Origin of the sequence: Bacillus cereus group sp. MYBK5-2 (assembly GCF_051915685.1) — a bacterium.
Taxonomy (GTDB): Bacteria; Bacillota; Bacilli; order Bacillales; family Bacillaceae_G; genus Bacillus_A; species Bacillus_A cereus.
Window position 1 is genome coordinate 1 of record NZ_JBQAFE010000017.1, and the last position, 48,383, is coordinate 48,383.

Genomic DNA, 48,383 nt, shown 5'->3' on the forward strand with positions numbered 1-48,383 from the left:
GAACACGGAAGTTAAGCTCTCTAGCGCCGATGGTAGTTGGGACCTTGTCCCTGTGAGAGTAGGACGTCGCCAAGCAACTAAAAACACAAGTCATTTGACTTGTGTTTTTTTGTATTGTTAAAAAGAATGGGAAAGAAGTAATGGAAATACAAACACGTTGCCCAAGAGTTAATCATATTATATAAAAGATGGGTGTATATTTTTCTGTAAATTGTTAAGGATTAGAAGTATAAAATAGGTTCACTTAAATAGGGAGGGAAGATTATGAAATTACAAAGTGAAGTTTGTATTGTTTGTGAGACAAAAAGAAAAGCAGGTATATATGTTTATAATAATTTAATATGCCATGAATGTGAAAAGGATATGGTGAATACAGAGACAGATGATCCGAAATATATATATTATTTAAAGCAGCTTCGAAAATTAGAAGTATCATATTTTTAAATAGGCATATGCCTATTATTTTTTTTGTTCTGTATAATAGATAGAGAATGAATAATAAGGAAGAGATGTAGATGAATCAAAATCGTATGCCTTTATATGAGGCGTTAATAGAGTTTAAAGAAAGAGGGCCGTTATCCTTTCATGTTCCTGGTCATAAGAATGGTTTAAACTTCCCTCAGGAGGCAATAAGAGAGTTTAAAGGTATTCTATCTATTGATGTAACTGAATTAGCAGGACTAGATGATTTGCATAGTCCGTTTGAATGTATAGATGAGGCACAACAATTATTGGCTGAAGTTTATAATACAAAGAGAAGTTATTTTTTAATTAATGGTTCAACAGTCGGGAACTTAGCAATGATTTTGTCTTGTTGCGGGGAACATGATATTGTTCTTGTACAAAGAAATTGTCATAAATCAATTATTAATGGTTTAAAACTTGCAGGAGCAAATCCCATTTTTTTAGATCCATGGATTGATGAAGCTTATAACGTACCAGTGGGAGTTCGTAATGAAATTATTAAGAACGCAATTGGAAAGTATCCAAATGCAAAAGCACTTATTTTAACGCATCCTAATTATTATGGTATGGGGATGGATTTAGAGGCAAGCATCGCTTTTGCACATGCACATAAAATCCCTGTTTTGGTAGATGAGGCACATGGGGCACATCTATGTTTGGGAGAACCATTCCCGAAGTCAGCATTAACATATGGTGCAGATATTGTAGTTCATTCTGCACATAAAACATTACCCGCAATGACAATGGGTTCCTATTTACATATAAATAGTCATTTAGTAGACGAAGATAAGGTTACTACTTATTTAAGTATGCTACAATCTAGTAGTCCATCGTATCCAATTATGGCTTCCTTGGATATAGCACGCTTTACAATGGCGCGTATAAAAGAAGAAGGTCACAGTGAAATTGTTGAGTTTTTACGAAGATTTAAGGAACAATTACGTTCTATTCCCCAAATCGCCATTTTAGAATATCCGTTGCAAGATGAGTTAAAGGTCACCGTACAAACTCGTTGTCAGTTATCAGGGTACGAATTACAGTCTGTATTTGAAAAGGTCGGTATATATACAGAGATGGCTGATCCGTACAATGTCCTATTTATTTTACCGTTACAAGTAAATGAGGGATATATGAAGGTTATAGAGATGATCCGAGTAGCATTGCAACATTATGAGGTGAAAGACAAGAGGGAATCTATTCGTTATACTTATAATGGTGAATTCTCTCTTTTACCGTATACGTATAAACAACTAGACGGATATGAAACAAAGATAGTATCTATAGAAGATGCTGTTGGAATGATAGCGGCGGAAATGGTGATTCCGTATCCACCTGGAATTCCATTAATTATGTATGGAGAGAGAATTACTTCAGAGCATAAAGAGCAAATTATGTATTTAGAAAGAGCAGGAGCTCGTTTTCAAGGTAATACGAAATATATGAAAGTGTATGATATAGAAAGTAGGTTTTAGGATGAAGGGATTATTTGTAACAATTGAGGGCCCAGAAGGTTCAGGTAAAACAACGTTAATTAAAAGCTTATTGCCATATTTTGAACAAAAAGCACAAAAGGTAATGGCGACAAGGGAACCAGGCGGTATTGCAATTTCTGAGGACATTAGGACGATTTTACATAAACAAGAATATACGATGATGGAAGCACGTACAGAAGCGCTTCTTTATGCTGCTGCGCGTAGACAACATTTAGTAGAAAAAGTTATGCCAGCACTTAATGAGAACTACCTCGTGTTATGTGATCGTTTTATAGATAGCTCTTTAGCATACCAAGGCTATGCAAGAGGATTGGGTATGGATAAGGTATTTGAAATAAATCGTTTCGCAACAGAGGACTGTATGCCTAGTTTAACAATTTATCTAGACATTGAGCCTGAGGTTGGTTTGGCTCGGATTGAAAAAGATGCAGGACGTGAAGTAAATCGACTAGATATGGAAGATATCTCTTTCCATAAACGTGTGCGCGAAGGGTATTTACAAGTTGTAGAACGTTTCTCGGATCGTATTGTATTGGTAAATGCTGATCAACCGATGGAAAAACTTATAGAAGAAGTTGTTCAGATTATAGAAGATAAATTGTTATAATAGAAGGAAAGAATGAAATAAGTGAGGTATGCATTATGACGAAGACGTGGGAGCAGCTTTCTGCTATACAACCCATCGGTGTAAAAATGTTGATGAATAGCATTGCAAAAGAGCGTATATCCCACGCTTACTTGTTAGAGGGAGGGAAAGGGACAGGAAAGTTTGCGACAGCAATTCAAATGGCAAAGAGTTTCCTCTGTTCTGAGCGGAATGGAGTAGAGCCCTGCCATGTATGTACAAACTGTAAGCGAATTGATTCAGGTAACCACCCTAACTTACATATTGTAAAACCAGACGGATTATCTATTAAGAAGCAGCAAATTCATGATTTACAAGAAGAGTTTTCCAAAACAGGATTAGAGGCAAATAAAAAAATATATATTATTGAGCACGCAGATCGTATGACAGCAAATGCGGCAAATACACTTTTGAAATTTTTAGAAGAACCAAGTAGTGATACAACTGCTATTTTACTTACTGAACAAAGTCATCAAATTTTAAATACGATTTTATCTCGCTGCCAAGTTGTTACGTTTAGACCGTTACCTACGGAATCTTTAATTAGAAGATTACAGGATGAAGGGATTACAGCATCTTTATCGACACTTGCTGCTCAACTTACAAATAGTTTTGATGAAGCTTTAGCTTTATGTAGTGATGAATGGTTTGCACAAGCACGAGCTTTAGTGATAAAATTATGTGAAGCGCTCGAAAAAGATAAAACCTCTATTTTTTTTGTACAAGAAAAATGGGGAAAACACTTTGGAGAGAAAGAACAATTACAGCAAGGTTTAGATATGTTACTCCTTATTTATAAGGATTTATTATATGTTCAACTTGGAGAAGAAGATCGTCTTGTTTTTCATGAGCAGAAAGAGATGTTTGAATCGTTTTCCTATGCTCAGAAGCGCATTGTATCAGCTCTCTTTAATATATTAGAGGCAAAAAATAGAATCAACGCTAATGTAAATGCGCAGCTTGTGTTCGAACAGTTAGTGTTGCGGTTGCAGGAGGGATGACCGTTTTGTATGATGTAGTAGGTGTTCGCTTTAAGAAGGCCGGAAAGGTATATTACTTTGATCCAAACCAGTTCGATATCTCTGAAAATGAGTTTGTCATTGTAGAAACGGTAAGAGGTATTGAATACGGAAAAGTAGTTATTACCAAAAAACAAGTTGATGAAAACGACGTTGTATTACCGCTAAAAAAGGTTATTCGTATTGCAAATGAAAATGATCGTACCATTGTTGAAGAGAACAAACATGCTGCCAAAGAAGCATATCAAGTCTGTCAACAAAAGGTAGTAGAGCATAATCTTGATATGAAACTTGTAGATGTAGAGTATACATTCGATCGTAATAAGATTATTTTCTATTTTACTGCGGATGGTCGGATCGATTTCCGCGAACTAGTGAAGGACTTAGCCGCAATTTTTAGAACAAGAATTGAACTAAGACAAATTGGTGTTCGTGATGAAGCGAAGATGCTAGGTGGTATTGGTCCATGTGGTCGTATGCTTTGTTGTTCTACTTTTTTAGGGGATTTTGAACCTGTATCCATTAAAATGGCAAAGGATCAAAATTTATCATTAAATCCTGCAAAAATCTCTGGTTTATGTGGTCGCTTAATGTGTTGCTTAAAATATGAGAATGATGAATATGAGGCAGCAAAGGAACAACTTCCTGATTTAGATCAACGTATACAAACCCCGCATGGTACTGGCCGTGTTATCGGATTAAATATTTTAGAAAGATTAATTCAAGTGGAACTAGTAGACAAGGAACGGATAGTAGAATATACGTTAGATGAGTTAGTGAATAAAGGGGTCGTTTCGAGTCAAACCACAGATTAATGAGGTGGGTGCTTGTGGAGAAAAAAGATATTTTTGAATCGGTTTCTAGTATGGAAGAGCAAATTGGACATTTATATAAACAGTTGGGAGAGTTAAAACAGCATCTTGCAGAGTTGTTGGAAGAAAACCAGCATATAAAAATGGAAAATAACAATTTGCGACACCGTTTTGAAGAAGTGCAGAATAAAGAAAAACAAAAAACTCAAAAACGTAAAGAAGTGAAGCCGAAAACAGATATTGGTGAAGGCTATGACAATTTAGCGAGACTATATCAAGAAGGTTTTCATATTTGCAATCTACATTATGGAAGTGTACGTAAAGAGGGAGATTGTTTGTTCTGTCTTTCATTCTTAAATAAAAAGTGAAATTACCTTTCCAATTATAATTGGAAAGGTAATTTTTTATACATGAAATAGGGTAGGTTAAGGGTAAGAAAAGGAGCAGTATATGAATTTATATGAAGATGAACGTTTAGATTACTTATTAGCACAAGACATGAAGATTATACAAAGCCCATCAGTATTTAATTTTTCTTTAGATGCCGTTTTACTTGCAGATTTTGCATGGGTACCAATTCAAAAGGGGAATTTACTTGATTTGTGTACAGGTAACGCGGTTGTTCCCCTTCTATTAAGTACAAGAACAAAAGGAAATATTACTGGTGTGGAAATTCAAGAACGCTTATATGATATGGGAGTAAGAAGTGTTCAATACAATGGGTTGGAAGAAAGAATTCACCTCATACATGGAGATTTGAAAGATATGCCAGAGAAACTTGGGCGTCATCAATATGATGTTGTTACATGTAATCCACCATATTTTCAAACACCTCAAACTTCAGAGAAAAATATGAATGAACATTTAGCGATAGCTCGTCATGAAATTATGTGTACATTAGAAGATGTTGTATCTGCAAGTAGTCAGTTAGTAAAACAAGGTGGGAAAGTAGCGTTTGTACATCGTCCAGGGCGATTACTAGACATTGTCACATTAATGCGTAAATATAAAATTGAACCAAAGCGTGTGCAATTTGTTTATCCTAAGGTTGGAAAAGAAGCAAATACATTGTTAATTGAAGGAATTAAGGATGGAAATGCAGATTTGAAAATTTTACCGCCTCTCGTTGTATATGAGAACAATAACGAATATACAAAGGAGCTACGTTCAATTTTATATGGAGAAGAATAAGCACTTTTTTTATGTGGTAGAGTGCTCTGATGGAAGTTATTATGCTGGATATACAAACCATATAGAAAAGAGAATTCAGACTCATAATAGCGGCAAAGGGGCTAAGTATACACGCGTCAGGCTTCCTGTCGTTTTAAAATATGTAGAGACCCACGATGATAAGCGTACAGCTATGCAAGCGGAGTATTACTTTAAGCAATTAACGAGAAAACAAAAAGAGGCATATATGCAAAAAGGAGAACGCTATGTGGCAACAAAAAAGCTTTCAACAAAATGAAAAGGGAGTTTTATATTTAGTACCAACTCCTATTGGAAATCTAGAAGATATGACATTTCGTGCAATCCGAATTTTAAAAGAAGTTGATTTAATTGCTGCTGAAGATACGAGACAAACGAAAAAACTTTGTAATTATTTTGAAATTGAAACACCTGTCACGAGTTATCATGAGCACAATAAAGAAGTAAGTGGGAAGAAACTATTAGAGAAATTAGAGGATGGAAAGAATGTAGCACTTGTTAGTGACGCTGGTATGCCGTGTATTTCTGATCCAGGTTACGATATTGTCGTTGAGGCAGTAGCTGAGCAATATCATGTAATTCCGCTTCCTGGAGCAAATGCAGCCCTTACAGCATTAATTGCATCCGGTCTTGAAACAAAGCAGTTTTATTTCTATGGTTTCTTGCAGAGAAACAAAAAGGAACGGAAGATGGAGTTAGAAAAGCTTCGTTATGTACAAACTACAATGATGTTTTATGAAGCACCTCATCGTTTAGATGATACTTTAATTTCGATGCAGGAAGTGTTGGGAAATAGAGAGATTGTATTATGTCGAGAGTTAACGAAAAAATTTGAGGAATTTATTCGAGGAACAATCGAAGAAGCAATTGAGTGGACGAAGCAAAATGAAGTACGTGGTGAGTTTTGTATTTTAGTAGCTGGTTCAACAGAAGAACCTGCTCCAGAAGAACAATGGTGGGAATCTCTTTCGGTATATGATCATATTGAATATTATATAAATGAAAAAAGTATGAATTCAAAAGAAGCGATTAAAACAGTCGCTAAAGATCGAGATTTGTCGAAAAGAGATGTATATCAAATCTATCATGTCGATAAAAAATAAGCTTCTCATAATTGAGAAGCTTATTTTGCTGTTTCGATATAATCTTGAAGTTCGTTTAAGATTTGCTCAGCGCCTTCTTTGCTTAAGATGATTTTACCTTCAGCTAAAGAAAGGTTACCGTCAGATACTTCACCAGTTACTTGGCAAGTCATGTTTGGTTTATATTTCTTTAAGATGATTTTTTCGTCATCAACATAGATTTCAAGAGCGTCCTTTTCTGCAATACCTAAAGTACGGCGTAATTCGATTGGAATTACTACACGACCTAATTCATCAACTTTACGAACAATACCAGTAGATTTCATAATTTTTTTCCTCCTAAATAAATAGTTTATAAGTTTCGAGTCTATTTTTAGATTCGTCATTTTTCGACAAAATACCCTATGGACATATGATACCAATCATTTACATTTCCGTCAATTCTTAAATTCTATATTTTTTAAAAAGATTTATAGATTTCTTATTTCTTATATATAATAGATTGAGAGGAAATTCCACAATTATTTACATTATTTTCTGAAAAAATAATAAATTTAAAGTAGATATTGTATATTTTTTTGAAATATGAGCAATAGATGATAAAGATATCGAGTATTAAGACCTAAATTGAAAATTAGGTTGGCGTAAAGAAGAAAAGTTAGATTTGGGCTGCTCGTAAAAGCCAAATTAACGTGGGCTAATAATTAGTGGGGAGGAACAAAAACCCTACTGATTAAAGTTTCACTTTATATATGAGTTTTTGATATACTGTTTATAAATACATATGAGGTTATTCGGGAGGTCCAAAACAATGACAGAGGAAAATAAGTCCTTTTATATTACTACCCCAATTTATTATCCAAGTGGAAAATTACACATTGGACATGCTTATACGACAGTAGCAGGAGATGCGATGGCACGATATAAGCGTATGCAAGGTTATAATGTGCATTATTTAACAGGAACTGATGAACATGGACAGAAGATCCAAAAGAAAGCAGAAGAGTTAAATATTACGCCACAGGCATATGTTGATAACATTGTTGCAGGAATTAAAGAGCTTTGGGAGAAGATGGATATTTCTTATGATGATTTTATTCGTACAACTGAAGATCGTCATAAAGATGTTGTCGAAAAAATCTTTAAACAATTAGTAGATCAAGGTGACATTTATCTTGATGAATATGAAGGTTGGTATTCTGTACAAGATGAGACGTTCTATACAGAGCATCAATTAGTAGATCCAATTATGGAAGGCGACAAAGTAGTTGGAGGAAAAAGCCCAGATAGTGGTCATGATGTAGAACTTGTTCGTGAAGAATCTTATTTCTTTAGAATGGGTAAATATGTCGACAGACTATTAAAGTTCTATGAAGATAATCCACATTTCATTCAGCCGGAGTCTCGTAAAAATGAAATGATTAATAATTTTATTAAACCAGGATTAGAAGATTTAGCAGTTTCTCGTACTTCATTTGACTGGGGAGTTCGTGTTCCTGGTAACCCAAAACACGTTATTTACGTATGGGTTGACGCATTATCTAACTATATTACGGCGTTAGGTTATGGAACAGCAAATGAAGAGAAATATAAAAAATTCTGGCCTGCAGATGTGCATTTAGTTGGGAAAGAAATTGTTCGTTTCCATACAATTTATTGGCCGATAATTTTAATGGCATTAGATTTACCTCTTCCGAAGAAAGTCTTTGCTCATGGCTGGATTTTAATGAAGGATGGAAAGATGAGTAAGTCAAAAGGAAACGTAGTAGATCCAGTTACATTAATCGATCGTTACGGATTAGATGCATTACGTTATTACTTACTTCGTGAAGTTCCATTTGGATCTGATGGCGTATTTACACCAGAAGGATTTGTGGAGCGTATTAATTTCGACTTAGCAAATGACTTAGGTAATTTATTAAATCGTACAGTAGCTATGATTGATAAGTACTTTAACGGAGAAATCCCTGCATTTAAAGCAAATGTGACGGAATTTGATGAAACGTTAGTAGCGTTTGCACAAGATACTTTGAAAAAAGTAGAAGAAGCAATGGAGAATATGGAGTTCTCTGTAGCGTTAGGATCTATTTGGCAACTAGTTAGTCGTACGAATAAATATATTGATGAAACACAACCATGGGTATTAGCAAAAGATGAGAATGATCGTGAAAAGTTAGCCTCTGTAATGGCTCATTTAGCAGAAGTACTTCGTCAAACAGGTATTATGCTTATGCCATTCTTAACAGTAGCACCAAGCAAGATGTTTGCTCAGCTTGGCCTTACTGATGAAGCTCATAAATCTTGGGAAAGTCTATCTACAATTGGCTGCATTCCAGCTGGAACAAAAGTAGAAAAAGGAAACCCAATTTTCCCTCGTTTAGAAATGGAAGTGGAAGTAGAGTACATTAAAGAACAAATGAAAAGCTCTGCTCCTAAAGTAGAAGAGAAAAAAGAAGAAGAACCGAAGGCAGAAGAAATTACAATTGATGATTTCTTTAAAGTAGAATTACGCGTAGCTGAAGTACTATCTGCTGAACCTGTGAAAAAAGCAGACAAGCTGTTAAAAATTCAACTAGACTTAGGTACAGAAAAGCGTCAAGTTGTTTCTGGAATTGCAAAATTCTATTCGCCGGAAGACTTAAAAGGTAAAAAGGTTATTTGTGTAACAAACTTAAAACCTGTAAAATTACGCGGTGAATTATCGCAAGGTATGATTTTAGCGGGTGAAGAGAATGGCGTATTGTCATTAGCATCAATTGACCAAAATCTACCAAATGGTACAAAAATCAAGTAATTAAGACAAGAAAAGAGATGTTTCACGTGTAACATGTGTGAAGCGTCTTTTTTCTTTTTACACTCTCTATTTTTGCATTAAGATTGTAGTATTGTTATCGTTAAGTTATTAAAGAACTTATTTTTGTAGAATAAACTGGATTTCAATATAAAAGGAGTTATGTATTATGTTGTTTGATACACATTCACATTTGAATGCAGAGCAATTTGAAGGAGATTTGCAAGAGGTTATTGCCCGAATGAAAGAAGCGGGAGTTACTTATACAGTTGTTGTTGGTTTTGATGAGGTAACGATAAAAAAGGCAATGGAATTAGCTGAAGCCTATGATTTTATTTACGCTGCGGTTGGGTGGCACCCAGTTGATGCAATCGACATGACAGAAGAACATTTAGCTTGGTTAGAAGAACTTGCTTCTCATCCTAAAGTCGTTGCACTTGGAGAAATGGGCTTAGATTATCACTGGGATAAGTCTCCAAAAGAAATACAGAAAGAAGTATTCCGTAAACAAATTGCATTAGCGAAAAAAGTAAAATTGCCGATTATTATACATAACCGCGATGCAACTCAAGATATTGTTGATATTCTAGAAGAAGAGAATGCAGCTGAAGTAGGAGGCATTATGCATTGCTTTAGCGGCAGCGTAGAGGTAGCAGAGCGATGTGTTGATATGAACTTTTTAATTTCGTTAGGTGGACCAGTTACATTTAAAAACGCTAAGAAGCCGAAAGAGGTTGCTACGGAGATTCCATTGGAGAAATTGTTAATAGAGACGGATTGTCCGTATTTAACACCGCATCCATTTCGAGGGAAACGAAATGAACCGAGTTATGTAAAACTCGTAGCAGAAGAAATTGCGAATTTAAAAGGAATTTCTTATGAGGAAGTAGCAGAAATGACAACTAAAAATGCAAAAGCTTTATTTGGTGTTGAATAAAAAAGAATGGGGAAACCTGTTCTTTTTTATTTTGAGAAAAACTAGTAGAAGTGATGAAGAAAATAAATGTGAATGATGAAGTGTTACAATAAGGACAGAGAACAAAGATTTTTCTATTCTATTTTTTAAAATATAAGAATGGGGAAAATAATAATGGAAAAGTCGTCATTTTTTTGTTTTACTAAGTAGAGACGAAATGAGTGTGGAGGCAAGCATGAAAATAAAAGAGATTATCGTTGTAGAAGGTAAAGATGATACAGTTGCGATTAAGCGTGCTGTTGATGCGGATACAATTGAAACGAACGGTTCAGCAATCGGTGATCATGTTATTGAGCAAGTTAAATTAGCGCAGCAAAAAAGGGGCGTTATTATTTTCACAGATCCGGATTATCCTGGAGAGCGTATTCGAAAAATTATTTCTGACAAGGTTCCTGGCTGTAAGCATGCCTTTTTACCGAAGGAAGAAGCGCTTGCTAAAAGGAAAAAGGGTGTTGGAATCGAACACGCTTCTAATGAGTCGATTCGCCGCGCTCTAGAGAATATACATGAAGAAATGGAAGCTTACACAAGTGAAATTAGTTGGAGTGATTTAGTCGATGCAGGCTTAGTGGGCGGAGAAATGGCAAAGAGCCGCAGAGAAAGAATGGGTAAGCTATTAAAGATTGGTTATACAAATGCAAAACAGTTACATAAACGATTACAGATGTTTCAAGTTTCAAAGGAATCATTTGCAGAAGCTTATAAGCAAGTAATACAGGAGGAAAAAAAATGAAGGATATCGCAACGCCAAATCGTACAAAAGACATTGTTGAAAAGTATGGATTTTCATTCAAAAAAAGTTTAGGACAAAACTTTTTAATTGATACAAATGTATTAAATCGTATTGTCGATCATGCAGAAATTGGTTCAGAAAGTGGTGCAATTGAAATTGGACCAGGTATTGGTGCATTAACAGAGCAATTAGCAAAGCGTGCTAAAAAAGTAGTGGCTTTTGAAATTGATCAAAGACTATTACCAATTTTAGATGAGACGTTAGCGCCATATGGTAACGTTACAGTTATTAATAAAGACGTACTAAAAGCAGATGTACATGAAGTATTTAATGAGCAATTTGAAGAAGGGCAAGATGTAATGGTAGTAGCTAACTTACCATACTATATTACAACGCCAATTTTATTTAAATTGCTTGAAGAAAAGTTACCAGTTCGTGGATTTGTTGTTATGATGCAAAAAGAAGTTGGAGATCGTTTAGCTGCTAAACCTGGAACGAAAGAGTATGGTTCTTTATCGATTGCCATTCAGTATTATACAGAGGTTGAAACAGTTATGACTGTACCGCGTACAGTGTTTGTACCACAGCCAAACGTTGATTCTGCAATTATCCGCCTTCTAAAGCGTCCTAAACCGGTTGTAGAGGTGACAGATGAAACGTTCTTCTTTGAAGTAGTACGAGCAAGTTTCGCACAGCGCCGTAAAACTTTAATGAATAATTTATCAAATAATTTAAATGGTTTCCCGAAAGATAAGGAGTTATTGGATCGAATTTTAACAGAAGTAGGAATTGATCCAAAGCGAAGAGGCGAAACGCTATCTATTGAAGAGTTTGCAACATTAAGTAATGCATTAGTTCTTCATAAATTATCATAAGAATATGAAAGGGACAGTTCAACTTGAACTGTCCCTTTTGTCACCTTTCTCTCTCTAAATTCATACTTTAAAAACAGGTAAGATGGCCTAATGAGTTTGGAGGTAGGAGAATGGTTTTACATGTTGGAGAATTAGTGGAACGATATTCTCATAAGAGGGATATTCTTTTTCGTATTATAGAAATAAAAGGTGAGATAGCTATATTGTTTGGAGAGGAAATTAGACTGGTGGCGGATGCGCCACTTGAAGATTTAATTAGTATAGATCAAAGAGAACATAAAAAAAGGGTGAAGCGTGAGAAAGAAACAATGGAGCGCACGTATCGTTTGTTTCAACAAGATTATGTACTGATGAAACAAAGGCATGAACATACTTCAACTGGTGGATACACAAGTGAGGTGAATTATTTTCAAATGCCGGGACGTGTATTGCATATAGATGGAGACCCTTTATATTTGCGCAAGTGCTTAGACTTATATAACAAAATTGGCGTTCCTGTTCAAGGTATTCATTGTAAAGAAACGGAGATGCATGAAAAAGTAGTAGACTTAATAGATCACTTTCGCCCAGACATTCTCGTTATTACAGGGCATGATGCATATACAAAATCAAAAGGAGTGAAGGGAGATTTAGCGGCATATAGGCATTCAAGGCATTTTGTACAGGCTGTTCGTGAAGTGCGAAAAAAATATCCATCACTGGATCAACTTGTTATTTTTGCTGGGGCATGTCAATCACATTTTGAGGCACTAATTCGTGCAGGGGCCAATTTCGCTAGTTCACCATCTAGAATTAATATTCATGCACTAGATCCTGTATATGTAGTTGGTAAAATTAGTTTTACTTCATTTATGGAGAGAGTCAATGTATGGGATGTCGTACGTAATACAATTACTGGTGAAAAGGGACTAGGTGGAATTGAAACGAGAGGGATTTTACGAACGGGATTACCTTTTCAACATTACGAAGAGTAAGCAGGATACATATGTATCTTGCTTTTTTGTATGGAAGGATTTAAATGAATTTGGATAAAAAGAGGTAAGAACGTACAGACTACGTAATGATACTTTTACAATATAGTATTTCTTCTATCTATTCAAACGCAGGATGATATTAGCTGTGAATCGCGGTTAATAATTAGGATAGATATATCGTGCTTTAAGTGTTCAATCTAAATTACAGCGAGGTGTAGCGAAGTATATGTCAAAACGTTTAGATGAAATTAAAAGCGAATTAGATCACCATCTTGGACAACGACTTATGTTAAAAGCAAATAGTGGAAGAAGAAAAACTGTGGAGCAATCAGGTGTACTAGCAGAAACATACCGTTCCGTTTTTGTTGTACAATTGGATCAACAAGAAGATGCGTTGCAACGTGTATCTTATAGTTATGCAGATGTTTTAACAGAGACAGTAGAGTTAACATTTTATGGAGACCCTCATAATGAGGTCATTTTATAATCCGTATATCATTACATATATTCCCATAAATGAAAAGCTATATTATTTTGCATACTAACTATACCGTAGCAAAATAAGGAGGGACTCTGCATTGAGTAGACGAAGAGGTGTCATGTCAAACCAATTTAAAGAAGAGCTAGCAAAAGAGCTTGGCTTTTATGATGTTGTTCAGAAAGAAGGATGGGGCGGAATTCGTGCGAAAGATGCTGGTAACATGGTGAAACGTGCTATAGAAATTGCAGAACAGCAATTAATGAAACGAAACCAGTAGTTGTAAGATACTTTCTATGCTACGGTAGCCGAGGAGACATTCCTCGGCTTTTTGTACTCTAAAAGGTGCCATCATTTTACATAAGTAGTTTCATTCTGAATGCTTTTCGTTATAATTAGGGAAGTGTCATCGTCTTACTATAAATTTATGGTAAAATAAACGATAAAAGATTGAGTACATAGAGTGGGTGAATAGATTGAAGCTACTAGTGAAAGCACCAGCAAAGATTAATCTGTCGTTAGATGTACTGGGAAAAAGACAAGACGGATATCATGAAGTGAAAATGATTATGACAACCATTGATTTAGCAGATCGTCTAGAACTAACGGAATTAGCAGAAGACCGTATTGAAATTTTATCCCATAATCGGTATGTCCCAGACGACCAACGAAATTTAGCTTATCAGGCAGCGAAATTATTAAAAGAGAAGTTTAATGTAAAAAAAGGTGTATCTATTACTATTGAAAAAACGATTCCAGTAGCAGCTGGATTAGCAGGTGGAAGTAGTGATGCAGCAGCGACATTACGTGGTCTTAATAAATTATGGAATTTAGGGCTTACAATTGATGAGTTAGCAGAGCTTGGCGCAGAAATTGGATCAGATGTATCGTTCTGTGTATACGGAGGCACAGCAATTGCCACTGGAAGAGGAGAGAAAATTGAGCATATAAAGACTCCGCCTTCTTGTTGGGTTATTTTAGCGAAACCACATATAGGTGTATCTACTGCTGATGTGTATGGAAATTTAAAGTTAAATCGAGTTACACATCCAAATGTAGATAAAATGGTTGATGTCATAAATTCTGGTGATTATAAAGGAATTTGTGATACTGTTGGTAACGTTTTAGAAGATGTAACATTTGGAATGCATCCTGAAGTTGCCCGTATTAAATCACAGATGAAGCGATTTGGAGCGGATGCTGTATTAATGAGTGGAAGTGGTCCAACTGTATTCGGACTTGTACACCATGATTCACGAATGCATCGCATTTATAACGGATTAAAAGGATTTTGTGAACAAGTCTATGCGGTACGTTTATTAGGAGAGCGAGAAACGCTTGAATAAAGACGTATAATACGTTATGATTTGTTTAGAATATTCGTGATTTGAGGTGAGAGTATGAAAATTAGAAGAAGTACAAGGTTAGTCGATATGACTTATTACTTGCTACAAAACCCTCGTCAGCTAGTATCTCTCACTTTTTTTGCTGAAAGGTATCAATCGGCTAAGTCTTCCATTAGTGAAGATTTAGTTATTATTAAGCAAACGTTTGAACAACAAGGGGTCGGCACATTGCAAACGATACCAGGAGCAGCAGGAGGAGTGAAATATATACCGTATATAAGTGAAGAAGAGGCAGATCTAATTATTGATGAGCTTTGTGGCTTATTTGAAAACCCAGATCGTATTTTGCCTGGCGGTTACTTATACATGACAGATTTATTGAGTAATCCTCGCCATATTAATGGCGCAGGTCGTTTGTTTGCTTCTGTTTTTGCTAGGCAACCAATTGATGCAGTTATGACGGTGGCAACGAAAGGGATTCCACTTGCTTATGCAGTGGCAAATTACTTAGATGTACCAGTTGTAATTGCAAGGAAAGATAATAAGGTAACAGAAGGTCCGACTGTTAGTATTAACTATGTGTCGGGTTCTTCTAAACGAATTCAAACAATGACGTTAGCAAAACGCAGTCTTCCAGAAGGGTCGAATGTTTTAATTATTGATGACTTCATGAAAGCTGGCGGAACAATTCAAGGTATGATGAGTATGTTAGAAGAGTTCAAGGCTAATGTTGTTGGTATTGGTGTATTAGTAGAATCCACAGATATTGAAGAACGACTAATTAATAATTTTGTATCATTAATTCGTCTATCGGAAGTTGATGTGAAAGAAAAAACGATTCAAGTGGAAAAAGGGAATTATTCTCTTGCGCCATTTGATGAAGGGCTTGTAGAGGCGGAATAAAAGATAGAGCAGATAGCTCTATCTTTTTTTATTTTATTTATAGATTATAAAATAGGTGGACAAACTGCCTTTCGTACACTATTTTTAAAGAGTAAAATAAATAATAAAAGGGTGAAAAGTATGAAAGTTGTTCAAACAAGCAAGGCACCACAAGCAATTGGACCTTATTCACAGGGGATTATTGTAAATAACATGTTCTATAGCTCAGGACAAATTCCATTGACGGCAAATGGGGAGCTTGTAACAGGAGATGTAACAGTACAAACAGAACAAGTATTTCAAAATTTACAAGCGGTATTAGAGGAAGCAGGTGCTTCATTTGATACAGTCGTAAAAACAACAGTATTTTTAAAGGACATGGATGATTTTAATGCTGTGAATGAAGTGTATAGCTCTTATTTCTCTACTCATAAACCAGCTCGATCTTGTGTGCAAGTAGCAAAATTACCGAAAGATGTTTCCGTTGAAATTGAAGTAATCGCCCTAGTTAAGTAACCTTTTGTAAGCGATAACCTCCACTAATCTCTATATTCAACTACTTTAAAAATTTTTATCTTAAAAATTTTTAAAAAATTAAAGGGAAAATAGAAAATTTGTGGAATTTATACAAATATATCGCTTATTTAGAAAAGGGTGGTGAACACAAGATGGAAGTGACTGACGTAAGATTACGCCGCGTAAACACAGAAGGCCGCATGAGAGCAATTGCCTCTATTACTCTAGACCATGAATTTGTTGTTCATGATATTCGTGTAATTGATGGTAATAATGGATTATTTGTAGCAATGCCAAGTAAACGTACTCCAGATGGAGAGTTCCGTGACATTGCACATCCAATTAATTCTGGTACACGCTCTAAAATTCAAGATGCGGTTTTAACAGAGTATCATCGTTTAGGCGAGTTAGAAGAGGTTGAGTTTGAAGAAGCAGGTGCTTCGTAAAATTCGAATGAAAAGGGCTTTTGACAAAAAGCCTTATAATTTTGTAGCAAACTCCTGTAAGCATTTACAGGAGTTTGTTTTTTTTGCTTTATATTTGGAAACTGCATAATTTATTAACATAAAAAGAAGAAACTACTAATTTTTTCAAAATCATTTTAAATAGTATAGCTTATTTCTTAAAAAAGATACTAAAGAGTAAAACATCTTATAAGAATTATGGTAAAATTTAATAGTTAAAATGTGTTTCTTGAAATATATGATGATTTAGGATAATATCTTTAATGGATAAATAGGTTGCGATGGAGGGTCTATATGTCAAACAGATTTGCAGTGATTCTAGCTGCAGGTAAAGGCACACGTATGAAGTCTAAGCTATACAAAGTGCTGCATCCTGTATGTGGAAAACCTATGGTACAACACGTAGTCGATCAAGTATCTCAATTAGGATTGCAGAAACTTGTAACGGTTGTTGGACATGGTGCTGAAATGGTACAAGAACAGCTAGGGAACGTAAGTGAGTTTGCATTACAAGCAGAACAACTTGGTACAGCACATGCTGTAGATCAAGCTGCAAGTGTACTTGCAAATGAAGAAGGAACAACTTTAGTTATTTGTGGTGATACGCCTCTAATAACTGCTGAAACAATGGAAGCATTACTTCAGCAACATAAAGAAGCAGGAGCAATGGCGACGGTGCTAACAGCATACATAGAAGAGCCTGCTGGATATGGCCGTATTGTTCGTAATGAGAATGGTCATGTTGAAAAGATTGTTGAGCATAAAGATGCAAATGAGAAAGAATTAGCTATTAAAGAAATCAATACAGGTACGTATTGTTTTGATAATAAGGCTTTATTTGCTTCACTTTCTAAAGTTTCAAATGATAACGTGCAAGGTGAATATTACCTTCCAGATGTTATTGAGATTTTAAAAAATGAAGGTCATATCGTATCAGCTTATCAAACAGAGCAGTTCGACGAAACGTTAGGTGTTAACGACAGAGTCGCTCTATCGCAAGCGGAAATTATTATGAAAAACCGTATCAACCGAAAGAACATGGTAAACGGTGTTACAATTATTGATCCAAGTAACACTTATATTTCTGCTGATGCAGTTATCGGTAGTGATACAGTTCTTCATCCAGGAACAATTATTGAGGGGAACACTGTAATTGGCTCTGATTGTGAAATTGGACCGCATACAGTAATTCGCGATAGTGAAATTGGAGATCGTACGACAATTCGACAATCTACTGTACATGATAGTAAGCTTGGTACAGAAGTATCGGTTGGTCCATTTGCACATATTCGCCCAGATTCAGTTATTGGAGACGAAGTACGCGTTGGAAACTTCGTGGAAATCAAAAAAACTGTCTTTGGTAATAGAAGTAAAGCTTCACACTTGAGTTATATCGGGGATGCACAAGTTGGAGAAGACGTGAATCTTGGTTGTGGTTCAATTACGGTGAACTATGACGGTAAGAATAAATTCAAAACTGTGATTGGTAATGGGGTATTTATTGGATGTAATTCAAACCTTGTTGCTCCAGTAACAGTTGAAGATGGTGCTTATGTGGCAGCAGGCTCTACAATTACAGAGAATGTTCCATCAAAAGCATTATCGGTAGCACGTGCACGTCAAGTTAACAAAGAAGACTATGTTGATCAATTGCTGAATAAGAAAAAATCATAATGTGGAGGGTTAATCTAGATGTCGACTCAATATCTAAATTCTAATTTGAAAGTATTCTCTTTAAACTCTAATAAGGAACTTGCTGAGCAGATTGCAAAGCATATTGGAGTAGGGCTAGGAAAATGTTCTGTTGATCGTTTTAGTGATGGAGAAGTTCAAATTAACATTGAAGAAAGTATCCGTGGTTGCGATGTATTCATTATTCAATCTACAAGCTTCCCAGTAAACGAACATATCATGGAATTACTTATTATGATTGATGCATTAAAACGTGCATCTGCGAAAACAATTAATATTGTTATTCCTTACTATGGTTATGCGCGTCAAGACCGTAAAGCGCGTTCTCGTGAACCAATTACATCGAAACTTGTAGCAAACTTGCTTGAAACAGCAGGTGCAACTCGTGTAATCACTCTAGATTTACATGCTCCACAAATTCAAGGGTTCTTTGATATCCCAATCGACCACTTAATGGGTGTACCGATTCTTTCAGATTACTTTGAAACAAAAGGTCTTAAAGATATCGTAATCGTGTCTCCTGACCATGGTGGTGTAACTCGTGCAAGAAAAATGGCAGATCGTCTAAAAGCGCCAATCGCTATTATTGATAAGCGTCGTCCTCGCCCGAATGTATCAGAGGTAATGAACATTATCGGTAATATTGAAGGTAAAACAGCGATTTTAATTGATGACATCATTGATACAGCTGGTACAATTACATTAGCAGCAAACGCTCTTGTTGAGAACGGTGCTTCTGAAGTATATGCTTGCTGTACACACCCAGTATTATCTGGTCCAGCAATTGAGCGTATTCAAAATTCAAATATTAAAGAGTTAGTTGTAACGAACTCTATCGTATTACCAGAAGAGAAGAAAATCGACAAAGTACATGAACTTTCAGTTGCTCCATTAATCGGAGAAGCAATCATTCGTGTATACGAAGAAGAATCTGTGAGTGTATTATTCAATTAATTGGATAGAATGAGACGTAACCAAAATTGGTTACGTCTTTTCGTATCGAAAAAAGAAAGTAGTGGTACAAGAATGAAATTGATAGTAGGACTTGGGAACCCAGGTAGAGAATATGAATTAACAAGGCATAATATTGGATTTATGGCCATTGATGAACTTGCGAAGCGTTGGAACATTTCTTTGAATGAACAAAAATTTAAAGGTGTATTTGGTGCAGGGTTTGTTAATGGAGAAAAGGTAATCTTATTAAAGCCGCTAACATACATGAACTTATCTGGGGAAAGTATTCGTCCACTCATGGATTATTATAAAATTGATGTTGAGGACTTCGTTGTTATGTACGACGATTTGGACATTCCTGTAGGTAAATTGCGTCTTCGCATGAAAGGTAGTGCTGGTGGACATAATGGTGTAAAGTCAACGATTTCGCACCTAGGAACACAAGAATTTCAACGTATCCGTATGGGAATCGATCGCCCGAAAAATGGAATGAAGGTAGTCGATTATGTATTAGGACGCTTTACATCTGAAGAGATTCCGGATGTTAACCATTCTATTGAAAAAGCAGCGGATGCATGTGAAGAGTGGCTAAATAAGCCTTTTCTCCAAATCATGAATACTTTCAATAGTTAAAAATGAGATTGGGAATATTTCTCTTTTGTTTTACCCATACTAGTAGTAATTGAATTTTTAGGAGGCTAGTATGGAAGGGTATTATTATTGCAGACACTGCGGAGGTAATGTAGGCTCCATTAACGCAGAAAAAGTATATAGCGACGTTTTATTTCAACTAACAGAGCAAGAAGTAGTAGAAATGATTCATTTTCATGAGAATGGAAATATATATATAAAAACGATTTGTGAATCGTGTCAAGAAACGCTCGCATCTTATCCCGAGTATTATGAGTATGAAAAATTTCTGCAATAAAATGTTGTCGCTTTGGCATGTCCAAAGCATTTTTCTGTTTTCCTTTTCCAAAATATTTGCATAAAATAGAATGACTTGCTCTTTATGTTGAGAGGAGTTTTAAAAATGATAGGTTTATTAGAGCAATTTTATAAAAATGAAGAGATACAATCGGTTATTAATGGATTAGAAGATGGGTTAAAAGAACAACTTATATCAGGGATGGCAACGTCTTCTCGTTCATTATTAATGGCGGCTTTATATAAAAAAACAAAAAAATCACAATTAATCGTGACGCATAACTTATACCAAGCACAAAAAGTACATGAAGATTTAGTGGCGTTACTTGGTGAAAAAGATGTGTGGTTATATCCAGTGAATGAACTGATAGCATCGGAAATTGGAGTTGCAAGTCCAGAATTGAAGGCGCAACGTATAGAAGTGTTAAATCGCTTGGCTGCGGGAGAGAATGGAATCATTGTAGCGCCAGTGGCAGGATTGCGTAGATTTTTACCAATAAAAGAATTGTGGAAGCAAAAGCAAGTTGAAATCAATCTAGGGCAAGAGATTGATTTAGATGCGCTCTTGCATACTTTACATCATATTGGCTATGAACGTAAGTCGATGGTAGAAGCTCCAGGGGAGTTCAGTTTGCGTGGGGGAATATTAGATATTTATCCTTTAACTGAAGAACTACCATTTCGTATTGAATTCTTTGATACAGAAGTCGATTCTATTCGATTATTTGATGTGGATGAACAGCGTTCTCAAGGTAAAAAAGAAAGCGTTAGGTTTGGTCCAGCAACAGAGTTTTTATTTTCACAGGAAGAATTAAAATCAGGAATTCAGCATCTTGAAGAAGGTTTGACTAAGACGATGCAAAAACTTTCTGATGATAAACTAAAGACTACAGTGCTTGAGACGGTAAGTCATGAAATTGAGATGTTGAAAAACGGGCAAAGTATAGAACAGATGTTTAAATACTTATCTATTTTCTATAAAGAACCTGCTAGTCTGATAGATTATTTACCAGAAGACGGTGTTGTAATTTTAGACGAGATTTCCCGTATTCAAGAAACAGCATCGCATCTTGAAACAGAAGAGGCGGAATGGTATATATCACTTCTTGGTGAAGGAACAATTATTCAAGATTTATCTTTCTCTCACCCATTCGAGGGGTTTCTTCATCATAAAAAAAGAAGTTTTGTATATTTAACGTTATTCTTGCGTCATATCGCACACACACATCCGCAAAATATTGTTAATGTAACATGTAAAACAATGCAAGATTTCCATGGACAGATGAATTTGTTAAAAACAGAAATTGATAGATGGAATGAAGGGCATTTTACGACTGTTGTACTTGGAACAGATGATGAACGTGTGAAAAAATTACAACATATTTTAAGTGATTATGATATTGAGGCAGATATTGTAGAAGGTACAGATATTTTATTGCCTGGAAGGTTACAAATTGCTGTAGGTGATTTACATGCAGGTTTTGAAATGCCGATGCAAAAGCTTGTTGTCATTACTGAAAAGGAGCTTTTTCATAAGAAAGTTAAAAAATCACAACGTAAACAAAAGTTATCGAATGCTGAACGTATTAAAAGTTATTCGGAATTAAAAGTTGGAGATTATGTAGTTCATGTAAATCATGGTATAGGTAAATTTTTAGGTATTGAGACATTAGAGATTAATGGTGTTCATAAAGATTATTTAAATATTAAATATCAAGGTAATGATAAGCTATACGTTCCAATTGAACAAATTGATCAAGTTCAAAAATATGTAGGATCTGAAGGTAAGGATCCGAAAGTTTATAAATTAGGTGGTAATGATTGGAAGAAGGTTAAAACGAAAGTTGAAAAATCTGTACAAGACATTGCGGATGACCTAATTAAACTATATGCCGAGCGCGAAGCTTCAAAAGGCTATGCATATACGCCAGATACGGCAGAACAACAAGAGTTCGAATCATCTTTCCCGTATCAAGAGACAGAGGATCAGTTACGTTCTATTGACGAGATTAAAAAAGATATGGAACGCGGACGCCCAATGGATAGGCTCCTTTGTGGTGACGTAGGATATGGAAAGACTGAAGTGGCTATTCGTGCGGCATTTAAAGCAATTATGGATGAAAAACAAGTTGCAATTTTAGTACCGACAACGATTCTTGCGCAGCAACACTATGAAACAATTCGAGAGCGTTTTCAAGATTATCCGATCAATATAGGCTTATTAAGTAGATTCCGTACGAGAAAACAACAAAATGAAACAATTAAGGGCTTAAAGGATGGAACAGTAGATATTGTAATCGGAACACATCGTATTTTATCTAAAGATGTTACGTATAAAGATTTAGGGCTTCTTATTATTGATGAAGAACAAAGATTTGGTGTAACACATAAAGAAAAAATTAAACAATTGAAGGCGAATGTTGACGTATTAACATTAACGGCAACTCCGATTCCGCGGACGCTTCATATGTCTATGCTTGGTGTGCGCGACTTATCTGTTATTGAGACACCACCAGAAAATCGTTTCCCAGTCCAAACGTATGTAGTAGAGTATAATCCAGCATTAATACGAGAGGCGATAGAGCGAGAGCTTGCAAGAGGTGGTCAAGTTTACTTCCTATATAACCGTGTAGAGGATATTGAAAGAAAAGCGGATGAAATTTCGATGTTAGTTCCAGATGCCCGCGTAACGTACGCACATGGGAAAATGAACGAAAGCGAATTAGAGTCTGTTATGCTATCATTTTTAGAAGGACAGCATGATGTTCTTGTAAGTACAACAATTATTGAGACGGGTGTAGATATTCCGAATGTAAATACGTTAATTGTATTTGATGCAGATCGTATGGGATTATCACAGTTGTATCAGCTTCGTGGGCGTGTTGGACGTTCTAATCGTGTTGCATATGCATACTTTGCATATAAACGTGACAAAGTGCTGTCAGAGGTTGCAGAGAAGCGTCTACAAGCAATTAAAGAGTTCACGGAACTTGGATCTGGTTTCAAAATTGCGATGAGAGATTTATCTATTCGTGGAGCAGGTAATTTGTTAGGGGCAGAACAGCATGGATTTATTGATTCTGTCGGATTTGATTTATATTCTCAAATGTTAAAAGATGCAATTGAACAGCGTAGAGGAACAGATGGGGCTGAAAATATAGTTAATGTTGAAATTGACTTAGAGGTAGATGCATATTTACCAGATGCTTATATTTCAGATAGTAAGCAAAAAATTATGATGTATAAACAATTTAGAGGTGTTTCTGCAATTGAGGATATTGAAGAATTGCAGGAAGAAATGATCGATAGATTTGGCGATTATCCACAAGAAGTTGGTTATTTATTACAAATTGCAAATATTAAAGTGTTGGCAATGAAAGAACAAATTGAATTAATTAAGCAGAATAAATTTGAAGTAACATTCCTGTTTTCTGAACAAGCAAGCCAAAATATTGATGGTGGAAAATTATTCATGCTCGGAAATAGTTTTGGACGTATGATCGGTTTAGGAATGGAAGGATCACAATTGAAAATTGTTATGAAAACAAATGGCTTAGAGACATCGAAGTGGTTAACAATTGCTGAAAATTTATTAAAAGGCTTACCAGATGTAAAAAAAGAAGTAATAAATGCCTAAAATAAGATAAAAAAATACAATTCGACGTGCATAGAAGAACTAATGTGTAAAATACTATGTCTAACAGTTGGTGATTTTTACATGAACAGGTAAATTCACCACTTTGATCATCAGTAGAAAGTGAGGCAGCATTAGAATGAAAGCAACTGGAATCGTACGTCGAATTGATGATTTAGGCAGGGTAGTAATCCCGAAGGAAATTCGTAGAACCTTACGTATTCGAGAAGGAGACCCACTAGAAATATTTGTTGATCGCGATGGAGAGGTAATTTTAAAGAAGTATTCTCCAATTAGTGAGCTAGGTGATTTTGCAAAAGAATATGCTGATGCTTTATATGACAGCTTAGGACATAATGTGCTTGTGTGTGATCGAGATTCTATCATCGCAGTATCAGGCGTATCGAAAAAAGAATACTTAAATAAAAGTGTTGGCGATCTAATTGAAAAAACGATGGAAGAACGAAAGTCTGTTATTATGACGGATGAAAGTGATATTTCCATTATTGATGGTGTAACAGAAAAGGTTCATTCTTATACAGTTGGACCGATTGTTGCAAACGGAGATCCGATTGGAGCCGTCATTATTTTCTCAAAAGAAGCCATTATAAGCGAGATCGAGCATAAAGCGGTTAATACTGCTGCCAGTTTCTTAGCGAAACAAATGGAACAGTAAGGGTATATTGATTTTAGAAGTAGCAATCTTTCCTAATTATGATCTTTCTTTTTGAGAAATCAATTATTTGGAGATATATGTATATTGAATGAAGGTAGCACTTTGCTACCTTTTTTCGTTGAATATTTTTAACATGTAGGAACTCATTATTACCCGTGTTGGTAAGGGAGTTTGTTCTTTTCTTTATGATATAATACGAGAGGTGAGAATAGAAAAAGGAGTTTTCTTGTATGGAAGCGAAGAAGTATCAAGCCTTTTGGCGTGGGGCTATTATATTAACGATTGCAAGTTTTGTTACAAAAGTATTAAGCGCTTTTTACCGTATTCCATATCAAAATATAGCGGGGGATATTGGGTTTTATATTTACCAACAAATTTACCCGTTTTATGGATTTTGTTTAATTTTAGCTACTTATGGATTTCCTGTTATCATTTCGAAAATGGTTGCAGAACGACTAGAGCGGGGAAAACAAAAAGAAGCAGAAGAAATTATTTGTGTATCTTTTTGGTTCTTATTAGGAATTGGTTTTATAGGCTTCTTTACATTGTTTTTTGGGGCCGAAACAATTGCGGCAGCTATGGGCGATATACACTTAGATAAGTTACTACGTGTTATTTCATTTTCATTCTTATTGATGCCATTTTTGTCTGTAGCAAGAGGGTATTTTCAAGGATTTAATAATATGATGCCAACGGCTGTTTCGCAAGTAATAGAACAAACAATTCGAGTTTCTATTATTGTGTTTTTATCGCTATTCCTAATTGCTCACGGATTTGATTTATATACAGTTGGTGCAGGGGCTATGTTAGGCTCAATTGCGGGTGGACTTATTGGGATTATTGTACTTATATTGTATATGCGTCAAGATTTTCGTTCTATATTCTTCAAAAGTGCAGCGAGAATTAAGGGTAAAAGGAAGATAGTTAAAATCCTTTTTTGGCAGGGGTTAGCGATTTGTGTTAGTAATTTAGTGCTTATTTTTATACAGATGGCTGATTCAGTGTCCTTTTACAGCTTACTTATTGGTGCGGGAGAACAGGCTGAAAATGCAAAGGTATTAAAGGGTGTTTATGATAGAAGTATTCCGCTAATGCAATTAGGTACTGTTGTGACGACTTCTTTCTCGTTGTCACTTATTCCGATTATTACAGCGGCGAAGGAAAGAGGAGATCTTTCCTTTATTCAAGAAAAGGTAAAGTTAGCAATGAAAATAACATTTGTTATTGGACTTGCAGCAGCTATTGGACTAACTTGTATTATTCAACCTACCAATATTATGTTGTTTGAAAACAGTGATGGATCAGATGTTTTATCTATTTTATCGTTATCTATTTTATTTAGTTCATTGTCAATTACGACAGCTTCTATTTTACAAGGATTAGGGCAAACGTTTAAGCCAGCATTATTTGTTGTATTTGGAGGTTGCTTAAAGTTAGCGTTAAATTATATATTCATGCCTTATTTTGGTGTGAAAGGTGCAGCTTTTGCGACTTTATGTGCGTTAATTATAATCTCTGGATTAAATAGTTTGTTGCTTACGAGAGCTGTATCAGGGTCACTTATCAATAAGCGAAATATGTTAGGGATAGTAATTAGTGGTATTTGTATGGGATTTGTATTAATGGTGTTCACACGTGTGTTACAGATGTCTGGATTAGTAATTAATACGGAACATAGAGGAAGCGCGACGCTTGAAGCGTTGTTAGGTGTAGCCATCGGCGGATTGACATATATGTTTTTTATTTTGAAATTACGTGTATTTACAAAAAAAGAATTAGGAACCGTTATGAAACAAGAGAAAAAAGAAGGTTCATTGAAGAAGAGTGGATAGAGGTGACTGGTTGTGAGTGGAATCATTACTATTTTAGGTTTAGGAGCTGGTGAATTAGATCAGCTAACGATGGGTGTATATCGAAAAATAAAAGAAGCAGACCATCTGTTTGTTAGAACGAAAGAACATCCAGTTATAGAAGAATTGGAGAAAGAAGGCGTACAATATACGTCTTTTGATGCTGTATATGAAGCACATGATACGTTTGAAATTGTATATGAAACAATTGCGAATAAATTGCTAGAACAAGCTGAAGGTACAGAAATTATCTATGCTGTTCCCGGGCATCCACTTGTAGCAGAAAGAACAGTTCAGCTGCTGTTAGAAAAAGGAGAAGTTTCAAATGTTGAAGTGCGAATTGAGGGTGGACAAAGTTTCCTTGATCCTATGTTTGCAAGTCTAAAGATTGATCCGATTGAAGGATTCCAATTACTTGATGCTACATCATTTGAAAGAGGGCAATTAGAACTGCGTCAACATTTAATCTTTTGCCAAGTATATGATGCATTCGTTGCATCTGATGTGAAATTAACATTAATGGAGATGTTACCAGATGATTATGAAGTGTATATCGTAACAGCTGCAGGAACTTCATTTGAACAAGTAAAGAAGGTACCGTTGTACATGTTAGATCATGAAACGGAATTGAATAATTTAACGAGTGTGTACGTGCCGCCAGTTCAGGAGCGTGCGTCCTTGTATCAACAGTTTGATGTTCTTAGAGAAATTATTGCGGAACTTCGTGGTCCAAATGGTTGTCCGTGGGATAAAAAGCAAACACATCAATCATTAAAGAAATATTTAATTGAGGAAGCTTATGAAGTGTTGGAAGCAATCGATGAAGAGGATGATGATCACTTAGTAGAAGAATTAGGTGATATATTATTACAAGTTATGCTTCATGCTCAAATCGGAGAAGATGAAGGTTGGTTCTCTATAGATGATATCATTCGAACTCTATCTGAGAAAATGGTTCGTCGCCATCCGCATGTGTTTGGAAATACGGATGTAAACAGCGCTGATGAAGTGATTGCAAATTGGGAAGAAATTAAAAAACAAGAAAAAGGATTCGTGAAAGAATCTGTTTTAAATGGCGTTCCCAAAAGTTTGCCACAGTTACTACGCGCCTATGAAATTCAGAAGAAAGCTGGTAAGGTTGGATTTGATTGGGTTGATGTGCAACCGATGATAGAGAAAGCTTTGGAAGAATGGCAAGAGTTCCAACAAGAGGTTACAAATATGGATGAGGAAAAGATGCTGGGTGAGTTTGGTGATTTACTATTTGCATTTGTTAATATAGCTCGTCATTACAAAATAGATCCAGAAGAGGCGTTACGTTCAACTAATGAGAAATTTACTGGTCGTTTTTTATACATGGAGGCAAAAGTAGCTGAAATGAATAAAGAGATGAAAGATTTATCATTAGAACAGTTAGATGTTTTATGGGAAGAAGCGAAACAAACAGAGCGTTAATAGGGGGATTTGATATGCGTCTAGATAAGTTTTTAAAAGTATCACGTTTAATTAAAAGAAGAACATTAGCGAAAGAAGTAGCTGATCAAGGAAGAATATCTATTAATGGTCAAGTGGCAAAAGCGAGTTCTGATGTGAAAGTAGCTGATGAATTAACAATTCGTTTTGGTCAAAAAATAGTGACTGTGAAAATAAATGAATTAAAAGAAACAACTAAAAAAGAAGATGCAGCAAATATGTATAGCTTAGTTCGTGAAGAAAAAGTAAAAGCGGAAGAAGGCTTGTTCTAAAATCATTTATCCCCTCATACATTACTATTAGCTAGTAAAAACCTATGGGGGGATTTACGTGAATAATGGTTACTCACCTACGTCTTCTAATCAACAAAATGTTTCTGTAGAGCATGACATTATTATGCGTGGCAGGCGTATAATTGATATTACCGGTGTGAAGCAGGTAGAGAGTTTTGATAGCGAAGAGTTTTTACTAGAGACCGTAATGGGTTTTTTAACGATTCGTGGTCAAAATTTACAAATGAAAAATTTAGATGTGGAAAAAGGTATTGTGTCGATTAAAGGGAAAGTTAATGAGATGCTGTATATTGATGAAAATCAAGGGGAAAAAACTAAAGGTTTCTTTAGTAAGTTGTTTAAATGAGCTTAACAATTCAGTTGTATACAATGCTTTCAATGATTGGAATGGGTGCTTGGATTGGAGCGTCTTTAGATACATATCAACGTTTTTTAAAGCGCCAAGAACGTAAACGTTGGCTTGTATTTATACATGATATATTATTTTGGATTGTCCAAGCATTATTCGTCTTTTATGTATTGCTTCTCGTAAATGAAGCTGAGCTACGTATATATGTGTTTTTGGCATTATTATGTGGTTTTGCGGCATATCAAAGCTTATTGAAGGCACTATACATGAAGCTGTTAAATTTTCTCATCTATATTTTTATGCAAACAACATATTTTTTTGTTCGAATTATACAGCTACTCATGATAAAACCTGTTATTATTATAGCGCAGCTATTTATTGCATTTATATTATTCTTATTTCGTATACTGCTTTCAATTGGACATGTGTTATGGAAAATGGTGATTTGGATATTACTTTTCATATGGAAAGTTTTTTTCTGGCCTGTTCGATTTATTGCTTCGCTCATATGGAAACTTCTCCCTAATCGTGTTAAACTTTTTATAGTGAAACATATAGGGTTCCTGCAATATATAGCAAAATTGAAGGGACATATCTTCCAACTATGGGAGCATATAAAAAAGAAGTTAGGGGGACCTCGGAAATGAGGGAACTGAGACAAAGAACAATCGAAAAACAGAGTCCAAATCCTGTTAAAGAGCATATAATACAAACGGATGAGAACAGGAAGCGACTTTATCGCCGTTTAGCGGTTTTTCTTGTCTTTACTTTTACAATTATTGCGAGTATTAGTGTAACGTTTTATCAACAAAACAGTTCCATTAAAGCAAAAGAAGCAAAAGTTAAGGACATGAAAAAAGAACTGGATTCATTAACGAATAAAGAAAAAAGTCTAAAAGACGAAGTTCAAAAGTTAAATGATGAAGAGTACGTATTAAAGATTGCTAGAAGGGATTATTTCTTCTCTGGTAAAGGGGAGATAATTTTTCCTGTTTCTAAGTAGAGTATGTCTTATTGACACTATATTTTAGGATTATATATAATAAAGTAAAATTTGACTTTTTAACCACTAAGGAGGAGCATTTTTTTTATGTCAATCGAGGTAGGCAGCAAGTTACAGGGTAAAGTAACAGGTATTACAAATTTTGGGGCTTTTGTGGAGCTGCCAGAGGGCTTAACGGGTCTTGTTCATATTAGTGAAGTTGCTGATAACTATGTAAAAGATATTAACGATCACTTAAAAGTGGGCGACCAAGTAGAAGTAAAAGTTATTAATGTTGAAAAAGATGGAAAGATTGGTTTATCTATCAAAAAAGCGAAAGAACGTGAAAAAACAGAAGGAGATCGTCCACGTGGTGAATACCAACGCGGTGGTGATCAACAACGTTCTGGACGTCCACAACGTAATAATCGCTCTTTCAACAGAGATAATCGCGGTGGCGGTAACGACCGAGCTCCGAAAGAAACATTTGAGCAAAAGATGGCACGCTTCTTAAAAGATAGCGAAGATCGTTTAACTTCTTTAAAGCGTAACACAGAGTCTAAACGTGGTGGCCGTGGCGCGCGTCGCGGATAATAAGGACGTTTAGTTTTTAACATATAGAGAGGTACCCAGAGTGATGGCTCAGGGTGCTTTTTTATATGTAAAAAATATTTTCAAAAAAGTTTTTGAGATGTGTTGACTTTAATCAGTATCTGATGTAAGATACTAATTGTCCGTTAAATAAGACGACATGGCGGTGTAGCTCAGCTGGCTAGAGCGTACGGTTCATACCCGTGAGGTCGGGGGTTCGATCCCCTCCGCCGCTATATTTAATTTAACGGCCCGTTGGTCAAGTGGTTAAGACACCGCCCTTTCACGGCGGTAACACGGGTTCGAATCCCGTACGGGTCATCTAAAAAGATCATGCAAATTTGCATGATCTTTTTTTGTTAAATAAATTAAGATATACAACACTTCTACAAAATCACCCTATATTTTCTGAATATTTAATTAAAATATCGAAAATAACTTACATACCCTGTATATCTGTAGAGTTATTTCGAATAAAAAGTCGAACGATTATAAAAGTGAAAACTGTTGTTTTGACAAAAAAACCAACAATCATCTTTTATAATGACAGTAATTAAACTATGCAGGTGGTGTTAAAAATATGCCTAAAGCAGGAAGGAATACTATGAATACAAGTGCATTGGCAATGAATGAGAGTCAGCTTGGTGGAATAAAGTGGACGAGTAAGTTGCGAATGAAATTTGAGCAAGTTTTCTTTAGATGGGGATTTATTATTGTTGTTATTGGTTTTCTTTTGGGACGAGCATATATATTAACAAATATTTTACCGTTTGCACTGCCATTTTTTGCTGCTGTTTATGTTATGAAGCGGGATAAGATGCCGCTAGCATTTTTAGCTCTAATGGGAGGAGCTCTTTCAGTATCGATAGATAATTTGTTTTTTACCTTTGCATCTATCTTTACCTTCTTCATTTATAATATCTTCTTTAGTCGATTTACACGTAAAACTGTTGGACTTGTTCCATTTCAAGTATTTATCTCCGCATTAACCGCACACTTAGTTGTTGTATATTTTGCGCAACAAACTGTCACCATGTACGATTTACTCGTTAGTACCATTGAGGCTGGACTTAGTTTTGTATTAACTATGATATTTTTACAAAGTGTCCCGCTTTTAGTGGAAAGGAAAGGAAAACAACAGGCATTAGAGACGGAAGAAATTGTTTGTTTGATTATATTACTAGCATCTGTTTTAACGGGTACAACAGATTGGTTTGTATATGATGCTTCTATTCAACATATTTTTACAAGGTATTTAGTGCTAGTATTTGCATTTATTGCGGGTGCTGCAACAGGGTCTACAGTGGGGGTTGTAACAGGACTAATATTAAGTTTAGCAAATGTGTCTAGCTTGTCTCAGCTTAGCCTTCTTGCTTTTTCTGGATTGCTTGGTGGATTGTTAAAAGAAGGAAAGCGTTTAGGTGTTAGTTTAGGTTTATTAATTGGGACAAGCTTAATTACATTATATGTAGACAAACAGACAAATATTGTAACAACTTTAATTGAGTCAGGTGTAGCGATTGTTATCTTCTTATTAACACCGAAGCTTGTTTTGGATCGTATTGCTAAATTTATGCCAGGTACACAAGAGCATTCGCAAGATCAACAACAATATTTAAGAAGGATGCGTGATGTTACAGCAAATAAAATCAACCAATTTGCAAATGTATTTGCTGCTTTATCTAATAGCTTTTCTGTATATGGGTATGTAGAGGAAGAAGATAAAGAGACAGAAGCAGATTTGTTTTTGAGTACAATTACTGCGAAAACATGTCAAACATGCTTTAAAAAGGATCAATGCTGGGTAGTGAATTTTGATAAAACGTACGATTATATGAAACAAATAATGAATGAAACGGAAGAAGGAACCCTGCAACATAATCGTAAATTAGTTCGTGAGTGGGACAAGCATTGTGTGAGAGGGAAAAAAGTGACGGATTTAGTAGCCGGTGAATTAGATCACTTCTATGAGGGACAAAAATTACGAAAACAAATGAAGGAAAATCGTAGAATAGTAGCGGAGCAACTATTAGGTGTATCAAAGGTTATGGAGGATTTTGCTAAGGAGATACAACGAGAGCGTGAAAATCATCAAGTGCAGGAAGAACAGATTATGCAAGCGTTCCGAGATTTTGGTGTTGAAGTAGAGCATGTTGATATTTATTGTTTAGATAGAGGAAGTATTGATATTGAAATGTTAATTCCAGTTGCATCTAATGAACATGGTGAGTGTGAAAAGTTAGTTGCACCGATGCTTTCAGATATCCTTAAAGAAAATATTGTCGTTAAACATGAAGAAAAGTCGTCTTATCCAAATGGCCATAGTTTAATATCATTTGGTTCGGCGAAGACGTATTCTCTTGATACAGGATTGGCTACAGCTGCAAAAGGCGGTGGATTTGTTTCGGGTGACTCTTATGCGATGATGGATTTAAGTGTTGGTAAATATGCACTTGCGATTAGTGATGGTATGGGTAATGGGCAAAGAGCTCATATGGAAAGTAAGGAAACGGTGAAATTATTACAAAAAATACTCCAATCAGGCATTGATGAAGAAATAGCAATTAAGTCTATCAATTCAATTCTTTCTTTGAGAACGACAGAAGAAATGTTTACGACATTAGATTTAGCTATGGTAGATTTGCGGGATGCGAGTGCAAGGTTTTTAAAGATTGGATCGACGCCGAGTTTTGTTAAACGCGCAAATAATATTTTGAAAATTGAAGCAAGTAATTTGCCGATGGGAATCATCGAAGATGTTGAAGTTGATGTGGTGGGTGAACAATTAAAAACGGGCGATATTCTTATTATGATGAGCGATGGGATTTTTGAAGGAGCACAGCATGTGGAGAATCATGAATTGTGGATGAAACGAAAAATTAAAGAATTGCAAACCGAAGACCCGCAAGAAATTGCTGATATCATTATGGAAGAAGTGATTCGCTCTTGTGATGGTTATATAAATGATGATATGACTATTGTAGTGGCAAAAGTGAAGAAAAATATGCCGAAGTGGGCTACGATTCCGATTGTAGGAATGCAGGCGCAGTAAAATGTAAGTGGAATGTTTATCTATAATTTGATTTTAAAAACCTAGGTGAATACCTAGGTTTTTTTGTGGGAAAAGGTAATGTTATTAATTTTGTGAATATACACGGAGGATGTAAGATAAAAATGTAATTTTTGTATATCTTTTTTTTGCACAATGTTTGTAAAAGTTGTACCATTGTAGACAAGGTGACTAAGGTTGCTGTTCTTGTTTAATGAAAGGTGATTGCGAAGTTGAAAGATACATTTGTTGAAAAAGTAGATGACTTTGTAAAGCAGCATGATGTATTAAAGAATGATTCAACAATTGTTGTGGGAGTTTCTGGTGGTCCTGACTCGTTAGCGCTTTTATATTATTTATTAGAAAAAAGAGCGGAAAAACAGTTGGAAATTGTAGTTGCTCATGTGGATCATATGTTTAGAGGTGATGAATCTTATGAGGATTTACAGTTTGTGCAGGGCCTTTGTGAAGAACTGGGAATTATTTGTGAAACGATAAGGATTAATGTATCACAATATCAACAGCAATACGGAATGAATGCACAGGTTGCTGCGAGAGAATGCAGATATGCATTTTTGGAAAGAATAATGCAGAAATATGATGCGAGATATGTTGCTCTTGGACATCATGGAGATGATCAAGTCGAGACAATTTTAATGCGTCTTGTAAGAGGGAGTACTCCGAAAGGATATGCAGGAATTGCAGTGAAGCGTCCTTTTCATAATGGATATTTAATTAGGCCGTTACTTGGCGTAACGAAGGAAGAAATTGTTGATTACTGTAATAAGCTAAATTTAATGCCACGTATAGATCCGAGTAATAAAAAGGAAGTATATACAAGGAATCGATTACGTAAATATGTCCTTCCTCATTTGAAAGAAGAAAATCCACAAATGCATGAGAAATTCCAAAAATTTAGCGTGCAGATGCAAGAGGATGAGGCTTATTTGCAGGAATTAGCTTTTGAGAAAATGAATAAAGTAATTACAAAAAAAAGTGATAAACAAATTAGCTTATCAATTCCTGCCTTTGAATCCATGTCTATGCCTTTACAAAGAAGAGGGATTCAACTAATATTAAACTATCTTTATGAATATAAGATTCCATCTTCTCTTTCTTCTATACATATTGACAAGTTGATTGAGTTTTTTAAGCGGACACAACCTTCAGGTTCACTTGATTTTCCGGGTGATTTGAAAATTGTTCGTTCATACGAGGAGTGTAGCTTTAGATTTAAACAAGAAATTGTCTCTCCTTTTTCACAAGATTTATTAGTACCCGGGACCATTACGCTATTGAACGGGGATGAATTTGTAACAGAGGTGAGCGAAGATATACCAAGTAACATGAATGAAACAGTATTTGTTGCTAAGTATAATGATATATCATATCCACTTCGTATTCGTTCTAGAGAAAATGGAGATCGCATGTCAATACAAGGTATGAATGGTACGAAAAAGATAAAAGCTATTTTTATCGAAGCGAAAGTACCGAAAGAAAAAAGAGAAGAATGGCCGGTCGTTTGTGATGCAAGTGGGACTATTATTTGGGTACCCTTGTTGAAACGATCTGCATTTGCAATTTCGAAAGAGATGGCAAAGAAGGATAAATATATGATTATTCACTACAAAAGCAAGGAGTCTTCCGGGAGGATAATGAAATGATGAATCAAGATATCGAAAAAGTATTAATTTCTGAAGAGCAAATACAAGAAAAGGTGCGCGAACTAGGTGCAATTATTGCAGAGGATTATAAAAACACAGTACCTCTTGCAATTGGTGTATTAAAAGGCGCAATGCCATTCATGGCAGATTTATTAAAGAGAACAGATACATATCTTGAAATGGATTTTATGGCTGTATCTAGTTACGGTCACTCTACAGTTTCAACAGGCGAAGTGAAAATTTTAAAAGATCTTGATACTTCTGTAGAAGGTCGCGATATTTTAATCGTCGAAGATATTATTGATAGTGGTCTTACACTAAGCTACTTAGTAGACTTATTCAAATATCGTAAAGCGAAGTCTGTAAAAATTGTTACATTATTAGATAAGCCAACAGGCCGTAAGGTTGATCTGAAAGCGGATTATGTTGGATTTACTGTTCCACATGAATTTGTAGTAGGATATGGATTAGATTATAAAGAGCAGTACCGTAATCTTCCTTATGTAGGCGTATTAAAACCAAGCGTTTACTCAAATTAATTAAATATAGGCTTCACAATTGTATAGGAAAGTTTTTCTATGTTACGATTTACTATAGTGTTTATGCCGTGAGAGGAGGTTAGGAATGAATCGTATCTTCCGTAATACCATCTTTTATTTACTGATATTCTTAGTAGTAATTGGAATCGTGAGCTATTTTAATGGTTCGACACAAAAAACGACATCAGTTAGCTACGACAAATTCATTACTAAACTAGAAAGCGGTGAAGTGCGTAATGTGCAACTTCAACCGAAAAATGGTGTATTTGAGGTAAAAGGACAATTTAATAACTCTAGCCAAGGAGAACAATTTGTTACTTATGCACCAAATACTGAGGAATTACAAAAGAAAATTAATGATAAAGCGAAAGGTGCCGAAGTTAAGTATCAACCAGCAGAAGAAACAAGTGCTTGGGTAACATTCTTTACTTCAATCATTCCATTTGTCATCATCTTCATTTTATTCTTCTTCTTATTAAACCAAGCTCAAGGCGGCGGTAGCCGTGTTATGAACTTCGGGAAAAGTAAGGCGAAGTTATATAATGATGAAAAGAAAAAAGTTCGTTTCAGAGATGTTGCTGGTGCGGATGAAGAGAAACAAGAACTTGTTGAGGTAGTTGAATTCTTGAAAGACCCTCGTAAGTTCTCTGAAGTTGGTGCTCGTATTCCAAAGGGTGTCCTATTAGTTGGACCTCCAGGTACAGGTAAAACTTTATTAGCACGTGCTGTTGCAGGTGAGGCTGGCGTTCCATTCTTCTCTATCAGTGGTTCTGACTTCGTAGAGATGTTTGTCGGTGTCGGTGCATCACGTGTACGTGATTTATTTGAAAATGCAAAGAAAAATGCTCCTTGTATCATTTTCATTGATGAAATTGATGCAGTAGGTCGTCAACGTGGCGCAGGTCTTGGTGGTGGTCATGATGAGCGTGAGCAAACATTGAACCAATTACTTGTTGAAATGGATGGATTCGGTGCAAACGAAGGTATTATTATCGTTGCTGCGACAAACCGTCCAGACATTCTTGACCCAGCGTTATTACGTCCAGGTCGTTTTGACCGTCAAATTACAGTAGATCGTCCAGATGTAAATGGCCGTGAAGCTGTACTGAAAGTACATGCGCGTAATAAACCACTTGATGAGCATATTAATTTAAGAGCGATTGCGACTCGTACACCAGGATTCTCTGGTGCGGATCTTGAAAACTTATTAAACGAAGCTGCTTTAGTAGCTGCACGTCAAGATAAGAAGAAAATTGATATGAGTGATATCGATGAAGCGACGGATCGTGTTATTGCAGGTCCAGCTAAGAAAAGTCGTGTTATCTCTGAAAAAGAACGTAATATCGTTGCTTTCCATGAAGCAGGTCATACTGTAATTGGTGTTGTTCTCGATGAAGCAGATGTCGTTCATAAAGTAACAATTGTCCCTCGTGGTCAGGCTGGTGGATATGCGGTAATGCTTCCGAAAGAAGATCGTTACTTCATGACGAAACCAGAGTTACTTGATAAAATCACTGGTTTACTTGGTGGCCGAGTAGCTGAGGAGATTGTATTTGGTGAAGTGAGTACAGGTGCTCATAATGACTTCCAACGTGCGACTGGTATTGCAAGACGTATGGTTACGGAATTTGGTATGAGTGACAAACTTGGACCGATGCAATTTGGTAGCTCGCAAGGTGGTCAAGTGTTCTTAGGAAGAGACTTCCACTCAGAACAAAACTATAGTGATGCGATTGCACATGAAATCGATATGGAAATGCAATCAATTATGAAAGAATGTTATGCTCGTGCAAAACAAATTCTTACTGAAAACCGTGATAAACTAGATATTATCGCACAAACGTTACTTGAAGTAGAAACATTAGATGCAGAGCAAATCAATCATTTATGTGATTACGGCAGATTGCCAGAACGTCCAACATCTTCAGATGATGTGAAAGTAAACATCAACATGAAGAAAGACGATGAAGATAAAGAAGATAAGTAAGAAGTGAAGGAGTGACTATCGTCACTCCTTTTTTGTTTGTTAAAATCTTTGTTAATTACTATTGAGAACTTAGTGGATAAAGTAATTTAAGTAAAACTAGTATTAAAAATTGAAATAGAGAGCAATCTTTTTGTAAAATGATGAGGGTAGGAAAGCTGATTATATAAGTATGTGTGATATGATGTTTTTATAAGTTTTATACATACTGCACAAATATAGATTAAATAAGATAAGTGGTGAGAATATGATTTTTGTATTGGATGTAGGGAACACAAATGCTGTACTAGGTGTGTTTGAAGAGGGGGAACTTCGTCAGCATTGGCGCATGGAAACAGATCGTCATAAGACAGAAGATGAATATGGAATGCTTGTAAAGCAATTGCTTGAGCATGAGGGTCTTTCGTTTGAAGATGTGAAAGGTATTATTGTGTCTTCAGTCGTACCACCAATTATGTTTGCTTTAGAGCGCATGTGTGAAAAATATTTTAAAATTAAACCGCTTGTAGTAGGGCCTGGGATAAAAACAGGACTAAATATTAAATATGAAAATCCGCGTGAAGTAGGCGCAGACCGAATTGTAAATGCAGTAGCAGGAATCCACTTATATGGAAGTCCGCTCATTATTGTTGATTTTGGTACGGCTACTACATATTGTTATATTAACGAAGAAAAACATTATATGGGTGGAGTTATTACGCCAGGAATTATGATTTCAGCAGAGGCTTTATATAGTAGAGCAGCAAAACTTCCTCGTATCGAAATTACAAAACCAAGCAGTGTTGTTGGGAAAAATACAGTAAGTGCGATGCAATCTGGTATTCTTTATGGTTATGTTGGACAAGTGGAAGGTATTGTTAAGCGTATGAAAGAAGAAGCTAGACAAGAACCTAAAGTTATTGCAACAGGTGGATTGGCAAAATTAATTTCCGAAGAATCGAATGTAATTGATATTGTAGATCCGTTTTTAACGTTAAAAGGTTTGTATATGTTATATGAACGTAATGCAAATTTACAGCATGAGAAAGGTGAATAAATACGTATGAAAGATTATTTAGTAAAAGCGTTAGCATTTGATGGAGAAGTGCGTGCGTATAGTGTGCGTACAACAAATACAGTAAGTGAGGCGCAAAGACGTCATGATACATGGAGAACAGCTTCAGCGGCACTAGGGCGTTCTTTGACTGCGGGTACAATGATGGGCGCAATGTTAAAGGGCGAGCAAAAGTTAACGATTAAGGTAGAAGGTAACGGTCCAATTGGCCCTATCTTAGTAGATGCTCATGCAAATGGAGATGTACGTGGTTATGTAACGAATCCGCATGTTGATTTTGAAGGAACAGAACAAGGGAAGTTACGTGTATATCAAGCGGTAGGTACAGAGGGGTTTGTAACTGTAATTAAAGATATTGGAATGCGTGAGCCGTTTATTGGTCAATCTCCAATCGTTTCAGGAGAATTAGGAGAAGACTTTACGTATTATTTTGCAGTTTCTGAACAAACGCCTTCTTCTGTAGGTGTTGGTGTTCTTGTAAATGGAGATGATAGCATATTAGCGGCAGGTGGATTCATCCTTCAAATTATGCCGGGTGCGCAAGATGAAACGATTTCATTTATTGAAGACCGTTTACAAAAGATTCCACCTGTATCAACGTTGATTGAACAAGGTCTTTCTCCGGAAGAGCTACTATATGCAGTTCTTGGAGAAGATAAAGTAAAAGTATTAGAAACAATGGATGTTCAATTTAATTGCACATGCTCACGCGAGCGTATTGAGAGTGTATTAATTAGTTTAGGTAAAACAGAGTTAGAGCAAGTTCGTGAAGAAGAGGAAGAGACAGAAGTTCACTGTCATTTCTGTAATGAACGATACAAGTTCTCTAAAGAAGATATTACAAATTTAATCGAGAATTTGTAATAAGGGAATTAAGAGGAGCAACCCTCCAAATGAATTGACAAACAGGGAATTTTCTGACAAAATCTAAATATAGATAAAACCAATAAAAATACTCGGTGTTAGGAGTGACAGGAATGCGAGTGGCACAATCAGTTTCAGAATTAATCGGGAAAACGCCGATCGTTAAGTTGAACCGCATCGTAGAATCAGACAGCGCAGATATATACTTAAAATTAGAATTTATGAATCCGGGGAGTAGTGTTAAAGATCGTATCGCATTAGCTATGATTGAAGATGCTGAAAAAAAGGGATTATTAAAAGAGGGCGATACAATCATTGAGCCGACAAGTGGTAACACAGGAATTGGTTTAGCGATGGTAGCGGCTGCTAAAGGATATAATGCAATCTTAGTAATGCCAGAAACAATGAGTATTGAGCGTCGTAATTTATTACGTGCTTACGGTGCGGAATTAGTATTGACTCCAGGGCCTGAAGGAATGGGTGGAGCAATTCGTAAAGCGACTGAATTAGCAAAAGAACATGGCTACTTTATACCACAACAGTTCAAAAACCAATCGAATCCAGAAATTCACCGTTTAACAACAGGTCCAGAAATTATTGAACAAATGGGCGACCAATTAGATGCGTTTATTGCAGGTATTGGTACAGGTGGAACGATTACTGGTGCTGGTGAAGTACTGAAGGAAGCGTATAAAGATATTAAAATTTATGCAGTAGAACCTGCAGATTCACCAGTATTATCTGGTGGGAAGCCAGGTCCACATAAAATCCAAGGAATTGGGGCGGGATTTGTTCCGGAGACGTTGGATGTAGAAGTATATGATGAAATTATTCAAGTGAAAACAGAGCAAGCATTTGAATATGCGAGAAGAGTGGCTAAAGAGGAAGGTATTTTAGTTGGTATCTCTTCAGGCGCAGTTATTTATGCAGCAACAGAAGTTGCGAAAAAGTTAGGTAAAGGGAAAAAGGTACTTGTTATTATCCCAAGTAACGGTGAACGTTATTTAAGTACACCACTTTATCAATTTGAATCCTAATTAAACGCGATTGAAAAAGCATCCTTGAAAAAGGGTGCTTTTTCTTTTGGGATTGGAAATAGGAAAAGAGTGAATGACTAGAAAACTTCATGTAAAATAAGAGGTAGTATAATTAAATTATTTTCACTAGCCTTCGAGTATAATCAATCTCTATATAAATAACTTATGTAGTTTGAGCTGGTTTATCTAAGAGGGTGGGATAAAAGAAGACGGGGTGTTGATATGCAACGAAGAAAATCTTTAGCGCTTTCTATTCCATATCAGTTAGATTTCTTTAAGCAATATAAATTTCTTTCTCAGGGTAAATCGCAACATATTTTGTTAGAAAGCGGCCGTGGCGGTCGTTATAACATTGTAGGGCTGAACCCAGTAGCGGTAATTCGAGGGAAGGATGAAACGTTACATATAAGTGAAAGTGGTAAGGAAACAATAAAACGAGGGAATCCGTTAGATTTAATGCAAGAATATATGGAACAATGGAAGACGGACTATAACCCAGAGTATCCGCCTTTTCAAGGTGGTGCAATTGGCTATTTCAGTTATGACTGTATCCGTTATATTGAAAAGCTGCCTTCTCTTGCGGAAGATGATATTAATATACCTGACATCTTCTTTTTATTATTTGATGACGTATTTGTCTATGATCAAAAAGAACAAGTGTTATGGGTTATTACGCATTATGTAGATAAATATGAAGAGGCGAATGAACGGCTAAATGAGTGGAAGAGTCTTTGGATGACAGAAGCGCCTGAAGTGACCGTGCCTTTTGAAAGTCCTGAAAAGAAAAGTGAAGCAGTTGCTTTTACTGAAGCCAGCTTTATGAAGGCAGTTGAATGTATTCAAGAATATATTGGGGCGGGTGATGTGTTCCAAGTAAACTTGTCGACGAGACAAGAAAGAACGTTACAGACACACCCACTAGAAATTTATACAAGTCTTCGTGAGATTAATCCATCTCCATATATGGGTTACCTGGAGCTTGGGGATTTTCAAATTGTTAGTGGATCGCCAGAGTTGTTAATTAAGAAACAAGGAACTGAAGTAAGTACAAGACCGATTGCTGGAACGAGATCTAGAGGCGCGGATGAGCAAGAGGATGAAGAATTAGCAAGAGAATTAATTGAGAACGAAAAAGAAAGAGCAGAGCATGTAATGCTTGTGGATTTAGAAAGAAATGATTTAGGACGTGTTTGTAAATATGGCACTGTAGAAGTAGATGAATTTATGGTAATTGAGAAATACTCACATGTTATGCATATTGTTTCTAATGTGCGTGGTGAGGTGGAAGAAGATAAAGATGCTTTTGATTTAGTGAAGGCTGTATTCCCTGGGGGAACAATTACTGGTGCCCCCAAAATACGTACGATGGAAATTATTGAGGAATTAGAACCTGTTCGAAGAGGGATTTATACAGGTTCAATCGGTTGGATTGGTTATTCTGGAGATACAGAATTGAATATTGTAATTAGAACACTTCTTGCTAAAGATGGAAAAGCTCATGTACAAGCAGGGGCGGGAATTGTAATTGATTCAAATCCGGAAAATGAATATAAAGAGTCGTTAAAAAAGGCGATTGCTTTATGGCGTGCAAAAGAACGTAGCGAAGAAACGGTTAGGTGAGAGAAATGATATTAATGATTGATAATTATGATTCTTTTACATTTAATTTAGTGCAGTTTCTTGGAGAACTTGGACAAGAGCTCGTTGTTAAACGTAACGATGAAGTGACCATTTCAGATATTGAGAATATGAAACCAGATTTTCTAATGATTTCTCCAGGCCCATGTAGTCCTAATGAAGCTGGGATTAGTATGGAAGCTATTAAATACTTTGCTGGAAAGACTCCGATTTTTGGTGTTTGTCTAGGGCATCAATCTATTGCACAAGTGTTTGGGGGAGAGGTTGTCCGTGCAGAGCGATTAATGCATGGAAAAACGTCGCTTATGCATCATGATGGAAAGACGATTTTTTCGGATATTCCTAATCCGTTTACTGCGACGCGCTATCATTCCCTTATTGTTAAGAAAGAGACGTTACCCGATTGCTTAGAGGTAACATCTTGGACAGAGGAAGGGGAAATTATGGCACTTCGTCATAAGACATTGCCGATAGAGGGTGTGCAATTCCATCCAGAATCTATTATGACTTCTCATGGGAAAGAGCTGTTGCAGAATTTCATTCGTAAATACAGTCCAAGTGCGACATTATGTTAATTTACGTAAATGGTCAGTATGTAGAAGCAAGTGAAGCGAGAATTTCTCCTTATGATCATGGTTATTTATATGGTCTTGGAGTTTTTGAAACGTTTCGTATTTATAATGGTCATCCTTTCTTATTGGATGATCATTATAACCGTTTAATAGAGGCGCTGGATACATTGCAAATTAAATGGACAATGACAAAAAATGATGTGATGCTTATTTTGAAAGATTTACTCGCTAAGAATGAATTGAAGCATGCATATGTACGTTTTAATGTATCGGCGGGTATAGATGAAATAGGATTACAAACGGAAATGTATGAAGAGCCTTCTGTTATTGTTTTTATAAAACCTTTAACAGCTCCAGGGGATGTAGTGGAAAAAGAAGGTGTTATTCTAAAACAAGTGCGAAATACACCGGAAGGGACATTTCGCCTGAAGTCTCATCACTATTTAAATAATATTTTAGGGAAGCGTGAAATTGGAAATGTTGTGAGTAAGGAAGGTATTTTCCTCACTGAAGCAGGTTATGTTGCAGAGGGTATTGTTTCGAATCTATTTTTTGTGAAAGGTGATGTTTTATATACACCTTCGTTAGAGACAGGGATTTTAAATGGTATCACTCGTGCGTTTATTATAAAGAGTGCTGAAGAATTAAATATAGAAGTAAAGGAAGGTTTCTTTACAAAAGATGAGCTACTTTCAGCGGATGAAGTCTTCGTAACAAACTCCATTCAAGAAATTGTTCCGCTTTATCGTATAGAAGCGCAGGATTTCCCGGGTAAAGTAGGAGTGGTTACAAAAAGTTTAATGTACCTTTATGGAATGCAAAGAGAGAAATTATGGAGCAGAAATGAATTACGAAGAGGAGATGTGTAGTTTGAAGTGGGATTATGATTTGCGCTGCGGCGAATATACATTGAATTTAAATGAAAAAACATTAATTATGGGGATTTTAAATGTAACACCAGATTCGTTTTCTGATGGTGGGAGTTACAACGAGGTAGATGCTGCGGTACGTCACGCAAAAGAAATGCAAGGTCAAGGTGCTCATATTATTGATATTGGTGGCGAATCTACTCGCCCAGGTTTTGCTAAAGTATCAGTAGAAGAAGAAATAAAGCGAGTTGTCCCGATGATTCAAGCAGTTTCAAAAGAAGTAAAATTGCCTATATCTATCGATACATATAAAGCTGAAGTTGCAAAGCAAGCAATTGAGGCTGGTGCTCATATTATTAATGATATTTGGGGAGCGAAGGCGGAGCCAAAAATTGCTGAAGTCGCAGCTCATTATGATGTACCCATCATTTTAATGCATAACCGCGATAATATGAATTATCGTAATTTAATGGCGGATATGATTGCTGATTTGTATGACAGTATTAAAATTGCTAAAAATGCTGGTGTGCCAGATGAGAATATTATTTTAGATCCAGGTATCGGTTTTGCTAAAACACCTGAGCAGAACTTAGAGGCGATGCGTAATTTAGAACAGTTAAATGTGCTAGGTTATCCGGTTCTCTTAGGTACTTCGAGAAAGTCCTTTATTGGGCACGTATTAGATTTGCCAGTGGAGGAACGTCTTGAGGGAACAGGAGCTACCGTTTGTCTTGGTATTGAAAAGGGCTGTGAGTTTGTTCGTGTCCATGATGTGAAAGAAATGGCGCGTATGGCTAAAATGATGGATGCGATGATTGGTAAGGGGGTAAGGTAATTGGATAAAATTTATATCCATGATATGGAGTTTTATGGTTATCATGGTGTGTTCCCAGAGGAGAATAAATTAGGTCAGAGATTTAAAGTTGACTTAACGGTGGAGTTGGATTTAAAGCGTGCAGGGGAAAGTGATGACTTAGAGCATTCGGTCAATTATGGAGAGCTTTTCGAATTATGTAGAAAAGTTGTTGAGGATAGAAAGTATAAGCTTGTGGAGAGTATCGCTGAAAATATTGCTGCAGATATATTAAAACAATATGAAAGTATTTCACGCTGTACAATTAAGGTAATTAAGCCGGATCCACCGATACCGGGTCATTATCGTGCTGTAGCAGTAGAAATTACGAGAGAACGTCCATGAACAATATAGCTTACATTGCATTAGGGTCAAATATTGGAGAGCGTTATACGTATCTAACTGAAGCGATTCAGTTTTTAAATAAAAATCCTTATATTCAGGTTGATGATATTTCATCTGTATATGAAACTGAGCCAGTTGGCTATACTGACCAAAGTTGCTTTTTAAATTTAGTTATAAAAATTTCTACCAATTTATCACCACAAGAGTTATTGAAAGTAACACAAAAAGTAGAAAATGACCTAGGAAGAAAAAGGGAAATTAGGTGGGGGCCGAGGACTATCGACCTTGACATTTTACTTTATAATCAAGAGAATATTGAAGCAGAGAATCTTATTGTTCCGCATCCGCGGATGTTTGAAAGAGCTTTTGTTATCGTTCCGTTGTTAGAGATTAATCAAGACATAAAACAAAACATTTCACGTTCACAAGTAGAAGAAATGAAAAGGCGAGAGGGAGTAACGGTATGGAAGCAGAAAAATGGGGAAGACGCATTCGTGCTTTTCGAAAGCTAAAAGGCTATACACAAGAAGGTTTTGCTAAAGAACTAGGGGTATCTGTATCTGTTTTAGGTGAGGTTGAGAGAGGGAATAGATCGCCTTCTCAAGATTTTGTAGTAGAAGTTGCTAAGGCATTAAATGTTTCGATAGAGGAATTAATGCCAAAGTGATTGTACAGGAAGGAGTAGGTTGATTGTTAAAGATTGCAAATATCGAGATGAAAAATCCGGTTGTACTAGCACCGATGGCGGGAGTGTGTAACTCTGCATTCCGTTTAACAGTAAAAGAATTTGGTGCCGGCTTAGTTTGTGCTGAAATGGTAAGTGATAAGGCAATATTACTTAATAATAAAAGAACATTAGATATGTTATATATCGACGAGAGAGAAAAGCCATTAAGTTTACAAATTTTTGGTGGAGAGAAAGAAACTCTTGTAGATGCTGCGAAATATGTAGATAAATATACGACAGCAGACATAATTGATATTAATATGGGTTGTCCAGTGCCGAAAATCGTTAAATGTGATGCGGGGGCAAGGTGGCTTTTAGATCCGAATAAAATATATGAAATGGTAGCAGCGGTTGTAGATGCTGTTGAAAAGCCGGTTACAGTTAAAATGCGTATCGGTTGGGATGAAGAACATATTTTCGCAATAGAAAATGCTAGGGCTGTTGAGCGTGCTGGTGGCCAAGCTGTGGCGGTTCACGGACGTACACGAGTGCAAATGTATGAAGGAAAAGCGGATTGGGATATTATTAAACAAGTAAAACAATCTGTAAATATCCCGGTTATCGGAAATGGTGATGTCGCAACGCCGCAAGATGCAAAGCGTATGCTTGATGAAATTGGTGTAGATGGTGTTATGATTGGTCGTGCGGCTCTTGGAGATCCGTGGATGATTTATCGTACGGTAAAGTATTTGGAGACGGGTGAATTAATGCCGGAACCAACAGTGCGCGAGAAAATTGATGTATGTATGTTACATCTAGATCGTCTTATTGACTTAAAGAACGAAAGTGTCGCTGTAAGAGAGATGAGAAAACATGCAGCTTGGTATTTAAAAGGTGTTCGTGGTAATGCGAGTGTACGTAATGGTATTAATGCTTGTAACACACGGGAAGACCTTGCGAATGTGTTAGGTACATTTGTAGAAGAAGTGGAAGCGAAACAACAAACAATTTACGTTGGTTAATAATGGACATAGGAGATTGACATTCTTCTATACACTTCCTATAATTACGTGAAAGAAAGAAGAGCTGCCAGTTAGTTGCTGGCAGTTTTTCTAGTTGAGTAGAAAATGCTATACTGTATATATTGTAAAATTAAATAGAGCTGGAGTGATATCAATATCATGGATAACATGAACCACGAAGAATTAAACGACCAATTGATTGTTCGTCGTGAAAAGCTACATAATTTACGTGAACAAGGAATTGACCCGTTCGGTAAAAGGTTTGAACGCACAAATTCAACAACTGATTTAGTGAGTCTATATGGAGAGTTCTCTAAGGAAGAATTAGAGGAGAAGGAAATCGCTGTTTCTATCGCTGGTCGTATTATGACAAAACGCGGAAAAGGGAAAGCTGGATTTGCACACGTTCAAGATTTACATGGACAAGTTCAAATTTATGTTCGTAAAGATGCTGTTGGAGATGACGAGTACGAATTATTTAAAACAGCAGATTTAGGTGATTTAGTAGGTATTGAAGGTAAAGTGTTCAAAACAAACGTTGGAGAACTTTCAGTAAAAGCAACAGGCTTTACGCTATTAACGAAATCTCTTCGTCCATTACCAGATAAATACCATGGATTAAAAGATGTTGAACAACGCTACCGTCAACGTTACTTAGACTTAATTACAAGTATGGAAAGTCGTGAAACGTTCGTTACTCGTAGTAAAATCATTCGTGAGATGAGAAGATACCTAGATGACAACGGTTATCTTGAAGTGGAAACACCTATGATGCATGCAATTGCAGGTGGAGCTTCTGCGCGTCCTTTCACTACACATCATAATGCGTTAGATATGGAATTATATATGCGTATCGCAATTGAGCTACATTTAAAGCGTCTTATTGTAGGTGGTTTGGAAAAAGTATATGAGATCGGCCGTGTATTCCGTAATGAGGGTGTATCAACTCGTCATAACCCTGAGTTTACGATGATTGAATTATATGAAGCATACGCTGATTATAAAGATATTATGAAGTTAACAGAAGATATGGTTGCTCATATCGCGAAAAAAGTACTGGGTACAACAACAATCCAGTATGGTGATTATGAAATTAATCTAGAACCAGAATGGACACGTCTTCATATGGTAGATGCGATTAAGCAATACTCTGGAGCTGATTTCTGGAATCCGATGAGTGTAGAAGAAGCGCGTGAGCTTGCAAAAGAACATAATGTAGAAATTAAAGATACAATGGAAGTTGGTCATATTATAAATGAATTCTTCGAACAAAAAGTAGAAGATAAATTAATCCAACCAACATTTATTTACGGTCATCCGGTAGAAATCTCGCCGCTTGCGAAAAAGAATGATGAAGATCCAAGATTTACAGATCGTTTCGAATTATTTATCGTTGCGCGTGAACATGCAAATGCATTCACTGAGTTAAATGATCCAATCGATCAAAAAGAACGTTTTGAAGCGCAATTAAAAGAGCGCGAACAAGGTAATGATGAAGCTCATATGATGGATGACGATTATATTGAAGCTCTTGAGTACGGTATGCCTCCTACGGGTGGATTAGGAATCGGTATTGATCGTCTAGTTATGTTATTAACAAATGCACCATCTATTCGTGATGTATTATTATTCCCTGCTATGCGCCATAAACAAGACTAAGCTTTGGAGATTTCTCCAAAGCTTTTTTTATTTGAGCATGAGTTGCGTGGGTATAGTAAATCTTGATAGTGCGAGAAATTATATTTATATAGAAGAAATGTGCTGTTTTTATACTTTTTTACTAAGTTAAAAATTTTATTAGAAAAACTATTGCATTTTAATAATCAAACTGGTATATTTATATTCGTTGCCACGAAAGGTAACAAACAAAACAAACAAAAAACAACTTATTGAAAAAAGTTGTTGACGAAAATATAACGAAATGTTATATTGATAAAGTCGCTTCTGAGCGACGAAGTAGTTCTTTGAAAACTGAACGAAACAAACAACGTGAAACGTCAATTTTTATTTTAGATGCTAGACAAACTAACTTTATTGGAGAGTTTGATCCTGGCTCAGGATGAAC

Annotated in this window: 50 protein-coding genes and 2 tRNA genes; 51 read left to right on the top strand and 1 reads right to left on the bottom strand. The window is 36.0% G+C overall.

Annotated elements, in window-relative coordinates:
• Nucleotides 1-264: 264 nt before the first annotated feature.
• From ACTFP3_RS28660 to rsmI, 9 genes are all read left to right on the top strand, one after another.
• Nucleotides 265-444, top strand: coding sequence for a sigma factor G inhibitor Gin (locus ACTFP3_RS28660; RefSeq protein WP_326036451.1), 180 nt, complete (start codon nucleotides 265-267; stop codon nucleotides 442-444).
• 71 nt (nucleotides 445-515) lie between these two features.
• Nucleotides 516-1,937, top strand: a complete 1,422-nt coding sequence (locus tag ACTFP3_RS28665) for an aminotransferase class I/II-fold pyridoxal phosphate-dependent enzyme (RefSeq protein WP_001075299.1) — start codon at nucleotides 516-518, stop codon at nucleotides 1,935-1,937.
• Between the two features lies 1 nt (nucleotide 1,938).
• Entirely contained in the window at nucleotides 1,939-2,565 is a 627-nt protein-coding gene (tmk, locus tag ACTFP3_RS28670) for a dTMP kinase (protein WP_000677218.1), read from the top strand.
• A 35-nt stretch (nucleotides 2,566-2,600) separates the two neighbouring features.
• Nucleotides 2,601-3,584 carry a DNA polymerase III subunit delta' gene (gene holB / locus ACTFP3_RS28675; RefSeq protein WP_000169561.1) on the top strand — a complete coding sequence of 328 codons (984 nt, stop codon included), beginning with the start codon at nucleotides 2,601-2,603 and terminating at the stop codon, nucleotides 3,582-3,584.
• Nucleotides 3,585-3,589: 5 nt separating this feature from the next.
• The gene (locus tag ACTFP3_RS28680) at nucleotides 3,590-4,417 is read left to right on the top strand and encodes a PSP1 domain-containing protein (protein WP_000272429.1); all 828 of its coding nucleotides are present in this window, start codon (nucleotides 3,590-3,592) and stop codon (nucleotides 4,415-4,417) included.
• A 14-nt stretch (nucleotides 4,418-4,431) separates the two neighbouring features.
• Nucleotides 4,432-4,782, top strand: a complete 351-nt coding sequence (yabA, locus tag ACTFP3_RS28685; protein WP_000412063.1) for a DNA replication initiation control protein YabA — start codon at nucleotides 4,432-4,434, stop codon at nucleotides 4,780-4,782.
• Between the two features lie 82 nt (nucleotides 4,783-4,864).
• Nucleotides 4,865-5,605, top strand: a complete 741-nt coding sequence (locus ACTFP3_RS28690; protein WP_001055366.1) for a tRNA1(Val) (adenine(37)-N6)-methyltransferase — start codon at nucleotides 4,865-4,867, stop codon at nucleotides 5,603-5,605.
• Nucleotides 5,592-5,882, top strand: a complete 291-nt coding sequence (locus ACTFP3_RS28695) for a GIY-YIG nuclease family protein (RefSeq protein ID WP_000414350.1) — start codon at nucleotides 5,592-5,594, stop codon at nucleotides 5,880-5,882. The genes ACTFP3_RS28690 and ACTFP3_RS28695 overlap by 14 nt, the downstream gene beginning before the upstream one ends.
• Nucleotides 5,851-6,726 (top strand): 16S rRNA (cytidine(1402)-2'-O)-methyltransferase, encoded by an 876-nt coding sequence (gene rsmI / locus ACTFP3_RS28700; RefSeq protein ID WP_000267821.1) that lies wholly within the window; start codon nucleotides 5,851-5,853, stop codon nucleotides 6,724-6,726. The genes ACTFP3_RS28695 and rsmI overlap by 32 nt, the downstream gene beginning before the upstream one ends.
• 20 nt (nucleotides 6,727-6,746) lie before the next feature.
• Here rsmI and ACTFP3_RS28705 read toward each other — a convergent pair whose 3' ends face one another.
• On the bottom strand, nucleotides 6,747-7,031 hold the full coding sequence (locus ACTFP3_RS28705; RefSeq protein ID WP_000843036.1) for an AbrB/MazE/SpoVT family DNA-binding domain-containing protein: 285 nt from the start codon (nucleotides 7,029-7,031) through the stop codon (nucleotides 6,747-6,749).
• A gap of 485 nt (nucleotides 7,032-7,516) precedes the next feature.
• On the opposite strand from ACTFP3_RS28705, the gene metG reads away from it, so the two are divergent.
• The 42 genes from metG to lysS all read left to right on the top strand — a co-directional run bounded on the left by metG (nucleotide 7,517) and on the right by lysS (nucleotide 47,977).
• On the top strand, nucleotides 7,517-9,499 hold the full coding sequence (metG, locus tag ACTFP3_RS28710) for a methionine--tRNA ligase (RefSeq protein ID WP_000134132.1): 1,983 nt from the start codon (nucleotides 7,517-7,519) through the stop codon (nucleotides 9,497-9,499).
• A 166-nt stretch (nucleotides 9,500-9,665) separates the two neighbouring features.
• Nucleotides 9,666-10,433 carry a TatD family hydrolase gene (locus ACTFP3_RS28715; RefSeq protein WP_006915843.1) on the top strand — a complete coding sequence of 256 codons (768 nt, stop codon included), beginning with the start codon at nucleotides 9,666-9,668 and terminating at the stop codon, nucleotides 10,431-10,433.
• A gap of 214 nt (nucleotides 10,434-10,647) precedes the next feature.
• The gene (gene rnmV / locus ACTFP3_RS28720; protein WP_000692835.1) at nucleotides 10,648-11,205 is read left to right on the top strand and encodes a ribonuclease M5; all 558 of its coding nucleotides are present in this window, start codon (nucleotides 10,648-10,650) and stop codon (nucleotides 11,203-11,205) included.
• The gene (gene rsmA, locus ACTFP3_RS28725; RefSeq protein WP_000651548.1) at nucleotides 11,202-12,080 is read left to right on the top strand and encodes a 16S rRNA (adenine(1518)-N(6)/adenine(1519)-N(6))-dimethyltransferase RsmA; all 879 of its coding nucleotides are present in this window, start codon (nucleotides 11,202-11,204) and stop codon (nucleotides 12,078-12,080) included. The genes rnmV and rsmA overlap by 4 nt, the downstream gene beginning before the upstream one ends.
• Before the next feature lie 110 nt (nucleotides 12,081-12,190).
• Nucleotides 12,191-13,054, top strand: coding sequence for a sporulation peptidase YabG (yabG, locus tag ACTFP3_RS28730; RefSeq protein WP_000242868.1), 864 nt, complete (start codon nucleotides 12,191-12,193; stop codon nucleotides 13,052-13,054).
• A gap of 226 nt (nucleotides 13,055-13,280) precedes the next feature.
• Nucleotides 13,281-13,541 carry a biofilm formation stimulator Veg gene (gene veg / locus ACTFP3_RS28735; RefSeq protein WP_000044347.1) on the top strand — a complete coding sequence of 87 codons (261 nt, stop codon included), beginning with the start codon at nucleotides 13,281-13,283 and terminating at the stop codon, nucleotides 13,539-13,541.
• Between the two features lie 91 nt (nucleotides 13,542-13,632).
• Complete coding sequence (gene sspF / locus ACTFP3_RS28740) at nucleotides 13,633-13,812, top strand: acid-soluble spore protein SspF (RefSeq protein ID WP_002094215.1); 180 nt, start codon at nucleotides 13,633-13,635, stop codon at nucleotides 13,810-13,812.
• A 196-nt stretch (nucleotides 13,813-14,008) separates the two neighbouring features.
• Entirely contained in the window at nucleotides 14,009-14,878 is an 870-nt protein-coding gene (gene ispE, locus ACTFP3_RS28745; RefSeq protein WP_000772104.1) for a 4-(cytidine 5'-diphospho)-2-C-methyl-D-erythritol kinase, read from the top strand.
• A 54-nt stretch (nucleotides 14,879-14,932) separates the two neighbouring features.
• Nucleotides 14,933-15,781 (top strand): pur operon repressor, encoded by an 849-nt coding sequence (purR, locus tag ACTFP3_RS28750; protein ID WP_000702466.1) that lies wholly within the window; start codon nucleotides 14,933-14,935, stop codon nucleotides 15,779-15,781.
• A 120-nt stretch (nucleotides 15,782-15,901) separates the two neighbouring features.
• Nucleotides 15,902-16,276, top strand: coding sequence for a RidA family protein (locus ACTFP3_RS28755; protein WP_000869815.1), 375 nt, complete (start codon nucleotides 15,902-15,904; stop codon nucleotides 16,274-16,276).
• 152 nt (nucleotides 16,277-16,428) lie between these two features.
• Nucleotides 16,429-16,722, top strand: coding sequence for a septation regulator SpoVG (gene spoVG / locus ACTFP3_RS28760; protein WP_000454041.1), 294 nt, complete (start codon nucleotides 16,429-16,431; stop codon nucleotides 16,720-16,722).
• A 312-nt stretch (nucleotides 16,723-17,034) separates the two neighbouring features.
• Nucleotides 17,035-18,414 carry a bifunctional UDP-N-acetylglucosamine diphosphorylase/glucosamine-1-phosphate N-acetyltransferase GlmU gene (gene glmU, locus ACTFP3_RS28765; RefSeq protein ID WP_000071041.1) on the top strand — a complete coding sequence of 460 codons (1,380 nt, stop codon included), beginning with the start codon at nucleotides 17,035-17,037 and terminating at the stop codon, nucleotides 18,412-18,414.
• An 18-nt stretch (nucleotides 18,415-18,432) separates the two neighbouring features.
• Nucleotides 18,433-19,386, top strand: coding sequence for a ribose-phosphate diphosphokinase (locus ACTFP3_RS28770; protein WP_000107420.1), 954 nt, complete (start codon nucleotides 18,433-18,435; stop codon nucleotides 19,384-19,386).
• A gap of 72 nt (nucleotides 19,387-19,458) precedes the next feature.
• Nucleotides 19,459-20,019 carry an aminoacyl-tRNA hydrolase gene (gene pth / locus ACTFP3_RS28775; RefSeq protein ID WP_000767702.1) on the top strand — a complete coding sequence of 187 codons (561 nt, stop codon included), beginning with the start codon at nucleotides 19,459-19,461 and terminating at the stop codon, nucleotides 20,017-20,019.
• Between the two features lie 70 nt (nucleotides 20,020-20,089).
• Entirely contained in the window at nucleotides 20,090-20,314 is a 225-nt protein-coding gene (locus ACTFP3_RS28780; protein WP_000399438.1) for an anti-sigma-F factor Fin family protein, read from the top strand.
• A gap of 105 nt (nucleotides 20,315-20,419) precedes the next feature.
• On the top strand, nucleotides 20,420-23,950 hold the full coding sequence (gene mfd / locus ACTFP3_RS28785; RefSeq protein WP_000579686.1) for a transcription-repair coupling factor: 3,531 nt from the start codon (nucleotides 20,420-20,422) through the stop codon (nucleotides 23,948-23,950).
• A 136-nt stretch (nucleotides 23,951-24,086) separates the two neighbouring features.
• The gene (gene spoVT, locus ACTFP3_RS28790; protein ID WP_000648302.1) at nucleotides 24,087-24,623 is read left to right on the top strand and encodes a stage V sporulation protein T; all 537 of its coding nucleotides are present in this window, start codon (nucleotides 24,087-24,089) and stop codon (nucleotides 24,621-24,623) included.
• 230 nt (nucleotides 24,624-24,853) lie between these two features.
• A complete protein-coding gene (locus ACTFP3_RS28795; protein WP_000387579.1) occupies nucleotides 24,854-26,455 on the top strand; it encodes a putative polysaccharide biosynthesis protein in 1,602 nt (533 codons plus the stop codon).
• A 12-nt stretch (nucleotides 26,456-26,467) separates the two neighbouring features.
• A complete protein-coding gene (gene mazG, locus ACTFP3_RS28800; RefSeq protein ID WP_000014239.1) occupies nucleotides 26,468-27,928 on the top strand; it encodes a nucleoside triphosphate pyrophosphohydrolase in 1,461 nt (486 codons plus the stop codon).
• A 14-nt stretch (nucleotides 27,929-27,942) separates the two neighbouring features.
• Entirely contained in the window at nucleotides 27,943-28,218 is a 276-nt protein-coding gene (locus tag ACTFP3_RS28805; protein ID WP_001234876.1) for an RNA-binding S4 domain-containing protein, read from the top strand.
• Between the two features lie 58 nt (nucleotides 28,219-28,276).
• The gene (gene yabP, locus ACTFP3_RS28810) at nucleotides 28,277-28,585 is read left to right on the top strand and encodes a sporulation protein YabP (RefSeq protein ID WP_001059104.1); all 309 of its coding nucleotides are present in this window, start codon (nucleotides 28,277-28,279) and stop codon (nucleotides 28,583-28,585) included.
• Nucleotides 28,582-29,235, top strand: a complete 654-nt coding sequence (gene yabQ / locus ACTFP3_RS28815; RefSeq protein ID WP_000059772.1) for a spore cortex biosynthesis protein YabQ — start codon at nucleotides 28,582-28,584, stop codon at nucleotides 29,233-29,235. The genes yabP and yabQ overlap by 4 nt, the downstream gene beginning before the upstream one ends.
• Complete coding sequence (divIC, locus tag ACTFP3_RS28820) at nucleotides 29,232-29,591, top strand: cell division protein DivIC (protein WP_001208739.1); 360 nt, start codon at nucleotides 29,232-29,234, stop codon at nucleotides 29,589-29,591. Before yabQ ends, divIC begins: the two co-directional genes overlap by 4 nt.
• Before the next feature lie 87 nt (nucleotides 29,592-29,678).
• Complete coding sequence (locus ACTFP3_RS28825) at nucleotides 29,679-30,164, top strand: S1 domain-containing RNA-binding protein (protein ID WP_000021451.1); 486 nt, start codon at nucleotides 29,679-29,681, stop codon at nucleotides 30,162-30,164.
• Between the two features lie 159 nt (nucleotides 30,165-30,323).
• Nucleotides 30,324-30,397, top strand: a tRNA-Met gene (locus ACTFP3_RS28830).
• A 13-nt stretch (nucleotides 30,398-30,410) separates the two neighbouring features.
• Nucleotides 30,411-30,482, top strand: a tRNA-Glu gene (locus tag ACTFP3_RS28835).
• 259 nt (nucleotides 30,483-30,741) lie between these two features.
• Nucleotides 30,742-33,213, top strand: a complete 2,472-nt coding sequence (spoIIE, locus tag ACTFP3_RS28840; RefSeq protein ID WP_001123552.1) for a stage II sporulation protein E — start codon at nucleotides 30,742-30,744, stop codon at nucleotides 33,211-33,213.
• Nucleotides 33,214-33,443: 230 nt separating this feature from the next.
• Nucleotides 33,444-34,874: a tRNA lysidine(34) synthetase TilS gene (tilS, locus tag ACTFP3_RS28845; protein ID WP_440011941.1), complete on the top strand. Its 1,431-nt coding sequence runs from the start codon at nucleotides 33,444-33,446 to the stop codon at nucleotides 34,872-34,874.
• Nucleotides 34,871-35,413 (top strand): hypoxanthine phosphoribosyltransferase, encoded by a 543-nt coding sequence (hpt, locus tag ACTFP3_RS28850; protein ID WP_000981842.1) that lies wholly within the window; start codon nucleotides 34,871-34,873, stop codon nucleotides 35,411-35,413. The genes tilS and hpt overlap by 4 nt, the downstream gene beginning before the upstream one ends.
• Before the next feature lie 85 nt (nucleotides 35,414-35,498).
• Nucleotides 35,499-37,400: an ATP-dependent zinc metalloprotease FtsH gene (gene ftsH / locus ACTFP3_RS28855; RefSeq protein WP_001079674.1), complete on the top strand. Its 1,902-nt coding sequence runs from the start codon at nucleotides 35,499-35,501 to the stop codon at nucleotides 37,398-37,400.
• Nucleotides 37,401-37,644: 244 nt separating this feature from the next.
• Nucleotides 37,645-38,433: a type III pantothenate kinase gene (locus ACTFP3_RS28860; protein WP_000578368.1), complete on the top strand. Its 789-nt coding sequence runs from the start codon at nucleotides 37,645-37,647 to the stop codon at nucleotides 38,431-38,433.
• A 6-nt stretch (nucleotides 38,434-38,439) separates the two neighbouring features.
• Complete coding sequence (gene hslO / locus ACTFP3_RS28865) at nucleotides 38,440-39,315, top strand: redox-regulated molecular chaperone HslO (protein ID WP_000656372.1); 876 nt, start codon at nucleotides 38,440-38,442, stop codon at nucleotides 39,313-39,315.
• 113 nt (nucleotides 39,316-39,428) lie between these two features.
• Nucleotides 39,429-40,352, top strand: a complete 924-nt coding sequence (gene cysK, locus ACTFP3_RS28870; protein WP_001261712.1) for a cysteine synthase A — start codon at nucleotides 39,429-39,431, stop codon at nucleotides 40,350-40,352.
• Nucleotides 40,353-40,574: 222 nt separating this feature from the next.
• A complete protein-coding gene (gene pabB, locus ACTFP3_RS28875; RefSeq protein WP_001189722.1) occupies nucleotides 40,575-41,972 on the top strand; it encodes an aminodeoxychorismate synthase component I in 1,398 nt (465 codons plus the stop codon).
• Nucleotides 41,973-41,977: 5 nt separating this feature from the next.
• Entirely contained in the window at nucleotides 41,978-42,565 is a 588-nt protein-coding gene (pabA, locus tag ACTFP3_RS28880; protein ID WP_000602290.1) for an aminodeoxychorismate/anthranilate synthase component II, read from the top strand.
• Entirely contained in the window at nucleotides 42,559-43,431 is an 873-nt protein-coding gene (gene pabC, locus ACTFP3_RS28885) for an aminodeoxychorismate lyase (RefSeq protein WP_000909884.1), read from the top strand. Before pabA ends, pabC begins: the two co-directional genes overlap by 7 nt.
• The gene (gene folP, locus ACTFP3_RS28890; RefSeq protein WP_002164656.1) at nucleotides 43,406-44,266 is read left to right on the top strand and encodes a dihydropteroate synthase; all 861 of its coding nucleotides are present in this window, start codon (nucleotides 43,406-43,408) and stop codon (nucleotides 44,264-44,266) included. The genes pabC and folP overlap by 26 nt, the downstream gene beginning before the upstream one ends.
• Nucleotides 44,267-44,629, top strand: a complete 363-nt coding sequence (folB, locus tag ACTFP3_RS28895; protein ID WP_000358062.1) for a dihydroneopterin aldolase — start codon at nucleotides 44,267-44,269, stop codon at nucleotides 44,627-44,629.
• Nucleotides 44,626-45,141: a 2-amino-4-hydroxy-6-hydroxymethyldihydropteridine diphosphokinase gene (gene folK / locus ACTFP3_RS28900; protein ID WP_001059450.1), complete on the top strand. Its 516-nt coding sequence runs from the start codon at nucleotides 44,626-44,628 to the stop codon at nucleotides 45,139-45,141. The genes folB and folK overlap by 4 nt, the downstream gene beginning before the upstream one ends.
• Nucleotides 45,093-45,296 carry a helix-turn-helix domain-containing protein gene (locus ACTFP3_RS28905; protein WP_000387031.1) on the top strand — a complete coding sequence of 68 codons (204 nt, stop codon included), beginning with the start codon at nucleotides 45,093-45,095 and terminating at the stop codon, nucleotides 45,294-45,296. Before folK ends, ACTFP3_RS28905 begins: the two co-directional genes overlap by 49 nt.
• A gap of 23 nt (nucleotides 45,297-45,319) precedes the next feature.
• A complete protein-coding gene (dusB, locus tag ACTFP3_RS28910; protein ID WP_000912251.1) occupies nucleotides 45,320-46,318 on the top strand; it encodes a tRNA dihydrouridine synthase DusB in 999 nt (332 codons plus the stop codon).
• Between the two features lie 159 nt (nucleotides 46,319-46,477).
• The gene (gene lysS / locus ACTFP3_RS28915; RefSeq protein ID WP_000369668.1) at nucleotides 46,478-47,977 is read left to right on the top strand and encodes a lysine--tRNA ligase; all 1,500 of its coding nucleotides are present in this window, start codon (nucleotides 46,478-46,480) and stop codon (nucleotides 47,975-47,977) included.
• Nucleotides 47,978-48,383: the final 406 nt, after the last annotated feature.

What these genes read in the sequence shown, in the direction of transcription:
- ACTFP3_RS28660 (WP_326036451.1), top strand. Translation starts at nt 265, where the DNA reads ATGAAATTACAAAGTGAAGTTTGTATTGTTTGTGAGACAAAAAGAAAA.
- ACTFP3_RS28665 (WP_001075299.1), top strand. Translation starts at nt 516, where the DNA reads ATGAATCAAAATCGTATGCCTTTATATGAGGCGTTAATAGAGTTTAAA.
- tmk (WP_000677218.1), top strand. Translation starts at nt 1,939, where the DNA reads ATGAAGGGATTATTTGTAACAATTGAGGGCCCAGAAGGTTCAGGTAAA.
- holB (WP_000169561.1), top strand. Translation starts at nt 2,601, where the DNA reads ATGACGAAGACGTGGGAGCAGCTTTCTGCTATACAACCCATCGGTGTA.
- ACTFP3_RS28690 (WP_001055366.1), top strand. Translation starts at nt 4,865, where the DNA reads ATGAATTTATATGAAGATGAACGTTTAGATTACTTATTAGCACAAGAC.
- ACTFP3_RS28695 (WP_000414350.1), top strand. Translation starts at nt 5,592, where the DNA reads ATGGAGAAGAATAAGCACTTTTTTTATGTGGTAGAGTGCTCTGATGGA.
- rsmI (WP_000267821.1), top strand. Translation starts at nt 5,851, where the DNA reads ATGTGGCAACAAAAAAGCTTTCAACAAAATGAAAAGGGAGTTTTATAT.
- ACTFP3_RS28705 (WP_000843036.1), bottom strand. Translation starts at nt 7,031, where the DNA reads ATGAAATCTACTGGTATTGTTCGTAAAGTTGATGAATTAGGTCGTGTA.
- metG (WP_000134132.1), top strand. Translation starts at nt 7,517, where the DNA reads ATGACAGAGGAAAATAAGTCCTTTTATATTACTACCCCAATTTATTAT.
- ACTFP3_RS28715 (WP_006915843.1), top strand. Translation starts at nt 9,666, where the DNA reads ATGTTGTTTGATACACATTCACATTTGAATGCAGAGCAATTTGAAGGA.
- rnmV (WP_000692835.1), top strand. Translation starts at nt 10,648, where the DNA reads ATGAAAATAAAAGAGATTATCGTTGTAGAAGGTAAAGATGATACAGTT.
- rsmA (WP_000651548.1), top strand. Translation starts at nt 11,202, where the DNA reads ATGAAGGATATCGCAACGCCAAATCGTACAAAAGACATTGTTGAAAAG.
- yabG (WP_000242868.1), top strand. Translation starts at nt 12,191, where the DNA reads ATGGTTTTACATGTTGGAGAATTAGTGGAACGATATTCTCATAAGAGG.
- veg (WP_000044347.1), top strand. Translation starts at nt 13,281, where the DNA reads ATGTCAAAACGTTTAGATGAAATTAAAAGCGAATTAGATCACCATCTT.
- purR (WP_000702466.1), top strand. Translation starts at nt 14,933, where the DNA reads ATGAAAATTAGAAGAAGTACAAGGTTAGTCGATATGACTTATTACTTG.
- ACTFP3_RS28755 (WP_000869815.1), top strand. Translation starts at nt 15,902, where the DNA reads ATGAAAGTTGTTCAAACAAGCAAGGCACCACAAGCAATTGGACCTTAT.
- spoVG (WP_000454041.1), top strand. Translation starts at nt 16,429, where the DNA reads ATGGAAGTGACTGACGTAAGATTACGCCGCGTAAACACAGAAGGCCGC.
- glmU (WP_000071041.1), top strand. Translation starts at nt 17,035, where the DNA reads ATGTCAAACAGATTTGCAGTGATTCTAGCTGCAGGTAAAGGCACACGT.
- ACTFP3_RS28770 (WP_000107420.1), top strand. Translation starts at nt 18,433, where the DNA reads ATGTCGACTCAATATCTAAATTCTAATTTGAAAGTATTCTCTTTAAAC.
- pth (WP_000767702.1), top strand. Translation starts at nt 19,459, where the DNA reads ATGAAATTGATAGTAGGACTTGGGAACCCAGGTAGAGAATATGAATTA.
- ACTFP3_RS28780 (WP_000399438.1), top strand. Translation starts at nt 20,090, where the DNA reads ATGGAAGGGTATTATTATTGCAGACACTGCGGAGGTAATGTAGGCTCC.
- mfd (WP_000579686.1), top strand. Translation starts at nt 20,420, where the DNA reads ATGATAGGTTTATTAGAGCAATTTTATAAAAATGAAGAGATACAATCG.
- spoVT (WP_000648302.1), top strand. Translation starts at nt 24,087, where the DNA reads ATGAAAGCAACTGGAATCGTACGTCGAATTGATGATTTAGGCAGGGTA.
- ACTFP3_RS28795 (WP_000387579.1), top strand. Translation starts at nt 24,854, where the DNA reads ATGGAAGCGAAGAAGTATCAAGCCTTTTGGCGTGGGGCTATTATATTA.
- ACTFP3_RS28805 (WP_001234876.1), top strand. Translation starts at nt 27,943, where the DNA reads ATGCGTCTAGATAAGTTTTTAAAAGTATCACGTTTAATTAAAAGAAGA.
- yabQ (WP_000059772.1), top strand. Translation starts at nt 28,582, where the DNA reads ATGAGCTTAACAATTCAGTTGTATACAATGCTTTCAATGATTGGAATG.
- divIC (WP_001208739.1), top strand. Translation starts at nt 29,232, where the DNA reads ATGAGGGAACTGAGACAAAGAACAATCGAAAAACAGAGTCCAAATCCT.
- ACTFP3_RS28825 (WP_000021451.1), top strand. Translation starts at nt 29,679, where the DNA reads ATGTCAATCGAGGTAGGCAGCAAGTTACAGGGTAAAGTAACAGGTATT.
- spoIIE (WP_001123552.1), top strand. Translation starts at nt 30,742, where the DNA reads ATGCCTAAAGCAGGAAGGAATACTATGAATACAAGTGCATTGGCAATG.
- hpt (WP_000981842.1), top strand. Translation starts at nt 34,871, where the DNA reads ATGATGAATCAAGATATCGAAAAAGTATTAATTTCTGAAGAGCAAATA.
- ftsH (WP_001079674.1), top strand. Translation starts at nt 35,499, where the DNA reads ATGAATCGTATCTTCCGTAATACCATCTTTTATTTACTGATATTCTTA.
- ACTFP3_RS28860 (WP_000578368.1), top strand. Translation starts at nt 37,645, where the DNA reads ATGATTTTTGTATTGGATGTAGGGAACACAAATGCTGTACTAGGTGTG.
- hslO (WP_000656372.1), top strand. Translation starts at nt 38,440, where the DNA reads ATGAAAGATTATTTAGTAAAAGCGTTAGCATTTGATGGAGAAGTGCGT.
- cysK (WP_001261712.1), top strand. Translation starts at nt 39,429, where the DNA reads ATGCGAGTGGCACAATCAGTTTCAGAATTAATCGGGAAAACGCCGATC.
- pabB (WP_001189722.1), top strand. Translation starts at nt 40,575, where the DNA reads ATGCAACGAAGAAAATCTTTAGCGCTTTCTATTCCATATCAGTTAGAT.
- pabA (WP_000602290.1), top strand. Translation starts at nt 41,978, where the DNA reads ATGATATTAATGATTGATAATTATGATTCTTTTACATTTAATTTAGTG.
- pabC (WP_000909884.1), top strand. Translation starts at nt 42,559, where the DNA reads ATGTTAATTTACGTAAATGGTCAGTATGTAGAAGCAAGTGAAGCGAGA.
- folP (WP_002164656.1), top strand. Translation starts at nt 43,406, where the DNA reads ATGAATTACGAAGAGGAGATGTGTAGTTTGAAGTGGGATTATGATTTG.
- folK (WP_001059450.1), top strand. Translation starts at nt 44,626, where the DNA reads ATGAACAATATAGCTTACATTGCATTAGGGTCAAATATTGGAGAGCGT.
- ACTFP3_RS28905 (WP_000387031.1), top strand. Translation starts at nt 45,093, where the DNA reads ATGGAAGCAGAAAAATGGGGAAGACGCATTCGTGCTTTTCGAAAGCTA.
- lysS (WP_000369668.1), top strand. Translation starts at nt 46,478, where the DNA reads ATGGATAACATGAACCACGAAGAATTAAACGACCAATTGATTGTTCGT.